Raw genomic sequence first — 55054 nt, 5'->3', positions numbered from 1 at the left:
CGGCTGCCTCCATCCGGTAGGCCCCCATCAGGCTGTAGACCCGCAGCGGCAGCGTGACCCGGTCGGGATCGGCAAACAGCGCGATCACCCCGAGATCGCCGATCGACAAGGCCGCGGTCAGCCCCGCCGCAAAGCCGAGCGGACGCCGCAGCCGGGGCAGCAGCACCAGCCGCAGCCAGGCCCCCGGCGTCAGCGCCAGCGCCCGCGCCAGCCGGCCGTAGTCGGTCCGGATCGTTTCGGCCTGCGGCGCGAGGATGCGCAGCGCAAAGGGCAGCGACACCAACGCATTGACCACCGCCGTGACGGGCAGCGCCACCGAGAAGGGGTTGATGTAGGGGCGCAGGATCAGGAACAGCCCGGTTCCCAGCACCAGCGGCGACACCGCGATCCCGGCCAGACCCACCAGCTCGCCCCTCCGGCTGGACAGTGCCAGGGCCCAGACGATGCAGAGCGCGGTCGATGCCAGCGCCACGCTGACCGAATGCCAGGCCGCGATCCAGGTGCCGGAGTCGAGCTGCGCCAGCCCCGGCAGCCCGCGCCAGACCACGCAGGCGAGCGGGGTCAGCAGGAACACCGCGACCACCGCGATCCACAGCGCATCCGCGGCCCGCGCCGCGCCGCCGCGCCCGTCCCAGCGCTGCGGCACCCGGTCCAGTCCGGCGCCGAAGCCCGCCCCCGTCCCCAGCCACAGCGCGAACAGGCCCGCGATCACCGCGAGGCCGAGCTGGATGACCGACAGCAGCGCCGCCCGCCCGAGGTCGAAATCGAAGCGCACCGCCTGGTAGATCGCCAGTTCCACCGTCGTCGCCCGCGGCCCCCCGCCGAGAGTCAGGGCGACGGCAAAACTCGACAGGCAGATGACGAAGATCACCGCGAAGGCGCCCGGCGCGATGCGCAGGATCAGCGGCGCCTCGATGGCGCGGAACATCGCGAGCGGGCCGAGCCCGAGCGATGCCGCCAGCCGGAACCGCTCGGCCGGGACGGCAAGCCAGCCCTGCAACAGCAAGCGCACCGCGAGCGGCAGGTTGAAGAACACATGCGCCAGCACCACCCCGTGCAGCCCGTAGATGCTGAACTGCGGCCCGCCCAGTGCCGCGAGTGCCCGGTTGACCAGCCCGCTTTGCCCGAAGACCGCCACCAGCCCGAGGATCGCGACGATCACCGGCAGGATGAACGGCGCTCCGAGCAACGCCACCAGCACCCCCCGCCCCGGAAAGCGCCGCCGCGCCAGGGCACGCGCGGCGGGAATGGCCAGAGCTACGCTGGCCCCCGCCGACAGCACGGCCTGCAACAGCGTGAAGCGCAGCGCCTGGAAATCGCCCGGCCCCAGCGCGCCCCAACCGCCAGACCGCGCCAGGACGGCCGCGACCGGGCCGAGCGTCAGGACCGCCACGGCCAGCGCCGCGAGGCCCCCGGGGGCGATCCCGCGCCTTATTGCGACAGGGCGCGACGCCAGGCCTCGACGGCCCCGTCCCGCAGCTCGGCGGCTTCGTCCTCCGTGTAGAACAGCACCTTTTCCGGCAATTGCAGTTCCTTGAACCCCTCGGGCCACTTTTCCGGAGACAGGGCGGCGGGGAAGGACCAGTTGCCGGTCGCGATCATCTCCTGGAACGGTTCGCTCAGGATGAAGGCCATGAACTGATCGGCAAGCTCCGGCTGATCGGTGCCTGCGACCTTGGCCGCGAGTTCGACCATGAAGTAATGCCCCTCCGGAAAGATCGCCGCCTTCTTGGTGCGATCGTCCTCGGCGATGATGTGGTAGGCGGGCGAGGTGGTGTAGCTCATCACCATGTCCGCCTCGCCGTCGGTGAACAGGCCGTAGCTTTCGGACCAACCCTTGGTCACGGTCAGGATCTTGGGAGCGAGCTTTGTCCAGGCCTCCTCGGCGCGGTCACCGAACACAGCCTCGACCCAGAGCACCGTCGCCAGCCCGGAGATCGAGCTGCGCGGATCCTGGATGACGATCTTGAGATCGTCCGGCGCGTCGAGCAGCGCCTCGAAGCTGGCGGGGGGCTCGGGCAGACGCTCCTCGTTGTAGATGAAGGCGGTATGACCGTAGTTGTAGGGCAGGAAGATCGGGTCGTCCCAGGCGATCGGCAGCGTCAGCGGCGACAGATCGAGGTTGTGCGGGGCGAACAGCCCGCTTTCGCGCGCCTTCTTCGTGACATCGGTGTTGAGACCGAAGACGATGTCGGCATCGGTCCGGTCGCCCTCGAGCAGCAGGCGCGGCAGCAGGTCGCCGGGCTTGAACTGCAGGTCGCAATCGCACTGCGCCTCGAACATCTCTTCGATTTTCGGGCCGGGGCCCCACTCCGAGACGATGTAATCGCCCGCGTAGACGGTCAGAACGTTCTCCTGCGCCAGGGCTGAGCTGGCGACGAGACATCCCGCTGCAAAGGTGATGGCCTTCATGGCATCCTCCATCATTGCGGCGAGAGGGCAAGATGGGCCTGTGGGGGCCGAAACCTTCCCTCCGCCGGTGTTAACCGGGTCAGGTTCAACGGGTTCGCATCGCTGCATCTCAGCCGGTCGCACATGGCGGGACGGCACCCCGAGGTAGCGCCAGAGCTAGCCCGCGCCGGGCGGGGTTTCAAGCGAAATCCCTTGAGGCAGGCTGTCCCCTGCCCTAGGAACGGGCGCAAAAGGAGCCCGCGCATGAGCCTCAACACCTTCGGTCATCTGTTCCGCGTCACCACCTGGGGCGAAAGCCACGGGCCCGCGCTCGGCGCGACGGTCGACGGCTGCCCGCCGGGCGTGGCCGTGGACGAGGCGATGCTCCAGGTCTGGATGGACAAGCGCAAGCCGGGGCAGAACAAGTTCACCACCCAGCGCCGCGAGGCCGACGCGGTGCGCATCCTCTCCGGCGTCTTCGAGGGCCGCACGACGGGCACGCCGGTGCAGTTGATGATCGAGAACACCGACCAGCGGTCGAAGGATTACGGCGACATTGCCGAGAAGTTCCGTCCCGGCCATGCGGACATCACCTACTGGCAGAAATACGGCATCCGCGACTACCGGGGCGGAGGACGCAGTTCGGCACGCGAAACCGCGGCGCGGGTCGCGGCCGGCGGCCTTGCCCGCGCCGCGCTGCAGGAGCTCGCGCCGGGACTGAGCATCCGCGGCTACATGACCCGCATGGGTCGCCACGCGGTCGATCCCGCGCGCTTCGAGGCGGGGGAGATCGACAACAACCCGTTCTGGTGCCCCGACCCCGTTGCGGCCGGGACCTGGGCCGACTACCTGGGCGAGTTGCGCAAGTCCGGCGACAGCGTGGGGGCCGTCGTCGAGGTCGTTGCGAACGGCGTGCCTGCCGGTCTGGGAGCGCCGGTCTACGGCAAGCTCGACACCGACCTTGCCGCCGCGATGATGTCGATCAATGCCGTCAAGGGCGTGGAAATCGGCGAGGGCATGCAGGCCGCCGAATTGCGCGGGTCGCAGAATGCCGACGAAATCACCATGGGCAATGACGGTCCGCTCTACAGTTCCAACCATGCTGGCGGCATCCTCGGCGGGATCTCGACCGGGCAGGAGGTCGTGGTACGCTTTGCGGTGAAGCCGACCTCGTCGATCCTGACGCCGCGCCGGACGATCACCAAGTCGGGCGAAGAGACCGAGATCGTCACCAAGGGTCGCCACGATCCCTGCGTCGGCATCCGCGCCGTCCCGGTGGGCGAGGCGATGATGGCCTGCGTTCTGCTGGATCACCTGCTGCTGCATCGCGGACAGATCGGCGCCAACCGGGGCAGGATCGGCCAGGGCTGATCCGGCCTCGGGGCTGATCCGACTTCGGGGCGGGTCAGAAATCCTCCCAGGCGACATCCGAATTGGCGACGGCGCGGGCCGGTGCGGGCTGCACGCTTTCGGGCGGAGCGGAGGGCGCGGGCGGGTCGAAATCCTCGATCGGGATCGAGACGGGGGTGACCTCGTCCTCGCCCTCCTCCACCGCGTCGCCGAGGAACCGTTCAAGCTGGGCGGTCAGGCGCTGCGCCTCGCTGTTGAGCTGCTGGCTGGCCGAGCTGGTTTCGCCCACCATGGCGGCATTCTGCTGGGTGACCTTGTCCAGTTCGGCCACGCCGACGTTGATCTCCTGCAATCCCGCCGATTGTTCCCGCGCGGCTGACGCGATTTCGGCCACGAGGCCGGAAACCTCAGTCACGTTGCGCACGATGTCGGACAGCGCGACGCCCGTCTGCTCGACAAGCTGACCGCCATCCTTGACCTGCTGCGAACTGTTGGAGACCAGCGCCTTTATCTCCCGCGCGGATTCCGAGGCGCGCTGTGCGAGCGAGCGGACCTCGGACGCGACGACCGAGAAACCCTTGCCGCTTTCCCCGGCGCGGGCCGCCTCGACCCCGGCGTTGAGGGCGAGCAGATTGGTCTGGAAGGCGATGTCGTCGATCACCCCGATGATCTGGGTGATCTGGTCCGAGGAGGCGGCGATGGAGCTCATCGCGGCAAGGGCCCGTTCCATCACCGCGCCGCCTTCCTCGGCGCGGATGCGCCCCTCGCCGACCCGCTGATCGGCCTCTTCGGCGCGCGCCGCGGCGGCTTTCACGCTGGAGGACAGCTCTTCCAGCGCGGCGGCGGATTCCTCGAGCGTCGCGGCCTGCACCTCGGATCGGCGCGACATTTCCGTCGACATGGAGGAAAGTTCGCGGGAATTGCGCTGCACCATGTCGGCGGAGTCGCGCAGGGAGCCGATCATGTCGCCGATCTTGGCCGAGAGGTCGTTGAAATTGGTGCATAGGGCGACATAATTCGCCCCAAGGTCCGACCATTTGTCCGCATCCAGCCGCTCGTTCACCTCGCCCTGCGCCAGCCCGCTCATCGCGTTGCCCAGCACATCGAACATCTCCAGACGCTTGGCGTGGGACTGCCGTTCGAGCTTGGCGGCGCCGTCCGCCTGCAGCAGCTTGTCCCGCAGTTCTTCCAGGTTGCGGGCAATCTGGCCGGCCTCGTCCCCACGGTCGGTGCCGGAAATCGCGGTCTCGTAATCGCCGCCCGCGATGCCGCGCACCGCCGCTGCCGCGCCCTGGAACGGTTTGGACAACACGCGGCCGAAGATCAGGACGCAGATCAAGCCGAGGCTGACCGCCGCCGCGTTGACCATGAGGAGCCAGGTGAAACTCTGCTCCATGATGCGGTCCGCCTCTGCCTCCGCCGCGGCGAAGATGCTCGAGTTCTCGCGCCGGACGGTCTGCACGATGTTCCGCATTTCCGACAACGCCGGCAGGACCTGATCGGAGAGAACCGCGTCGGTTTCGAAGATCGTGACCCCCGGCGCGACGAGGAATTCGAGCTGCGGGCCGAGCGCGGTCGAATAGGTCAGCACGCCTTTGAGCGTTTCGGGCACGTCGGGACGGCGGGCCGCGGCCGTCTCCGTCTCGACGAAGGCGACCTCGCTCCTCGCGACGATGTCGGGCAGCAGGGCAAGCTCCTCGAAGACGGGATCGATCTTGCCCGACAGCGAATGTTCGAATTCCAGCAGCCCCGACCCGATGCGGTTGATCGCCGAGGACATTTCCACCAGCACCTCGTTCTGGAACGCGATGTCATGGCCGAAATGGGTGTTTACCGTCAGTCGCTTCTGCATCCAGCCCGAGAAGACCGCCACCGCGACGGTCTGCAGCACGAAGACGGACCCGAGGATGAGAAGCTGATACTTGATGGAAAACCGGCCCATGTGCTGATCCTTGTTCCTGCGTCTCCGGGCGCAGATCGCCCGATGCGTGGAACCGCTATCAGCCAGCCGTAAACAAACCCTTGGCCTTTGCCGGTATTTTAGACACTCCGCCCGCGCGGGGCACGCGCGAGCTGCACGGCAAGGATGCCGAGCGTGATGATCGCCACCCCGACGATGTCGAGCGGCCCCAGGGCCTCCCCGAGGAACAGCGCGGCGATGGCAACCCCGAGGAAGGGGTTCAGGAAGTGGAAGGTCGAGGCCTTGACCGCGCCGATCCGGTTCACCAGCGTCACCCAGACCAGGGTCGCCGCGAGGCCGGGCACCAGCGTGGTGTAGACGAAGGCCGCGACGAGCTGCCAGGACCAGGTGACCTCGTAGGTTTCGAGGCCCAGCGACAGCGGCCAGAGCAGCGCGCTGCCCACCAGCATCTGCAGCCCGACCACCATCAGGAAATTCCCGCCGGAGGTCGCGCCGCGCACCGCCATCGTGGCGACGCTGAGCGACAGCATCCCGAGCAGGCAGAGCATGACCCCGAACGGATCCAGCCCGCCCTGAAGCCGCGCGCCCATGATCAGCACCACGCCGAGGATCCCCGCCAGAAGCCCGGCGATGCCGAGGGGGCGCAGCTTTTCGCCCTGCCAGAGCCAGCTTGCCAGCGCCACCATCAGCGGCATGGAAGAGGCGATGATCGCCGCGACCGACGCCTGCACCGTCTGCATGGCGACGAAATTCAGCCCGAGATACAGGGTGTTCTGGCAGATTCCGAAGATGATCGTCGCCCGCCACTGGGTCCGGGACAGTTTCCAGGACTGCCCCATGATCCGCGCCACGACCACGGCCAGAAGGCCCGACAGCAGGAACCTCAGCGCCAGCGCGCCGAGCGGCGGGGCGACCGCGACGATCATCCGCGCCGAGGTGAAGGCCGACGACCACATGACCGCGAAGGCCAGTCCGAGAAGAATTGCTTTTACGTCCATGTCGCGCCTCCGTCCGCGCCTAACTGTCGACATGTGGCGGCAGGTGCAAGGGGGAACGGAAAAATGCCCCGCCTGTCACGCAGGCGGGGCCAGTTAGTGCCCGTGAAGTCGGGCACTGGCGGTGTTCGGATTGGGTTGTCTGAAAGGCGCGCCCTAGTGCGGCCGCGACGCCATTTCGGCGCGGATCTGCTGGCGCAGCACGTCGATCGGCACGGTCTGGCCGTCCTTGCGGAAATGCCAGTAGGTCCAGCCGTTGCAGGAGGGGGCGCCTTCGAGATGCGCGCCGACCTGATGGATCGAGCCCTTCACGTCATCGCCCACGAGCGTTCCGTCAGCCCGCACCTTGGCGGATTTTCCGGAGGGCGAGACCAGCATTTCGCCCGGGCGCAGCATCCCGCGCTCGACCAGTTGGCCGAAGGGCACGCGCGGTTCGGCGCGCTTGGACGTGCTGACCTCTAGCGCGGAGCGGTCGAAGGCCCGGACATCGGCGATGCGCTTCGTCGCGGCCTCGATATAGGCCGGTTCGCGCTCGATCCCGATCCAGTCGCGACCCAGCATCTTGGCCACGGCGCCGGTGGTGCCGGTGCCGAAGAACGGGTCGAGCACCACGTCGCCGGGGTTGGTCGAGCCGACCAGAACACGGTGCAGCAGCGAGGTCGGCTTCTGCGTCGGATGGGCTTTGTCGCCGTTTTCGTCCTTGAGCCGCTCGCCGCCGTTGCAGATCGGCAGAACCCAGTCCGAGCGCATCTGGATGCCCTCGTTCAGCGATTTCAGCGCCTCGTAATTGAAGGTGTATTTCGCCCCTTCGGACTTCGACGCCCAGATCATCGTCTCGTGCGCATTGGTGAAGCGCTTGCCGCGGAAGTTCGGCATCGGGTTGGACTTGCGCCAGACCACGTCGTTGAGGATCCAGTACCCGGCATCCTGAAGCGCGGCCCCGACCCGGAAGATGTTGTGATAGGACCCGATGACCCAGATCGCGCCGTTCGGCTTCAGCAGCCGCTTGGCGGCGGCGAGCCATTCACGGGTGAACTTGTCGTAGACGGCAAAGGACGAGAACTGGTCCCAGTGATCGTCGACCGCATCCACCCGGCTGTTGTCCGGCCTGTGCAGGTCGCCCCGCAGCTGGAGATTGTAGGGCGGATCGGCGAAGATCAGATCGACGGACGCTTCCGGGAGCGAGCGCATCAATTCGATGCAATCGCCCTTCAGAATCGTGTTGAGAGGGAGCGCGGAGGCGCTCTTTGCTTTGGTCATCGTGTTCATTCTCTGCCTCTGTCCCCGGAGCATTTGCGCTCTCTGTGGTTGAGGACAAAGATGATTCAAAGCCGAATCGCGGTCAATTTCTTTTTTGAATCAGTCACTTGTGGAATTGCCTTGCCACAAGATATTGTGCACCGGCTTGAACGAACGCCTATGGTGTGGGGTTGCACCGAGATTTCGGAGCGCCGAAATGTGGCTTTTCGATCCATAACCCATGTTCGTCTCCCAGCCGTATCCGGGATGGTGTTGCGCCAAGTCCCGCATGAGGGCGTCGCGCCATGTTTTTGCCACAATCGAGGCCGCCGCGATGCTCACGGAGCGCCCGTCGCCCTTGATGAGCGGGGTTGCGGGGCAAGCCAGTTGCGGGGGAACGAAGCGGCCGTCGACCAGGGCGTGATGCGGCGCGCGGGGTAAGGCGGAGAGCGCCCGGTGCATGGCAAGGAGGCTGGCCTGCAGGATGTTGATCTCGTCGATCTCGGCGACCTCGGCGACGCCGATGGCGACCTCGGCGCAGTCCCGTATCGCGGCACTGAGCCGGTCGCGGGCCTTTTCGGACAGTTTCTTTGAATCGTTGAGCCCCGCCGGGATGCGGGCGGGATCGAGGATCACCGCGGCGGCCACGACCGGCCCGGCCAGCGGGCCGCGCCCGACCTCGTCAAGGCCGGCGACGAGGCGCCCCGCGCCCCAGTGCTCTGTCTCGAAGGAATCATCCGGTCCGCTCATGGGGTCAAGAACCCCGCCAGCGCCCGTGACGCAAGGGGGTAGACCGCCCTGCCCCGGCGGCGCGCAGGGGTCGGCAGAATGACGAAGGGGCCCCGGAGGGCCCCTTTGCCTTGACGTTGCGCAGCTGCGCTTCCTGTCGGAAGCGTCTTACATCATGCCGCCCATGCCGCCCATGTCGGGCATGCCGCCGCCGGCGCCAGCGCCTTCTTTCTGCGGCTTGTCGGCGACCATCGCTTCGGTGGTGATCAGCAGGCCTGCGATCGAGGCTGCGTCTTCCAGCGCGGTGCGGACGACCTTTGCGGGGTCGATGACGCCGAACTTGAACATGTCGCCATATTCGTCGGTCTGGGCGTTGTAACCGAACTTCATGTCGGTCGATTCACGCACCTTGCCCGCGACCACGGAACCGTCGACACCGGCGTTTTCGGCGATCTGACGCAGCGGAGCTTCCAGCGCCTTGCGGACGATGGTGATGCCGGCGTTCTGGTCGGAGTTCGCACCCTGCAGACCGTCGAGCGCCTTTGCACCCTGAACGAGGGCAACGCCGCCGCCGACCACGATACCTTCCTGAACGGCAGCGCGGGTCGCGTTGAGCGCGTCATCGACGCGGTCCTTGCGCTCTTTCACTTCGACTTCGGTCATGCCGCCGACGCGGATGACGGCAACGCCGCCGGCCAGCTTGGCAACACGTTCCTGCAGCTTCTCGCGGTCGTAGTCCGAGGTGGTCTCTTCGATCTGGGTACGGATCTGGGAAACGCGTGCCTCGATCTCGGCCTTCTCGCCAGCACCGTCGACGATGGTGGTTTCGTCCTTGGTGATCGAGACCTTCTTGGCGTTGCCGAGCATGTCCATGCCGACGTTCTCGAGCTTCATGCCGAGATCTTCGGAGATCACCTGGCCGCCGGTCAGGATCGCGATGTCCTGCAGCATGGCCTTGCGACGGTCACCGAAGCCCGGTGCCTTGACGGCCGCGATCTTCAGACCGCCACGCAGCTTGTTGACCACGAGGGTCGCCAGCGCTTCGCCTTCGACGTCTTCGGCGATGATCAGCAGCGGCTTCTGCGACTGGATCACCTGCTCGAGCAGCGGAACCATCGGCTGGAGCGAGGAGAGCTTCTTCTCGTGCAGCAGGATCATGCAGTCTTCGAGGTCTGCAATCATCTTGTCGGCGTTGGTCACGAAGTAGGGCGACAGGTAGCCGCGGTCGAACTGCATGCCTTCGACGACATCGGTCTCGGTCTCGAGGCCCTTGTTCTCTTCGACGGTGATGACACCCTCGTTGCCGACCTTCTGCATCGCGTCAGCGATCTGACGACCGATTTCGGCTTCGCCGTTGGCGGAGATGGTGCCGACCTGGGCGACTTCGGCCGAGTCGTTCACCGGGCGCGAGGCTGCCTTGATGGCTTCGACGACCTTGGAGGTGGCGAGGTCGATGCCGCGCTTGAGGTCCATCGGGTTCATGCCAGCCGCGACCGACTTCATGCCTTCCTTGACGATGGCCTGGGCCAGAACCGTCGCGGTGGTGGTGCCGTCACCGGCTTCGTCGTTGGTGCGGGAAGCGACTTCCTTCACCATCTGGGCGCCCATGTTCTCGAACTTGTCTTCCAGTTCGATTTCCTTGGCGACCGAAACACCGTCCTTGGTGATGCGCGGTGCGCCGAAGGACTTGTCGAGGACGACGTTGCGGCCTTTCGGGCCGAGCGTCACCTTCACGGCGTCTGCGAGGATGTTCACGCCCTTGAGCATGCGCGAACGGGCGTCGGTGTTGAACTTCACGTCTTTTGCGGACATATGCGAGTTCTCCTGATTACATTGGATTGTTGAGACGTCGGGCGCATGGGATCACGCGCTCCGGGCGCTCTCGGGAAGGAACCGCGACCCCGGGGGCCGCGACCGGATCAGGCGGCCTTGGCCGCCGCGTCGTCCTCGATGATGCCGAGGATGTCCGATTCCTTCATGATCAGCAGCTCTTCACCATCGACGGTGACTTCGGTGCCGGACCACTTGCCGAACAGGACGCGGTCGCCGGCCGCAACGGCCATCGCGATCAGCTCGCCGCTGTCCTTGCGGGCGCCTTCGCCGCAGGCCACGATCAGGCCCTCGGCGGGCTTTTCCTTGGCGCTGTCGGGGATGATCAGACCGCCCTTGGTCTTTTCGTCGCTTTCGATGCGGCGAACCAGCACGCGGTCATGAAGCGGTTTGAATGCCATCTTCGAGTCTCCTAGCTCAAAGGTTATCCTTGCGGCCCTCGGGGCCGGTTATCACTCACCCTTGTCGAGTGCTAACGGCGCATAGCTAGGCAGATGATCGAGTCGTGTCAACAATACTTCGGGGAATTTTTTCGGGCCCGGCGACGGGGGCCGTTGCGGCACGCCGCCTGCCGTCCAGATGGGAAGCGCGCGACGGTATTCAACCCCCGCATCCCCCCGGCGCGGGCATTGCGCGGTTTCCCTCCGCCCCGCAAACACCCCCGACGCCCGGGCGGGCGGGGCAACTGTCGGCACTATCGACGTGCATTAGGTCAACAAGTCTGATCTTGTAGGGTCGTAAGCTACCATCCCGAGATTCGGACGACTGATTTCATGGCCCTGCGTTCCGCCGCACCGATCCATTCCGCCCCGCCGCTGCAACGACCTCCCGACAACATGCGCGGGATCATCCTGATGGCCGCGGGCTTCTTTGCCTTCGGCGTCACCGACATGCTGGCCAAGCTGCTGACCTCGGAGCTGCATCCGTTCCAGATCGTCTGGTTCCGCCAGCTCGGCCTGCTTGCCGGAGTGCTGGTGCTGTTGTCGGTCAAGGGCTTTCACGTCCTGCGCACGCCGCATCCGGTGCTGCAGATCACCCGAGGCGCGGCGGCCGTGACCTCGGCCTGCCTGTTCATCTTCGCGCTGCGCTACGTCCCGCTGGCGGATGCCACGGCGGTGACCTTCATCGCGCCGTTCATCGTGACCATCCTCGGCGCCGTGCTGCTGCGCGAGCCGGTCGGCATCCGGCGCTGGCTTGCGGTCGGCGCGGGGTTCATCGGAATGCTCATCGTCATCCGGCCCGGCGCGGGCGTGTTCCATCCGGCGATCTTCTTCGTTGTCCTCGCGGCCTTCGTCTTTTCCGCCCGGCAGTTGCTGTCGCGCATGGTCAGCGGCGACGATTCCATCGCGACCACGGTCAGCTATACCTCGATCACCGCGGCCCTGCTGATCTCGATCCCCCTGCCCTTCGTCTGGGTGACGCCCGACCACGCCTCGACCTACCTGCTGGCATTCGGGATGACCGTCGGCGCGGCCCTGGGCGAATCCCTCATCATCCGGGCGCTCGACGTGGCGCAGGCGGTGGTGGTGACCCCGGTGCACTATTCGCTGATCATCTGGGGCACGCTCTACGGCTACATCGTCTTTGCCGACCTGCCCGACGCCTGGACCTTTCTCGGCTGCGCGATCATCGTGGCCTCCGGTCTCTACACCCTGAACCGCGAACGCATCGCCGCCCGCCGCAAGAAGGCCGACGCGGCCTGAGGCTCAGCCCGCGTCCCCCTCGGCCCAGTCCCAGGGACGGGTGAACCCGCCCAGCGTCCGGCCCACCGCCCCGGCATCGGCGTCGTGGCGCGCGACCTGCGCCACCAGCCCGCGCTTGCGGTCGTCGACGACCGAGACGACCCGCGCCGGAAGGCCCGCCGCCTCGAGCGCGCCGTTATAGACCCGGGTGATCGCCTGCTTGCGCAGATCCGGCTTGAACACCTTGCCCACGGCGGTCTTGGGAAGCTCGTCGAGGATGGTCAGGTGCTTGGGAATCGCAGCGCGTTCGTGGATGTGCACCCGCGCGTGCTGCAACAGCTCCTCCTCGGTCGCGCTCGCGCCGGAGACAAGTTCGACGAAGGCGCAGGGCAATTCCCCGGAGTGGGCGTCCGGCTGGCCGATCGCCCCGGCAAAGGCGACGGCGGGATGCGAGAGCAGCGCCTCCTCGATCTCGGCAGGGTCGATGTTGTGGCCGCCCCGGATGATGAGATCCTTCGCCCGCCCGGTGATCCAGAGATAGCCGTCCGCGTCCATCCGCCCGAGATCCCCTGTGCGCAGGTAGATCCCCTCGTGGAACAGTTCGCGGTTCTTGTCCTCTTCGGTGTAGGTCGAGCCCGCGTAGACACCGGGGCTGGCGACGCAGATCTCGCCCACCTCGTCGACCTCGCAGGCACGCGGGCCGTCGGGAGTGCCCTGCACGATCTTCACGTGGGTGTAGGGAAAGGGAATGCCGATGGAGCCGACGCGCTTTTCCCCGTCCGGCGGGTTGACCGACACGAGGCAGGTCGCCTCGGTCAGGCCGTAGCCTTCGCAGATCGACACGCCGCAGGCCGCCTCGAACCGCTTGAACAGCTCCAGCGGCATCGGCGCGGACCCGGAAAAGGCGTTCTTGATGCTGGAGATGTCCGCATCCACCTTGCGCTGCATCAGCGCCGAAACGGCGGTCGGCACGGTGATGACGAAGGTGATCTTCCAGCGCTCGCAGAGCTTCCAGAAGTTGTCGAACACCCCCTCCCCGCGATAGCCCGCCGGGGTCGGAAAGACCACGTGCGCGCCCGAACACAGCGCCGCCATAAGGATGACGTGGCTTGCGAAGACGTGGAACAGCGGAAGCGGGCACATCACGTTGTCTTCGGGACGGAACAGCAGCGTCGCGCCGAGCCAGCCGTTGTAGAGCATCCCGGAGTAGAGATGCTGCGCCACCTTGGGCATCCCGGTGGTGCCGCCGGTGTGGAAATAGGCGGCGACCCGATCCTCCGTCGCATCCTCGAAGGTCAGCGTGGTCGGTTGCCGGCGCATCTCGCGGTTGAAGCACTTCACGTCCGCATGCGGCACCCCGGAGGTCTTGGGACGCAAAAAGGGCACCAGCCAGGATTTCGGCGGACTCAGGTAGCGGTTGAGGTCGACCTCGAGCACCGTGTCGACATTCGGCGCGTGGCGGCAGGCCTCGGACACCTTCTGCGACACGTCGGTCTTGGGAAAGGACTTGAGCGTCACCACCACCTTGGCGTTGGTTTCGCGCAGGATGGCGGCGATCTGTTCGGGCTCCAGCAAGGGGTTGATCGGGTTGACGATCCCGGCCACGGCCCCGCCGAGCAGCGCAAGCACGGTCTCGGTGCAGTTCGGCAGCACGTAGGCGATGGTGTCCTTCGGACCGATACCGAGGCTCCGGAACAGGTTCGCCGCCTGGCTCACCTTGTCCTTGAGCTGGCGCCAGCTCAGCGTCTCGGCACTGGCCCCGGGGTCCGAGAACAGCTGGTAGCTGACCGCCGGACGATCCGGAAAATCAAGCGCCGTGCGGGACAGTTGCCCGTAGAGCGATACCGGAACATCCCGGTCCGCCCACGGCATTTCCGCTTCCATGGCATCCCTGTCGGCGACGCTTGCAAAGCTCATCGGCCAATCTCCTCCCATCCCGTGTTCCCCACCCTCGGCGGGGCCTCTCCTCGGGGCAGTCTGTTCAGCTTCGCCGGACCGCGCAAGCCATGTGGACGTGACGGCAGAGGTCCGGTGACGCCACGTTCCGGAACGCGCGGCTCAGGCCGCGGCCTCGGTCGGGATGCGCAGCACCTGACCGGGATAGATCTTGTCCGGGTCGCTCAGCATCGGCTTGTTGGCCTCGAAGATCTCCTGGTAGCGCGCGCCGTTGCCCAGCGTCTTCTCCGCGATCTTCCAGAGCGAATCGCCCTTTTCGACCGTGTGGAACACCGCGTCCGACGCTTCCTCGGCCTCGACCTCGGCCACGCCCTCGACATTGCCGACCGCAAGGATGACCTTCTCGCGTTCGGCCGGGGTCAGCGATCCGCCCGACACCGTCACCTTGTCGCCCTCGACGGTGATGTCCACGCCATCCGCCTTGAGACCGAGGTCGGCGACCTCCTTCTTCAGCACTTCGGCCGTGGGCGCCGCATCGCCGCCGCCCACCAGGGATTTTCCGGATTTCTTCCAGAAGTTGAAAAGGCCCATGACATCCATCCTCCGTTCAATGCCCTGCCAGTGTCACGGCAGCCGCCCGGCGGGGCAAGGGGAAAGACCCGGCCCGCGCCGCGCGACCGCGCTATTCCGCCGCCATGCCGTCGGTGAACTGAAGCCGGGCCAGCCGCGCGTAGAGGCCGCCCTCGGCCACCAGCGCGTCATGACCGCCCTGCGCCACGATGCGCCCGTTTTCCATCACCACGATGCGGTCGGCCTTCTTTACCGTCGCCAGCCGGTGCGCGACGATGATCGTGGTGCGCCCTTCGGCCAGCCGGTCCACCGCCTGCTGCACCGCCCGTTCGCTTTCCGCGTCCAGCGCCGAGGTCGCCTCGTCCAGCAGCAGCACGGGCGCATCGCGCAGGATCGCGCGGGCGATGGCGATGCGCTGTTTCTGCCCGCCCGACAGCATCACCCCGCGCTCGCCCAGCCCGGTGCCGTAGCCGTCCGGCAGCGCCGCGATGAAATCGTGGGCCGCGGCCGCGCGCGCCGCCGCCTCGATCTCGGCATCGGTGGCATCGGGGCGGCCGAAACGGATGTTGTCGCGGGCGGTTGCGGCAAAGATCACCGGGTCCTGCGGCACCAGCGCCATGTGCTTGCGGAAGGCATCGCGGCTCAGCCCGGTCAGGGCCAGCCCGTCAAGGCGCACGGTGCCGCCGTCGGGATCGTAGAACCGCTGGATCATCTGCACGATGGTGGTCTTGCCCGCGCCCGACGGGCCGACCAGCGCCACGGTCTCGCCCGGCCGGATCACCAGGTCGATGGCATCCAGCGCCCGGACGCCGGGGCGCGACGGGTAGGAGAAGGTGACGCCGTCGAAGACGATCTCGCCGCGCACCGGCTCGGGCAGGGCCCGAGGCTCTGCCGGGTCCTGCACGGCATCCTCGACCTGAAGCAGTTCCACCAGCCGTTCGGTCGCCCCCGCCGCGCGCTGAAGCTCGCCGAAGATTTCGGACAGCGAGGCGACGGCCCCCGCCACCATCACCGAATAGATCACGAACTGCACCAGCGCCCCGGCGCTCATCTCTCCGGCCCGCACGTCCCAGGCTCCGATCCAGAGCACGCAGACCACCCCGGTAAAGACCAGAAAGATCACGATTGCGGTCATCAGCGCGCGGGTCCAGAGCCTGCGCCGCGCGGCGTCGAAGGCCTTTTCGGTGACCTCTCCGAAGGCCGCGCGCGAGATCGTCTCGTGCGTGTAGGCCTGCACGGTCTGCACCGCCGAAAGCGCCTCGGCCGCATTGCCCGAGGAGGCGGCGATCCAGTCCTGGTTCTCGCGCGAGAGCTTGCGCAGCTTCCGCCCCAGCGTGAGGATCGGCACGATCACCACCGGCACCAGCAACAGCACCATGCCCGTCAGCTTGGCCGAGGTGAACAGCATCAGCACCAGCCCGCCGAGGAACATGAGCGCGTTGCGCAGCGCGATCGACACCGAGGAACCGATGACCGACTGGATCAGCGTGGTGTCGGTGGTGATGCGGCTCAGCACCTCGCCGGTCATGACGTTCTCGTAAAAGACCGGAGACAGGCCGATCACCCGGTCGAACACCGCCTTGCGGATGTCGGCCACCACCCGTTCGCCCAGCCGCGTGACCAGCGCGTAGCGCAGCGCCGTGCCGACGGCCAGCAGCGCCGCGATGGCCAGCGCCGCGCCGAAGTAGAGGTCGAGCAGACCGTCCTCGGCGTTGAAATTGTCGACCACGCGGCGCACCGCCAGCGGCAGGGTCAGGGAGACCGCCGCCGTGAGCATCAGCGCCAGCGTGGCCAGGACGATCATGCCGCGATAGGGCGCCATGAACGGCCAGAGGTCCGCCAGCGAGCCCAGTCGGCGCGACTTGCCGCGCTCCTCCGCGACGGCGGTTGCCGGGTTTCCGTGGGCCATGCTCTCTCCTGTTCATGTGCCGCGCGTTTGTGCCATGCCGGGCGCAGGGGTCAAGTCACGCGTTGCCGCACGGGCCGGAACGCCGCGCTCTGCGGCGCCTCAGTACCCCGCGCGCCCCGTCTCTCCCAGCAGCGCCGCCGTCACCATGTCGGCCGAGGACGGCCCGAGCGCCAGCGGCGTGTCGTGCAGGATCGCCAGCCGGGTCAGCGCCTGCAGGTCGGAATCCCCGCCATGCGGCAGGGTCGGGTCGGCAAAGAAGATCACCGCGTCGAGTTCCCCGGTCGCGATCAGCGCGCCGAGCTGCTGGTCGCCGCCCCGGCTGCCCCGCTGCAACCGCTTGATGGTCAGCGCCGGATTCGCCCCGGCGATCATCCGACCGGTGCCGCCGGTGCAGATCAGCTGGTGCCCCTCCAGCGCGCGGGCATGGCGGCTGACCCAGGCCCGCAGATGCGCCTTGCGGGTGTCATGCGCCGCGAGCGCGATCCGCCGCGGGCTGGTGGAGACCGCCCGCCCCCGCGTCGTCATGGCAAGAATGGCGCGCACCTGCGCGGCGAATCCCGGCTGATCGGCCGGAAAGGCACCGGCCAGCGCCGCGGTGCCGACGGTGAACCCCGCAGCCCCGGCGCCGGCCACCTCGCGCACGCGGGCTTCGCTGTCGATGCTCCCGGCCATGATGACGGGTTTTTCCACCGCCGCGCAGACCTGCGTCATCAGCCCCGGCACATCGCCCGCGAAGCGGTAGGCCAGCAGGTCCAGCCCGTGCACGTGCTCCAGCTCCGCAAGGTGCCGGGCCGAGGCGACGATCGCCTCCGCCGGACCTTCGAGCACGGAGGGGTGGCCGGTGATCCGCCCCGGAAACGGGTAGTAGCGCAGCGGATGGTTGCGGGTGAGCCGCGTCACCTCCTCGGCGCGGGTGCCGCCCAACAGGCAATCCACGTCGAGGTCGATGGCCGCCCGCGCCGAGGCCATTTCGCTTTCTGCATCGAGGCTCACCACTTCGAGATAGGACCGCCCCCCGGCGTTGCGGATCGCGTCGGCCAGGCCCTTCAGCTCGGCAAGCGGCAGGCCCACGTCCTTGAAGCCGATGTGGCGCGCCCCGCCCTCCAGCGCCTCCTCCAGCCGGGCGCGCGCGTCCGGGATGGTGCGGTCGTCCGCCGTCAGCATCAGGATGAAGTCAAAAGCCATGGATCAGATCTCCGGAAGGGATTGCGGGTGCAGCGGCGCGGCGCGGGTCCAGTCGGATGCGCTCTCGACGATGCGCAGGTGCGGCGCGCCGAGGCTGGCTTCGATCAGCGTCGACAGGTGGCCCAGCGCGGCCCCGGCGGGAAGCCCGGCGGCGATCAGCCCCGAGAGCACGTCTCCGACCCCGTTTGGCACGCCGTCGCGGCGCGGCGTCGCCCAGGACAGCGCCGCGTGACGCGAGACTGACAGCGTGCCGATCCAGCCCTCCGGCGCCGGGGCGGAGGTGACGAGCACGGTCTGGGCGGGCGCCGAGGGGAACAGCCCCGCCGCCGCCACCTGCACCGCCTCGAGCGTGCCGACCGCCTCGCCGGTCAGCCAGCCGAGTTCGAAGGCGTTCGGCGTCAGGGTGTCTGCCAGCGGCACCAACCGGTCGCGCACCGCTTCGGCCACCGCGACGGGGACGTAGAGCCCCTTCGGGAGGTCCCCCAGAACCGGGTCCACGATCACCCGGGGCACCGGCCGGCTGCGGCAGAGGCGTCGGATCAGCGCGGCGGCAAGGTCGACGTGATCCGGGGTCGGCATGTAGCCGGTCAGCACCGCCTCGACGCCCGCAAGCCAGCCGTTGCGGTCCAGCGCCTCGATCATCGCGCCGAGCTGGTCGCAGGGCAGCGGCGCGCCCGCCACATGCGGCCAGCCCGGATGGTTGGACAGGATGGTCATGGGCAACGGTGTGACCTCGTGGCCCAGCGCCTGCAGCGCGGGAACCGCCGCCGACAGCCCGACGTGGCCATGTGCCACCCAGCTCGACAGGGCCAGGATGCGCGCCATGCTCAGCCTCCCCGCCGCGCGGGCGCATCACCGGCGGCGAACCATTGCGGACCGGGGCACGGGCGCCCCGACGGCATGTCCAACATCCGACTTGACCCCGGTTTTCCCATGAACTACCCATCTCCCTGCCCTGCGGGCGTTGTGTAATGGTAAGACCTCAGCCTTCCAAGCTGATGATACGGGTTCGATTCCCGTCGCCCGCTCCAATCCCTCCGATCGATCCTATACCGCCCCCGCCCGGAAGGGCAGGGTCCTATGTGCCGACCGCTTGCCGCGCGGCGCCGAGCGCTAGTCGATGCGGACACCCTGTGCCCGGATCCCGGCCTGCAATTCGCCGATGTCGACCTCCCGCAGGTCGCAGCCACGCTGCACAGACAGCGCCGCCGCGACGCCCGCCCCCTGCCCGGTGACGGCACAGCAGGCCATGTTGCGCGTCGCGGCATGGGAGATGCGGTCGCCCCCGGTCGCGCGCCCGGCGACGATCAGATTGCGCACGCCGCCCGGCAGCAGCGAGCGGTAGGGGATCTGCATGTACCGCCCGGTGGTCGGCAGGATCAGGATGCCGTAGCCGTCGATGAACTCCGGGTAGATGCCGATGCTGTCCCCGAAGCGCCCCTGCCCGCGCACGTCCGCTTCGGTCATGTTGTAGAGCGCGTCGATCTTGCGGGTGTCCCGGATGCCGATCGACATGCCGAAATTGCGCAGCCGCGCCCCTTCGCAGCCCGGCGTGTAGCGGTTCAGTGCCGCGATCGCATGCATCGCCTGCCGCCTGCCTTCGATCTCGAACCGGGTCAGGCTGTCCGGGTCCGTGCCGTCGCAGCCGGCAAGATGCACGAGGTTCATGTAGGTCATCTCGCCGCTGTCATGCACCGCGCCCCATGTACCGCCGATGGTATCGAGATGCGCCGGAATCACCCCGTCGCGCGCCGCCTGCTCGAAGGGCTTGCGCAGGAAGGGCGAGAACATCGCGTCTTCCTTGCCGTCGGTCTCGACCTGCCATTCGCCGGACGACCAGTCGCGGTAGGTCTGCGGATCGGCCCGCACCCCGGCCATGAACGCCGCCTTGTCGATCCCGGCCAGGTGGAACATGACGCTGGCGGCCTGCATCCGTTCGACCGGCGTCGTGCGGGTCGGTGCCCCCGCCCGGTGCGCGACATCGGCATCGCCCGTGGCGTCCACCACCCGCCGCGCAAGGATCGCCTCGCGCCCGGCCTTGGATTCCACGATCACGCCGGTGATGGCGTCGCCGTCCATGATCGGCGCGACGAACTGGCGGTGCAGCATGGGGTGTATCCCCGCCTCTTCGACGAGACGGTCGGCGACCAGCTTGAATCCCTCGCTGTCCAGTTCGTAGCTGAGCGACTGGCTCTCCGGCACCGCGGCGCCCATGGCCTTGGCGCGTTCCTCGAATTCGAGTCCGATGCCACCGGCCTCCACCGTCGCCTCGTGGCGATACCAGGCAAAGCCTTCGACGCCGACCACCGTGATGTTGCCGCCGAAACAGCCGAACCGCTCCAGCAGGGTCACCGAGACGCCGCAACGCGCCGCCGCCAGCGCCGCGGCAAGCCCGCCGGGCCCCGAACCGACCACCAGCACGTCGGTTTCGTGGATCACGGGCGTCTGCCGCGCGGGTTCGGAAATGAAGGCGGTCATGCGGGCTCCTCCGGCACGGGCTGGACCCTGTCTGACTGCCACGAACCACCGGTGCTTTGCCAGCACCGGCATCGCGGGGGCCGGCGACGACCGGAGCGCGCCTCAGTGCGACTGCACGTCGATGGGCAGGGCGGTCGCGGATTTGAGCCGCTTCAGCGCGAATTGCGCGGTCAGGCTGCGCACCGGGATCGCCTCGGTCAGGCCTTGGCGGACACGCTCGAAATCGGCCATGTCCCTGACCACGATGCGCAGCACGTAGTCATAGCTTCCGGCAAGCTGGTAGGCGTCCATGATCTCGGGAATCGCGGCCGTCACCTCGGCAAAGCGGCTGTGCCAGTCGGCGCTCTGATCCGGGGCCGAGACACCGGCAAAGACCGTCAGCCCCAGGCCCAGATGCTCCGGATCGACCAGCGCGACGCGGGCGCGGATCACCCCGGCCTCCTGCAATTTGCGCACGCGCTTCCAGCAGGGCGTCTGCGACAGCCCCACGCGATCGGCAAGCCGCGCCAGGGGCACCGTGGCATCCGCCATGAGGGCCGCGATGATCCTGCGGTCGATGCGGTCGAGTTCCAATCCATCCTCCGGAAGCTGAAACGGGGTCGCGGCGAGAATGCCTTAAAAACACAAAATGTCTACTGTCTTTATCGTGATAAGCCTAAACACGACCTTGTCAGGAGATATTCGGAAGATTACTGCTGGGGAATGATCACTCAGAAGACGAAATACGCCCTCAAGGCGTTGATGGCTCTGGGCGCCGCCGACAAGGGCGCGGCGCTGACGATCGAAGACGTGGCGAACCGTTCCGGCGCCCCGAAGCGATTCCTCGAACATATCCTGCTGGACATGCGCCGCGCCGGATATGTCGGCGCCAAGCGCGGGCGCGCGGGCGGCTATTTCCTGATCCGCGATCCCGACAAGATCTCGCTGGGGGAAATGCTGCGGCAGATCGACGGACCCATCGCCCCCCTGCCCTGCCTGTCGCGCCGCGCCTACCGCAAATGCGACGACTGCGAAGACGAGGCAAGCTGCCAACTGCGCCGGGTCTTTGCCGATGTCTTCTACAGCTACCTGCTGCTGATCGAATCCCTCACCCTCGCGGATCTTCTCAAAACGCCCGGTATTGCAGAGGGTTGACGAATTCGCGTCCGCGCGGCGCCGGGATCGGGGCCGTCGCCGCATGGAGGCGGAGAAAATTCTTCTCCGGCCGGGGGCGACAAGATGAAAAGCATTCTCTTTAAATAACGACTAACTCGGTAGACATTATGGACATGGGCGATCTTTCCGACCGCCCGCCCGAAAGGAGGTCCGCAATGTCCCGCTTCCCGTCCATGGCCGCGCAGGCCGGTATCAACCAGCTTCGCGTCGTCTGCCGCACCAGCGGCAAGCCGCTGCGGCTCGGCGACTCGGTGCTCACCGTGTTCTCCCGCAACGCGACCGAGACCGCCCGCGACCTGATGCGCAACCGCGACCCGTCCCGCTGGCGGGTCCAGATCGTCCCCGTCGACCCGGCACGCCACTCTCCCATCGAGGATTACCTGTCATGACACATGCCCGTTTTCTGCGCGCGACGACCCTCGCCGCCGCTCTCGCGGTCGGCGGAGCGCTGGCCGGTCCGCTTCATGCCGACACCCGCCTGCTCAACGTCTCCTATGACCCGACCCGGGAATTCTACCGCGATTACAATGCGATGTTCACGGCCTGGTGGCAGGAACAGGGGCACCCGCCGGTCACCATCGAACAAAGCCACGGCGGCTCCGGGGCGCAGGCGCGCGCGGTGATCGACGGGCTCGACGCGCAGGTGGTCACGCTGGCGCTGGCCTCGGACATCGACGCCATCGCCGCCAACAGCAAGGCGGTCCCCGCGGATTGGGAGGGCAAGCTCGCCCACAATTCCGCGCCCTATACCTCGACCATCGTGTTCCTGGTGCGCGAGGGGAACCCGAAGGGCATCTCCGACTGGGGCGACCTGATCGCCGGAGACGTGCAGGTCGTCACCCCCAACCCCAAGACCTCGGGCGGGGCGCGGTGGAATTTCCTCGCGGCCTGGGGCTGGGCGCTCAAGCAACCCGGCGGGACCGAGGACAGCGCCCGCGCCTTCGTCACCGATCTCTACAAGCACGTTCCGGTGCTCGACACCGGGGCGCGGGGGGCCACCACGACCTTCACCCAGCGCGGTGTCGGCGACGTCCTCCTCGCCTGGGAAAACGAGGCCTTCCTCGCCCTCGACGAACTGGGTGACGACAAGTTCGACATCGTGGTGCCGTCGATCTCGATCCTGGCGGAACCGCCGGTCGCCCTGGTCGAGGGCAACATCCGCGATGAGGAACAGCGCGCCGCGGCGCAGGGCTATCTGGAGCATCTCTACAGCCCCGAGGCGCAGGCGCTGGCGCTCCGGCACCATTATCGCGCCCGCGACACTTCTGCGGCGACGGACGAGGACATCAACCGCTTCCCCGCGCTCGACCTGGTCACGATCGCCGATTTCGGCGGCTGGACCAAGGCGCAGCCCGCCTTCTTCGGCGAAGGCGGCGTCTTCGACCAGATCTACTCGGAGTGAGCGGGATGCGGCCGTCGTCCTCTCCGCTGCCGGGCTTCGGCCTTGGCATGGGCGTGCTGCTCGCCGCGCTCGGGATCGTGGTGCTGCTGCCGCTCGGGGCGCTGATCGGGCGCGGCGTGGCGATGGGGCCGGCAGAGCTTGCCGGTCACCTCGCCTCGTCGCGGGTGGGGGCGGCGCTGGCGCTGTCGTTCCGCGCGGCGCTGGTTGCCTCGGCCTTCAATCTGGTGTTCGGGCTGGCGCTGGCCTGGGTGCTGACCCGCTACCGGTTCCCGGGACGGCGCCTGATCGACGCCGCCGTCGACCTGCCCTTCGCCCTGCCGACCGCCGTGGCGGGCATCGCGCTCACCACGCTCTACGCCCCGAGCGGCGTGTTCGGCGGGCTGCTGGAACCGCTCGGCATCCGCATCGCCTATACCGAGGCGGGCATCTGGCTGGCGCTGGTCTTTGTCGGCCTGCCCTTCGTGGTGCGCACCGTCCAGCCGGTGATCGACGAGATCGACCCGGAGTGGGAAGAAGCCTCGGCCACGCTCGGCGCCTCCCGGCTGCGCACCCTGCGCCGGGTGGTGCTGCCCACCCTCGCCCCGGCGCTGACGACGGGCTTCGCCCTCGCGCTCGCGCGGTCGGTCGGGGAATACGGCTCGGTCATCTTCATCGCGGGCAATCTGCCCAACCGGACCGAGATCGCACCCCTGCTGATCGTCATCCGGCTGGAGGAATACCACTACGACGCCGCCGCCGCCATCGGCCTTGCCATGCTGGGCATCTCGTTCTCGATGCTGCTCGTCATCAACGCCACCCAGGTCTGGAACCGCAGAAGGATCGGACATGTCTGACAAGGCCCCCCTCCATCGCCGCGAAGGCCGTCTGCCGCCGGGCTCCGGCCTTGCCGTCACGGCGCTGTTCGGCGCCATCGCCCTGGCCGCGATGCTGATCCTGCACGCCTCCGGCGCCGGCGCCTGGCTGCTGGCGGCGGTCTGGCTCGGGATGCCGGCGGCGGTTCTGCTGGCGCTCTTTTCGGAAACCGGGACCCCGAGGCAGGCGCCCCGGTTTCGCGAGGGCCGCAGCCATGGCTGACCATGCCTTCGCCCCGCCCCGCGTCATCACCGAACCCCGCGCCGCGCGGCTGGCGCTGACCACCGTCGTGATCGCGCTGACCGCCGTCCTTCTGCTGGCGCCGCTCGCCGTGGTCTTTGCCGAGGCCCTGCGCGATGGCGCGGGCGCCGCGCTGACGGCGCTGGTGCAGCCCGAGGCCCGTTCGGCGATCACGCTCACCGTGACGGTCGCCGCCATCGCCATCCCGCTGAACGCGGTCGTCGGCTTTGCCGCGGCCTGGGCCATCGCCAAGTTCGACTTTCGCGGCAAGGCGCTGCTGATCTCGCTGATCGACCTGCCGTTCTCGGTCTCGCCGGTGGTGGCTGGCCTGGCGCTGGTGCTGCTCTACGGCTCGCACGGCCTGTTCGGCGCCTGGCTTCAGGCGCACGAGATCCGTATCGTCTTTGCCGTGCCCGGCATCCTGCTTGCCACGCTGTTCATCACCTTTCCGTTCATCGCCCGCGAACTGATCCCGGTGATGAGCGAACAGGGCCGCGCCGAGGAAGAGGCCGCGCTGACCCTCGGCGCCTCGGGCTGGCACATGGTGCGGACCGTCACCCTGCCGAACGTCCGCTGGGCGTTGCTTTACGGCGTGCTGCTGTGCAACGCCCGCGCCATGGGCGAATTCGGTGCGGTGGCCGTGGTCTCCGGCAAGATCCGGGGCCAGACCACGACCATGCCGATCATGATCGAGATGCTCTACAACGAATATCTCTCGACCGCCGCCTTTTCCATGGCGGCCCTGCTGGCGGCGCTGGCGCTGCTCACCCTTGCCCTGAAATCCCTGCTCGAATGGCGCCACGCGGACCTGCTCGCCGCCACCCGCCGCCATTGACCCATAGGAGGCCCCCATGCATATCGAGATCGAAGACATCGCCAAGAGCTTTGCCGGCACGACCGCGCTGCACCCGGTATCCCTCGCCATCCCGTCGGGCGCGATGGTCTCGCTGCTCGGCCCCTCGGGGTCGGGAAAGACCACCCTGCTGCGCATCGTCGCGGGGCTCGAGGCACCGACCTCCGGGCGCATTCTGTTCGACGGGACGGACGCCACCGGCATGACCGTGCAGGCCCGCCGCACCGGCTTCGTGTTCCAGAGCTATGCCCTGTTCCGCCACATGACGGTGTTCGAGAACATCGCCTACGGCCTGCGCGCCCGTCCCCGCGCCGCGCGCCCGACCGAGGCCGAGATCGGCCGCCGGGTCTCGCGGCTTCTGGACCTGATCCAGTTGCCGCAGATCGCCAAGCGCTACCCGACGCAGCTGTCCGGCGGCCAGCGTCAGCGCGTTGCCCTGGCCCGTGCGCTGGCGACGGAACCGCGGATGCTGCTGCTCGACGAACCCTTCGGCGCGCTCGATGCCAGCGTGCGGCGCGAGTTGCGCGCAGGCCTGCGCGAGATCCACGATGCCACCGGCCTCACCACCATCTTCGTGACCCACGACCAGGACGAGGCGCTGAGCCTCGCCGACCTGGTCGCGGTGATGTCCATGGGCCGGATCGAACAGGTCGGCTCTCCCGCCGAGATCACCCGCAACCCCGCCACCGAATTCGTGCGCGGATTCGTCGGGCGGCGCGACCCGGCCCCGGTGCCGCAGGCGCCCGCGCAGGGCTACCTGCACGTCGCCTCCTGATCCCGCCCGCGCGGCGCGGCCCCGCCCGGCCGCGCGGCAACGCTTGACTGTCCTCACCGCAGCAGAAACAAACGGCCCGAGGTCCGGGCCGCTTCGGTCCCGGTGTTCGTTCGGGTGCCATCCGGGCCCGTTCCCGCTCCCACTGCGTCTCCCCCGTGAGGAGGGTTACATGAAGTTCCGCTTTCCCATCGTCATCATCGACGAAGATTTCCGCTCAGAGAACTCGTCCGGCCTCGGCATCCGCGCCATGGCCGAAGCCATCGAGAAAGAAGGCTTCGAAGTGCTGGGGGCCACCAGTTACGGCGACCTGTCGCAGTTCGCCCAGCAGCAGAGCCGCGCCAGCGCCTTCGTCCTGTCCATCGACGACGAGGAATTCAGCCCCGGCCCGGAACTCGACCCGGCGGTCCTGAACCTGCGCAACTTCATCGAGGAAGTGCGCTGGAAGAACGCCGATGTGCCGATCTACATCTACGGCGAGACCAAGACCTCGCGGCACCTGCCCAACGACATCCTGCGCGAGCTGCACGGCTTCATCCACATGTTCGAGGATACGCCGGAATTCGTCGCCCGCCACATCATCCGCGAAGCCAAGACCTATCTCGAAGGCATCCAGCCGCCGTTCTTCAAGGAGCTTCTGGATTACGCCGAGGACGGTTCCTATTCCTGGCACTGTCCGGGCCATTCGGGCGGCGTCGCCTTCCTGAAATCGCCCATCGGACAGATGTACCACCAGTTCTACGGCGAGAACATGCTGCGCGCCGACGTCTGCAACGCGGTCGAGGAACTGGGCCAGCTTCTGGACCACAACGGTGCCATCGGCGCGTCCGAGCGCAACGCGGCGCGGATCTTCAACGCCGATCACTGTTTCTTCGTGACCAACGGCACCAGCACCAGCAACAAGATGGTCTGGCATCACACCGTCGCGCCCGGCGACGTGGTCGTCGTCGACCGCAACTGCCACAAGTCGATCCTGCATTCGATCATCATGACGGGCGCGGTTCCGGTCTTTCTCAAGCCGACGCGCAACCATTTCGGCATCATCGGCCCGATCCCGCATTCCGAATTCGAACCCGAGGCGATCAAGGCCAAGATCCGCGCCAATCCGCTGCTCGAAGGCGTCGATCCGGAAAGCGTCAAGCCGCGCATCATGACCCTCACGCAGTCGACCTATGACGGCGTGCTCTACAACACCGAGACCATCAAGGGGCTGCTCGACGGCTATGTCGAGAACCTGCATTTCGACGAGGCCTGGCTGCCCCACGCCGCCTTCCACCCGTTCTACGGCCATTTCCACTCGATGGGGCGCAAGCGCGAACGGACCCGCCAGTCGGTCACCTATGCCACGCAGTCGGTGCACAAGCTGCTTGCCGGGATCTCGCAGGCCAGCCACGTTCTGGTGCAGGACGCGCAGGAGACCAAGCTCGACCGGCACCTGTTCAACGAAGCCTACCTCATGCACACCTCGACCTCGCCGCAGTACAGCATCATCGCGTCCTGCGACGTCGCGGCGGCGATGATGGAGCCTCCGGGCGGCACCGCCCTGGTCGAGGAAAGCATCAACGAGGCGCTCGATTTCCGCCGCGCCATGCGCAAGGTCGACGAGGAATTCGGCAACGACTGGTGGTTCCAGGTCTGGGGGCCGGAGAACCTTGCCGAGGAAGGCATCGGGCGCACCAAGGACTGGGTGCTGAAGCGCACGGATGCGGACGGCGTGCAGACCACCGGCGAAGACAGCTGGCACGGTTTCGGCGACATGGCGCCCGGCTTCAACATGCTGGACCCGATCAAGGCCACGATCATCACGCCGGGCCTGAACCTCAACGGACGGTTCGAGGAAAGCGGCATCCCCGCCTCCATCGTGACCAAGTACCTGGCCGAGCATGGCGTGGTGGTGGAAAAGACCGGGCTCTATTCGTTCTTCATCATGTTCACCATCGGCATCACCAAGGGTCGCTGGAACACGCTGCTGACCGCGCTTCAGCAGTTCAAGGACGACTACGCGAAGAACCAGCCGATCTGGCGCGCCATGCCCGAGTTCTGCGCCAAGCAGCCGCGCTACGAACGCATGGGTCTGGCCGACCTCTGCCAGCACGTGCATTCGCTCTACGCGAAATACGACGTGGCGATCCTGTCGACGGAAATGTACCTCAGCGACCTCACCCCGGCGATGAACCCCAGCGACGCGTTTTCCCACATCGCGCGGCGGACCACGCAGCGGGTGCCGATCGACGATCTCGAAGGGCGCATCACCACCAGCCTCGTCACTCCCTACCCGCCCGGAATCCCGCTGCTGATCCCCGGCGAGGTGTTCAACCGCAAGATCGTGGAATACCTCAAGTTCAACCGCGAATTCGCCCGCGAATGCCCGGGGTTCGAAACCGATATCCACGGGCTCGTCCAGGATGTCGCGCCGGACGGCACGGTCAGCTATTTCGCGGATTGCGTTGCCGAGTGATCCCGGTCCGGGGCCGGAACCGATCCGGCCTCGGCTCGTCCCGCCGGGCGGGGTTCCGGCCACCGTCCCGCGCAGGATGTCCCACAGCCCCCTCCCCCGCCGCCGGACCAGCCCGCAGGGTTGCAGGTCGCGGGAAAAGGGCATCGACCTACACGTGACCGAGGCCGAATTGCGCGTCCCCGTCGGCCCGTCGGGCTGCGGCAGGTCCACCCCTCGGCGCTCGGCGCCGCGCTCGAGAAGGTGCGCGACGGCAGGCGGGAAGTGCTGAAAACCCTGCACCGCCAGATCGGCAAGACCGTCATCTACGTGACCCGCGATCAGATCGAGGCGATGACCCTCGCCGACCGGAACGTATCGCTGAACGGCGGAGAGTTCGCCCGGCTCGCCTCCCCCGGCCGGAGTTGTTCGAGCGGCCGCGCAACCGCTTCGTGGCGGAATTTCCCGGTTCGCCCGGTATGAACATGATCCCCGCCACGGCCGAGGCCGAAGGGCGGCGGCGCGACGACGGGCGGCCGATCGGCTTCGCCGGCGCGCATGTGATGGCAGATCTTGACGCCCAAGCGGGCGTTCGGCCCGGCGACAGACTGCCGCTGGACATCACCATGGACCTCACCGCGCGGTTCGCCGCACAAGGCGGCGAGGCCCTGTCCCGGGGAAATGCGCATGAGCATCGACGACTTCTTCTTCACCGGCTCCGAGGATAGCCCGCCCCGCGGAGCGCGTGCGGCATGGCCAAGCTCGAAACCAGCCTTTCGGAGGCGGCGTGCAACCCCGCTCGGGGCGACGACGCATCGGCGAAAACCGACGGGGGCGAGCAGATGCTCGCCCCCCAACGCGGTTCTGTTCCTCCGCGACGGATCGCGCCGCCCGGTCAGGCCAGATCGAAACGGTCGGCGTTCATCACCTTGACCCAGGCCTTGACGAAATCCTGCACGAAGACCTCGCCCGCATCATCGCAGGCATAGGCTTCGGACAGGGCGCGAAGCTGCGAATTCGACCCGAAGACCAGGTCGACCCGCGTCGCGGTCCATTTCTGCGCGCCGGTCGTGGCGTCGCGTCCGACATAGAGCCCCTCTTCGCCCGCCTTCTCCCAGCCGGTGCCCATGTCCACCAGGTTGACGAAGAAATCATTCCCGAGAACGCCGGGACGGTCGGTGAGAACGCCGTGCGCCGCGCCGCCATGGGTCGCGCCCAGCGCCCGCATCCCGCCGACCAGAACCGTCATCTCGGGCGCGGTCAGCGTCAGCAGTTGCGCCCGGTCGATGAGCATCTGTTCGGCCGGGACGTTGTAGGCGCCGCGCAGGTAGTTGCGGAAGCCGTCGGCCTCCGGCTCCAGCGGATCGAAGCTTTCTGCATCGGTCTGCGCCTCGGTCGCGTCGGTCCGGCCGGGGGTGAAGGGCACCTCGACCGCGTGCCCGCCTTCCGCCGCCGCCTTCTCGACCGCGGCACAGCCGCCGAGCACGATCAGGTCGGCCAAGGAAATCTGCGACTCGGACGCGGCGTTGAAGGCGGTCCGGATGCCGTCGAGCACGTCGAGCACCGTGGCAAGCTGGCCGGGCTGGTTGACCTCCCAGTCCTTCTGCGGGGCCAGCCGGATGCGGGCGCCGTTCGCCCCGCCGCGCTTGTCCGAACCGCGGAAGGTCGCGGCAGAGGACCATGCGGTATACACGAGCTGCTGCACGGAGAGGCCCGAGGCATGGATCTTGGCCTTGAGCTCGGCGATCTCGGCGGAGCCGACCAGCGGATGATCGACCGCCGGCACCGGGTCCTGCCAGATCAGGTCCTCCGCCGGAACCTCGGCGCCTAGATAGCGCACCTTCGGCCCCATGTCGCGGTGGGTCAGCTTGAACCAGGCCCGGGCAAAGGCCTCGGCCAGGGCCTCGGGGTCCTTGTGGAAGCGCCGCGAGATCGGCTCGTAGATCGGATCCATCCGCATCGCCATGTCGGCGGTGGTCATGATGGTCGTGACCTTCTTCGAGGCATCATGCGCAGCGGGGGCCTTGTGGGCGTCATCCGCCCCCACGGGAACCCATTGATGCGCCCCGGCGGGAGATTTCGTCAGCTCCCATTCGTAGCCGAAGAGCATGTCGAAATAACCCGTGTCCCACTTGGTCGGGTTCGGGGTCCAGGCGCCTTCGATGCCGCTGGTGATCGCGTCGCCGCCCTTGCCCGTGGCATGGGAGCTGAGCCAGCCGAAACCCATGGCTTCGAGCTCGCCCGCCTCGGGCTCCGCCCCGACCAGCGCGGCATCGCCCGCGCCGTGGCACTTGCCGAAGGTGTGGCCGCCGGCCGTCAGCGCGACGGTTTCCTCGTCGTTCATCGCCATGCGGGCAAAGGTCTCGCGGATGTCGCGGCCCGAGGCGACGGGATCGGGCACGCCGTCCGGTCCTTCGGGATTCACGTAGATCAGGCCCATCTGCACGGCGGCCAGCGGGTTCTCAAGCACACGGTCGCCGGAATAGCGGCTGCCGGGCTTGTCCGAGGTCGCCAGCCACTCGGCCTCGGTCCCCCAGTAGATGTCCTGCTCGGGTTCCCAGATGTCCACGCGCCCGCCGCCGAAGCCGAAGGTGCGCCCGCCCATGGATTCGATGGCGCAATTCCCGGCCAGGATCATCAGGTCGGCCCAGGACAGCGCCCGGCCGTATTTCTTCTTCACCGGCCAGAGGAGGCGCCGCGCCTTGTCGAGATTGCCGTTGTCGGGCCAGGAATTGAGCGGCGCAAAGCGTTGCGAGCCCGAGGAGGACCCGCCCCGCCCGTCCGCCGTGCGATAGGTCCCGGCGGAATGCCAGGCCATGCGGATGAACAACGGCCCGTAATGGCCGTAATCCGCCGGCCACCACGGCTGGCTGTCGGTCATCAGCGCGTAGAGATCGGCCTTGACCGCCGCGAGGTCGAGCGCCCTGAACGCCTCGGCGTAATCGAACCCGTCCCCCATGGGATCGCCCGTGGCGGGGTTCTGGTGCAGAATCCCGAGGTTCAGCTGATCTGGCCACCAGTCGCGGTTCGACCGCGCCGAGAAGGTGGTGTGCGCGATCGGGCAGCCGCCCATCGAACCGCCATCGTTTCCGTCCATGTCTTCTCTCCCTTTTCGAAATCGTGCCGGGCGCCGTCGGGACCTGCGATCCGCGCGCGCCTCCTCCTGACTCGGGGATACTACGCGAACGCGGGCCGGGGCAAAGACCGCTCCCCGTTTTTTTTGCCTGTCACTTCTGCCATGCTACCATCACGAAATCACGATGCAGCGGCAGGAAGGCCCGGACATGACCCCTCGAACGTCCAGCGGTCGCGCACCGCGATGCGCGCCACGGTTGGTTGCGGCGCTTGCCGCCGTGCTGGTGCTTTTGCTCGCCTCCGCTCTGCCCGGGCGTGCCCCGGCACAGGACGGCGCACCGCAGGCCCCGGCCGTCACGGTCGCCACCGTGACACCCGCCGAGTTCCACCAGCGGGTGGCGATCTCCGGTTCCGTGGTCGCGCGAGAAGAGGTGCTGGTCTATTCCGAGGTCGCCGGCTACGCGGTCATCAAGATCGCCGCCGAAGTGAACGACCACATCTCGAAGGGCGACGTTCTGGCCCGCCTCAACGGCACCGTCCTGAGCCAGAAGCTGGCGCAGGCGGAATCCGCGCTCGCCCGCGCGCGCACCCAGGTCCAGAGCGCCACGACCCAGATCGCCGCCAACGAGGCGCGGCTCGACCAGGCGGATGCGACGCTCGAACGGCAGCAATCCCTGCGCGAAAGCGGCACCGTCACCCAGTCCTCCCTGGACGAGGCCGTCGCCTCCCAGGCCTCGGCACGGGCGACGCTGGATGCCTCGCGGGATGCGGTGAACACCGCCAAGGCGCAGCTGCGCGAGGCACAGGTGACGCGCGACCTTGCCGCGCTCGATCTCGAACGTGCGGTCATCAAGGCCCCGGTGAGCGGCATCGTGACCGAGCGGAACGTGAAGATCGGCGCCATCGTGTCCTCGGCGGGGGATCCGTTGTTCCGCATCCTGCGCGACGGCGAGGTCGACATAGAGGCCGACGTGATCGAAACCGACCTGCCCGGGGTCAAGCCGGGCGATCCCGCGCAGCTCGACATCGCGGGGCTGCCGGGGCTTGCCGGCACGGTGCGCCGGATCGACCCGACCATCGACCCCGCCACCCGGCTCGGCACCGTCGTGATCGAACCGGACGCCGCCGACAGCCTGCGTCCGGGCCTCTATGCCGGGGGCTGGATCACCACGGCAACGCGCACCGGCCTCGCCGTTCCCGCCTCGGCGGTGCTGAACGACGATGCGGGCGACTACGTCTTTACCGTTCAGGACGATGTCATCGCGCGCCGCGACGTGACGGTCGGACTGCTCTGGCAGGGTCAGCGCGAGGTTCTGGACGGTCTCACCGAGGGCGACGTGGTGGTCGCCCGGGCCGGGGCGTTCTTTTCCCCCGGCGACGCGATCCGCCCCATCCTCCCCGAAACCGCCCCTGCGGCGACGGAGTAGGCGCATGAACATCTCGACCTGGGCGATCCGCAACCCCGTCCCGCCCATCGCGATCTTTCTCGTGCTGCTGGTCGCGGGGCTGATCTCGTTCCAGCGGCTGCCGATCACCCAGATGCCGAATGTCGACCTGCCGATCATCCAGGTCTCGACCGCCTATGCCGGCAGCGGCCCGTCCGAGATCGTCTCCCAGATCGTCAAACCCATCGAGGACGAGCTGGTCGACGTGCAGGGCATCCGGCATGTCACCTCGGTCGCCGGGGACGGCACCGCCTCGATCACCGCGGAGTTCGAGATCGGGATCGACACCGACCGGGCGCTCAATGACGTGAAGGATGCGGTGACGCGGGCCCGGAGCGACCTGCCGGATGCGGCGACCGAACCCGTCGTGCAGCGCATCGACATCACCGGCGGCGCGATCCTGACCTATGCGGTGTCGGATATCCGCCGCTCGGTCGAGGATCTTTCCGGCTTCGTCGACGACATCGTCGCCCCCGCCCTGCAGGGGGCCGAGGGCGTCGGCTCCGTCGATCGCATCGGCGGCGCGGCGCGCGAGGTGCAGGTGGGGCTGCACCCGGACCAGCTGACCGCGCTCGGCCTCACCGCGTCCGAGGTCAACGCCCAGCTCAAGAAGGCCAATTACGATGCGGGCGGCGGTCAGGGCACGCTCGGGGGGCAGGAATTCGCGCTGCGCGCCCTCGGCTCCGCCGGCTCCATCGACGCGCTGGCCGCCACCCGCATCCGCCTTCCGGCGGGGGGGACCGTGCGGCTCGACCAGATCGCCAGCGTCCAGGACGGGGCGGCGGACCGTGAAAGCTTTGCGCTGCTCGACGGGCACCCGGTCGTGGCCTTCGGCGTGTTCCGCGCCACCGGCGGCAGCGACCTCACCGCCGCGACCAGCGCCCGCGCGGCACTGGCGACGCTGGCCGAACAGCATCCCGGCGTCCGCTTTACCGAGATCGACGACGCGACGACCTACACGCAGGGCAATTACGACACCGCGATGGACACGCTCTACGAGGGCGCGGCGCTGGCGATCATCGTGGTGCTGCTGTTCCTGCGCGACTGGCGCGCGACCGTCGTCACCTTCGTCGCCCTGCCGCTGTCGATCATCCCGACCTTCTTCGTGATGGAAATGCTGGGCTTTACCCTCAACACCATCTCGCTGCTCGCGGTCACGCTGGTGACGGGGATCCTGGTCGACGACGCAATCGTCGAGATCGAGAACATCGTCCGGCACATCCACATGGGGCGCAAACCCTACAAGGCGGCGATGGAGGCCGCGACCGAGATCGGCATGACCGTGATCGCCATCTCGCTGACCATCGTCGCGGTCTTCGCCCCGGTCGGGTTCATGGCCGGGATCGCCGGGCAGTTCTTCAAGCAGTTCGGGCTGACCGTTGCGGTCGCGGTGCTGTTTTCCCTGCTCGTCGCGCGGCTCATCACGCCGCTGTTCGCGGCGCATTTCCTCAAGAGCAAGCCCGACCACACAGAGCAACCCGACGGCTGGCTCATGCGGCACTACCTGTCCGTGCTGCGCTGGACGCTGGCGCACCGCGCCGTGACCCTTCTCATCGGGCTCGCGATCTTTGCCGCCTCGATCTTTTCCGCGACGCTTCTGCCGACGGAGTTCATCCCGCCCTCGGACAGCGGCCGCGCGACGGTGACGGTCGAACTGCCCCCCGGCGCGAGCATGGACGAAACCGAGGCCGCGAGCCGCAGGCTGACCGGCCTCCTCACCGAGGTTTCCGAGATGGAGACCGTCTTTGTCGAGGGCACCGCCGACAACACCGCGACGATCCGTGTCAATTTCGGCAAGCGCGAGGATCGCGACCGCGACGGGCCCGAAGTGATGGAGGAGATCCGTCGCCGGCTGGCCGACGTGCCCGACATCCGAATCCATGTCCTGGGCGAGGAAGGCCAGCGCGACGTCTCGATAAACCTGCTCGCCGATGACGAGGCGACCGCCCGCGAGGCGGCGCGGGCCCTCGCCTCCGGCATGGCGACGCTGCCGGAGCTGCGCGATGTTTCGGTCGATTCCTCGCTGGCCCGCCCCGAGATCCAGATCACCCCGCGCCCCGGGCTGGCGGCCGAACTCGGCGTCGATGCCACGATCATCGCGGCGACCGCGCGCATCGCCACCATCGGCGAGAGCGATGCCAACCTAGCCCGGTTCGACGCGGGGACCGAGCAGATCCCGGTCCGCGTGCGGGTCGACAAGGCTTCGCGCGACGACCTCGTGCGGCTTGCGGGCATGCGCCTGCCCGCCTCGACCGGGGCGCTGGTGCCGCTGGGGGCCGTGGCCGACGTCGCCTTCGCCTCGGGCCCGGCCTCCATCGAGCGCTACGACCGCCGCTTCCGCGTCACGGTCGGGGCGACGCTGCCGCCGGGCACCTTCCTCGGCGAGGCAACCGCCGCCATCGACGCCCTTCCGGCCGCGCAGGATCTGCCCGACGGCGCCGCGATCCAGCCCGCCGGGGATGTGGAGACGATGAACGAGATCTTCGAAAGCTTCGGCCTCGCGATGATCGCGGGGGTGATGCTGGTCTACGTGGTGCTGGTGCTGCTGTTCGGCAGCTTCGTCACGCCCATCACCATCCTGTTGTCCCTGCCCTTGGCGGTGGGGGGCGCGATATTTGCGCTTTACCTCGTGGGTGCGGGGATCGGCCTCGCCGTGGTGATCGGCTTCCTGATGCTGATGGGGATCGTCACGAAGAATGCCATCATGCTGGTGGAGTTCGCCATGCAGGCGACGACGGGCGGCATGACCCGCGCCGAGGCGATGATCGACGCCGGACACAAGCGGGCCCGCCCGATCATCATGACCACCATCGCCATGACCGCGGGCATGGTGCCCTCGGCCCTCGCGCATGGCGAGGGCGGCGAATTCCGCTCGCCCATGGCGATCGCGGTGATCGGCGGGCTGCTGCTGTCGACGCTGCTGTCGCTGCTCTTCGTGCCCTCGCTCTACAGCGTGATCGAGGCGCTGAAGGACCGACTGCGCGCCTTGCTCTCGCACGTGCTGGGGGTCGAGCGGAGCGGCCGCCCGGCAGGCAACGGGACGGCGGACTGACCGGCGCGGCGGGCGGTTTCGCCGCGCCCCGTCCCCGGCATGGTTACTTTCGCGCGGCGATGTTTCGTAGAAATGCGCCCAATTTTTGCCTCAGTTTTCTCTTAAACGCTTCATTAGTCATGAGGTGGGGGCCGAATGAGCATGCCAAGGAGCGTCCCATGCTGCGCAAGTCCGGTCTTTTCGCCATCGCCCTCGGGTGCCTCGCGGCCCCCGTGCAGGCCGAGGAACACTATGTTCTCATGGTCGGCATCGGATATTTCCCCGACTATGTCTATCCCGCCGTCGGCGACACCGTCCGCTTCGTGAACACCTCGGACGTGATCATGACGGCCACCGCCGACGATGCCAGCTGGACCACCGGCCCGGTCAATCCCGGCGAGGCCTTCCTGGTCACCGTGACCGACGGCATGAACCAGACCTTTACCAACGGCGATACGGCGATCGGCGTGATCGACTACACCAACCCGCCGCCGCTGGACCTGGAAAACAACGCCGAAACCAACCACTGACCTGTCGCCGCCGCACGGCGGCGGTGGCCCCGTCCGGGGCAAGGGCGGTCAGGAGGCGGGCGACCGGCGCAGCAGCCCGGAAAACAGCAGCAGCCCCCAGGGGGCCAGCGCCGTTTCCACCTGCGCCCAGAGCGTCCCGAAGGCCAGCGGGTCAAGCCCGGTCCCGCGCGCGAGGTCCGTCAGGCTCCGCCGCCCGTCGATCGCCGCGATGAGCGGCGCCGCGGCGCGGGGCAGGCGGATGGTCGTCGACACGGTGCCGAGCGTGACCGGCAGCGGCTTTTCCTGCGAGACCGCCCGCGCGAGCGCCGGCGCCCCCACCCCGCGCAGATGCGGCACCGCGCTGCGGTTGCGCCCCGAGGCGGGGGCGACCGGCGCCTCCTGCGCCACGGCGTAGCCGGTATGCATCCGGATCGTGCCGCGCAGCTTTTCCGCCAGACCCATCGCCTCCCGCGGCGCCATCCCCGCCGGCACCTCGGCCAGCAGCGACAGGTCGTAGAGCGCCGGGGTGGCAAAGCCGGTCAGCGCCCAGCCGGTGCGGTCCATGACCTCGCCGAGCTCGCCCACCGTGTAGGGCCGGTCCTGGCCGTGAAGCAGCAGATCGTAGAAGCCCGCATCGCTCTGGCGGTGATCGCCGAGGTTGAGATTGGCGCGGAACGGGTGCCCCTCGGGCAGTGCCGAGACGATGTCGCGGGCGCGCGCCAGTCGCTCCGTCGCCGGGAGACCCTCGAACAGCGCGGCAAAGGCCTCCTGAAGCGGATAGACGCCGGACCTGCCGTAGGGCGCATAGACCATGAAGCCCATCCCGCCCCCGGGGGCGAGCGCCGCGCGCAGGGCGGCAAAGCCGGCCTCGGGCTCCGGCAGGTGGTGCAGCACACCGCAGCAGTCGATGTAGTCGAACGGACCGTGCTCGGGCGCGTCGAGCAGGCTGGCGGTGTGAAAGCGGATGGTGTCGAGCCCGCGCACCTTTGCCCGCGCCTCGGCGATGCGGCGCGAGGCGGTGGAAAGGTCGAGATAGGTGATCTCGCAGGGGCGTTTCGCCTGCGCCATCAGCGTGGCAAGCTGGATCAGCCCATCGCCGGTGCCGCCGCCGGCGACCAGAACCCGCAGCGTCCGCGACCAGTCGCGCTGTCCCTGCCAGAGGAAATGGTCCATCTCGACCGGGTGCGACGGAGAGCCGGTGATGAGCCGCCGGCGTTCGTCTTCGGGGTCACGTTCGGGATAGGGATAGGTTTCGTACTGTTCCTTGACCGTGACCATGCGCCTGCCCCCGTTGCGACCGGGCCGGACCCTCGCACGGGCGGGCGCGGAGGGAAAGCCTCAGCGGCGTTTTCGGGCCAGTTCGAGCCGCGCCTCGGCGAGGGACATGTCCCTGATGATGCGGCTGCGCTCGGCGCGGTCCGCGGTGTCGCGCAGCTCGTCGCGCAGGCGCGCCAGTTCCCGGCTGAGCGAGACGGCCTCGGGCACCGCGCCGTTGTCCTTCAGGATGCGGTTGAGCACCGCGTTCTGCGGATCGTCGCAGTCCGGAAGCGGCTTGCCCGCGCCGGGCAGATTGTCGAAGGCGCCGTCGCGTTCGGCGGCGGCGATCCGGGCGTTGATGAGGTCGATCAGGGGATGATCCAAGCCGGTCAGCCCTCCAGCGCCAGTTCGACGTCGCGGCGGTGCAGCGCCTCGGGCGACCAGGTGTCGCTGCGCCGGTAGAATTCCGGGAAGACCTTGGCCCCCGGCGGGAAGGCGACCCAGGGCAGCGCGGACCCGGTGAAGATATGCACATCCGGCACGATGTTCCGGGCACCGTCGAGCGTCCCCGCCCGCACGAAGGCGAAGCGCCGTCCGGCGCCGGAATAATGCGACCAGAGCGCGACGTGACAGTCGGGACAGCGCAGCACGACCTGCCCCTTGCCGGACGCGGAGGGCAGCAGCGTTTCCGCGGGACTGGCGCCGGTCGTCACGATGCGGCGGGTTTCGATCATCGCGTTCAGCACGAAGGCGGAGCCGGTTTCGCGCTGGCACCATGTGCAATGGCAGCAATGCACGACAAGGGGGGTGTCGGTCAGCCGGAACGAGATCAGGCCGCAGCTGCATCGGCCGGAAAGGGGGGAGTCATCGCGCATTGTGGCACCCTGTTGCAATGGGCCGGGCCCTGCACGGGCCGCGGTGGCCGGCCGTAGCGGGGGCTCTGCCCCCGTCCCTTGCGGGACTCCCCCGGGATATTTCCGGCCAGAAGATGCCGGGGGTCGATGGCGGGCGCACCGGGTTGGGCGCGCCCGCCGGAAGTCGGTTACTTCACCGTGATGCGGCCGTCGGTATAGGGCGTGTAGGGCGCATTGGCGGCGATGAACTCGGCGGTCACGTCGGCGAGATCGGGGCCGAAGTCATAGGCGTTTTCCGCCGTGATGAACATCTTGTAGCCGTCGCCGCCGTTGCGGACGTAGTTGTTGGAGACCACGCCGTAGGTCTTTTCGGGATCGACCGGCGCGCCCGCGATCATCACGTCGGAAATGCGGCTGCCGGCCTCGGCCGAGGGATCGACGGTGAAGGACATGCCCGAGACCTGCGGGAAGCGGCCGCCGCCCTCCTCGATCTGGCTGACGCCGTTTTCCAGCGCCTCGACCAGGGTGGCACCCTTGACCTGGAAGGTGGAGAGCGTGTTCTGGAACGGCAGGACCGTCAGCACCTCGCCCATGGTCACGGGGCCTGCGTCGATCGAGGCGCGCAGCCCGCCGCCGTTGGCGATGGCCACGTCGATGCCCTGATCCTTGACCCGGTCGAGCATGGCATCGGCCACGAGGTTGCCCATCGGGCATTCCGTCGCGCGGCAGACGTCGCGCGAGCCTTCGATCATCCCGGCGGCCTCGGCGACGACCTTGTTGCGGATCTCGTCCAGCGGTGCGGCGGCTTCGGCGATGCGGGCCTTGGTGGCCTCGTCCTCGGTCACGGCGGCATCCATCACGAGCGGCGCGCCCTTGGCTTCGGTGACCTTGCCGTCGTCGTCGAAGGTCACGTTCAGCTCGCCCAGGAACTTGCCGTAGGCATAGGCCGAGACGATCGCGGTGTCGCCCACCATGGTCGGATAGGGGCCCTCGGCGCCGTCCATCTCGCCCAGCAGGGTGTTGGAGTGGCCGCCCACGATCACGTCGACGCCGGTGGTGTTCTCGGCCACGCGGATGTCGGTCTTGTAGCCGGAATGGGACAGGACGATGATCTTGTTCACGCCCTCTTCGGTCAGCTTGTCGACCTCGCCCTGCACGGCATCGACCGGATCGGTGAAGATCACGTTGGGCCCCGGCGAGGCAAGTTCGTCCGTATCCTGCGGGGTGAGGCCGATCAGGCCGATCTTTTCGCCGTTCTTCTCGATGATGGTCGATTTCATGATCGCGCCGGAGAGCAGCTTTTCGCCCGAGAGGTCGGCGTTCGACATCAGCACCGGGAAATCCACCGAATCGACGAACCCGCGCAGAACTTCGGGGCCGTCGTCGAATTCGTGGTTGCCCACGGTCATCGCGTCGTAGCCCATCTTGTTCATCATCTCTGCGGCGAGCTTGCCCTTGTAGTAGGTGTAGAACAGCGTGCCCTGGAACTGGTCGCCGCCGTCGACGAGCAGGTAGTTGTCGCTGCGCGCCTTGGCATCGGTCAGTGCCGTCACCAGGCGGGCGGAGCCGCCGAAGCAGTCGCCCGCATCGTTGTCTTCGGCCGAGCAGGTCGAATCGTACTTGCTGATCGGCTCGAAGCGGGAATGGAAATCGTTGGTGTGCAGCACGGTCAGCGCATAATCCGCGCTTGCCGCACCGGCCGAGAGCGCCAGCACGGCGGCACTCGTCATCAGGCGAAGGGTCATGGGAATCCTCTCCGTTGGAGTTGTTATGGAGGGATGTTGCAACGCAGCAGGGGCGCTGTCAAAGCCGCACCGCCCCCTTCCGCCGCGTCATCCGGTGCCGGGCGCCGTCCAGCCCCCCACGAGCACCCGCGCAAGACGCCCCGGGTCGGTGTCGAGGTCGTCCGTCAGCAGGCAGTACCATGCCAGCGCGATGAGGGCGGAGGTCATCTCGGCCAGCGGCGCGCCGGGGGCCAGTTCGCCGCGCGCCGCCGCCCGCTCGAACATCGGGCGCAGCGCCCCGGCGCGGGCCGCGCGATAGGTGGCCAACGCCTCGGCCACGTCGGCATCGCCCTGCGCCGCCGCAAGGATGTGACGGAAGACCTGCCCCTCCGGGCGGGACCAATGAGCAAGGAGCGTCCGCAGGAAGGCCGTCACGTCGCCTTCGAGCGTGCCGGTATCCGCATGCGGATCGGCGCGCTTCTGCCGTTGGTAGACCGCCAGCAGCAGCGCCCCGCGCGACGGCCACCAGCGGTAGAGCGTCGCCTTGCCGGCACGGGCCTTGCGGGCCACGGCCTCCATCGACAACCCGGCGATGCCCGCCTCTGCCAGAAGCTCTGTCGCGGCGTCGAGGATCGCCGCCTCGGACTGCGGATTTCGTTTCGGGCCGATGGAGACTCTCTTGTCGCTCATGTTCGCCGCCCCTTTCGCGTTTTCTCCGCAATAGCCCTTTACATCGGGGATTGCCATAAAATATATACGGAACGTATCGTTTCGTTAAGGACATCAGCATGTCGACCCCTCCCCGTCCGCCCCGGCGCCATCACCTCGCCTTCTTCGTCTTCCTCTGCGTCTATCCGCTTGTCACGGCGCTGATCTATGCCCTCGGGCCGCTCACGACCGGGTGGCAGGTCTGGCAGCGCAACCTCGTGATGGTGCCGATCATCGTCGTTGCGATGATCTGGATCATAATCCCGCGCATCCACCGCCACTGTCATCGGTGGCTCTGACAACGCGCCGGGGATTGACCGAAGGGGAAATCCCCGGCAATTGAAACCCATGTTGATTTACAAGATCCTCCGCGCCGACGAATGGGCGGCGCTACAGTCCGAGGGGGAAACCCCCGGCGCGCCGGTGGACGTGGCCGACGGCTACGTGCATTTCTCCACCGCCGAGCAGGTGCGCGAGACGGCGGCCAAGCATTTCGCGACCGAGCGCGACCTCTTCGTGCTCGCGCTCGACCCGGATGCCCTGGGCGAGACGCTGAAGTGGGAGCCGTCGCGCGGCGGGGCGCTGTTCCCGCATCTCTACGGACCTCTGAAGCTGGCGGACGTACGCTGGTCGCGCCCGCTGCCGGTGGGCATGGGCGGGCACGTGTTCCCGGACGACATGGCATGACCACCCTGATCGAACGCGCGGGGCTCGGCCTTCTGCACCGGATGGACCCGGAGGCGGCGCACGGCCTCGCGCTGCGCGCGCTGGCCCTCGGGTTCGCGGCGGCGCCGGGCAGGATCACCTCCGACCGGCTGGCCTGCACGCTCGCCGGGATGGAGCTTTCCAATCCGCTGGGGCTCGCGGCCGGGTTCGACAAGAACGCCGAGGCCCTGGGCGGGCTGTCCCGCGCCGGCTTCGGCTTTGTCGAGGTCGGGGCCGCCACGCCGCGCCCGCAGCCGGGCAACCCCCGTCCCAGGCTGTTCCGCCTGTCCGAGGATCACGCGGTCATCAACCGCTTCGGCTTCAACAACGACGGCATGGAGGCCGTCGCCGGCCGCCTCGCCCGCCGTCCGAAGGACATGATCCTCGGGCTGAACCTCGGGGCGAACAAGGACAGCGAGGATCGCGCGCAGGATTTCGCCACGGTTCTGGCGCGCTGCGGCGACCGCCTCGATTTCGCGACGGTCAACGTGAGTTCGCCCAACACGGAACGTCTGCGCGACCTGCAGGGCAAGGACGCGCTGGCGGCGCTGCTCGACGGGGTGATGGCCGCCCGCGATGCCCTGCCCCGGCCCATCCCCGTGTTCCTCAAGATCGCCCCGGACCTCGATGCCGAGGGGTTGAAGGATGTGGCCGAGGTCGCCCGGACCTCCGGGATTTCGGGGATCATCGCGACCAACACGACGCTGTCGCGCGACGGATTGCGCTCGGCCCATGCCTCGGAAACCGGCGGGCTGTCCGGGGCGCCGCTGTTCGACCGTTCCACCCGGGTGCTGGCGCGCCTCTCGATCCTGACCGGCGGCACGCTGCCGCTGATCGGCGTGGGCGGGGTCGGCACCGCCGAACAGGCCTACCACAAGATCCGCGCCGGGGCCTCGGCCGTCCAGCTCTATTCGGCGCTGGTCTACGGCGGCCTGTCCCTGGTTCAGGACATCCTCGAAGGGCTGGACCTGCTGCTGGCCCGCGACGGGTTCTCCAACGTCGCAGAGGCGGTCGGCACCGGGCGCGAGGACTGGACATGATCCTCTGGCACAATCCCCGCTGCTCCAAGTCGCGCGAGGCGCTTGCCCTGCTCGAGGCGCGGGGGGTGTCGCCGCAGATCCGCCGCTATCTCGACGATGCCCCGAGCCTCGATGAACTGAAGGCCGCGCAGGCCGCGCTCGGGCTGCCCGCCATCGCGATGATGCGGACGACCGAGGCGGCCTTTCGCGACCGCGGCCTGACCCGCGACACCGCCGAGGAGGCGCTGCTGCGCGCCATGGCGGAAGAGCCGAAACTCATCGAGCGTCCGGTGGCCCTTTCCGGGACGCGCGCGGTGATCGGCCGCCCTCCCGAGCGGGTGCTCGACCTGCTGTCCGGCACCGGGGATGACTGACGCCCCCGGCCCGCGCCTGCGCCGCACCGTCTGAGCCGGATGGCAGCGCGCAACGCCAATATCGACGCCATGCGCCTTGTCGCGGCGCTCGGGGTGATCGCCCTGCACAGCGGCACCTATCCGGAACTGCCCGGCGATCTGGGCGGCATCCTGACCGGCCTGTTCCGCTGGTGCGTGCCGTTCTTCTACGTGGTGACGGGGTATTACCTTACGCCGGAGGGCGCGCGCTTCCCCACCGTGACGCTGACGCGCCTGCTGCGCCCGGCCAGCGTCTTCGCTGTCGCATGGCTGCTCTACCTGCCGCTGCTGATCGCCCGCTCCGGGGTTGCGGCGCTCGGCCCGCGCACGCTGATCGAGGGCACGCATTTCCACCTGTGGTATCTGTCCGGGCTGGTGGTGTCGCTGCTGGTGCTGGAAGGGCTGCGCGGCCTCGGCTCCCGGCGGCTGGCGATCGGCGTGGCGGCTCTGATCGTCGTCGCCTGTTTCGCCGCCAGCCTGAACTATACCCTGACCGCGACCGGCTACGATCTCATCGTGCTGACGCGGGAATTCATCGGCGTGCCCTGCATCCTCGCCGGAGCGGCCTACCGCCGGTTCGCCGCCCGTCCCGCCGCGCGTCACCGCGCGATCCTTCGGGCGGGGCTGCTGCTGCTGGTGGTCGAGATCGTCGCGCTGAACCTCTTCGGCAAGAGCTACCGCGACATGCAATGGGGGCTGAGCACGCCGGTCATCGCGCTCGGCCTGTTCGGCACCGCCCTGACCGCAAAACGCACTGCGCCGGAATGGATGGCCCGCCTCGGGCGCGAGGAATCGCTCGGCATCTACGTCTGGCACCCCGCCTTCATGATCCCGGCCGCCGCCCTGCTGGGCGGTGCCTGGATCCATCCGCCGGGCACGCTGGAGAGCCTGCCGCTCTGGGCGCTGACCGCGGTGCTGACGCTGCTGGGACTGCGCCTGCTCGGCCGCGCGCCGCGGCTGAGGGCGCTGGCCGATGGCGACCTGCGCGCCCTGTCCCGCGAGAGCGAGCCAGACGGCGACGGGACCGGCTCGTCCGGTCAGTCGTAGGTCCGGGTGTCCTCGATCACCAGCCCGTCGCGCGGCAACCCGCCCGGCGCGACCAGTTCCACGATGCCCTTGAGCTTCAGCACCTCCGCCACGCTCTTTTCATAAGCCGAAGCATCCCCGCCCGCGGTTTCGATGCGCACGGTCATCACGTCCATCTCGCCGTCACGGCTGGCCACGACCCGGGCGCGGCCGATCTCGGAATGACGGGCGACGAGGGCGGCCACCTGCTCGGGGCGCACGAACATGCCCTTGATCTTGGTGGTCTGATCGGCGCGGCCCATCCACCCCTTGATGCGCAGGTTCGTCCGCCCGCAGGGGCTTTCGCCCGGCAGCACCGCCGAAAGGTCGCCGGTCGCGAAGCGGATCAGCGGGTAATCGGGGTTGAAGGTGGTGACGACCACTTCGCCGACCTCGCCCTCGGGCACCGGATCGCCGGTGCCGGGGGTCACGATCTCGACGATGATCTGCTCGTCGACGATCATCCCCTCCATCGCCGCGCTTTCATAGGCGATCAGGCCCAGGTCCGCCGTCGCATAACACTGGCGGCAGGTGATGCCGCGATCCGCGTATCCCTGCCGAAGGCTGGGGAACAGCGCACCGCCCGAGACCGCGGCCCGGGTGATGGCCAGTTCCAGCCCCATCTCGTCGGCCTTCTCGAGGATCAGCCGCAGGTAGTCCGGCGTCCCCGCGTAGGCGGTGACACCGACGTCATGAGCAGCGCGGGCCTGAAGCTCTGTCTGACCGGTTCCGGCGGGCAGGACCGCCGCCCCGACCGCCCGCGCGCCGTTCTCGAAGATCATCCCGGCGGGGGTGAGGTGGTAGCCGAAGCAGTTCTGCACGATATCGCCCTGCCCGATGTCGCAGGCATGCAGGAAGCGCCCCAGCCGCCACCAGTCCTCGGCCCCGCCGCCCGGCTCGTAGATCGGGCCCGGCGACTGGAACACATGGGCAAAGCCGCTGGCCGGCCGCACCGTGTAGCCGCCGAAAGGCGGATGCGCGGCCTGCCCCTTGCCGAGGTCGCTCTTGCGCAGGACCGGCAGGCGCGCCAGCACCGACGGGTCGATGACCGCCGCCGCCTCGACCCCGTTCAGCGTTTCGGCATAGCCGGGCAGCGCCTGCGCCCGGGCGATCTGCCGGGGCAGCGCCTCGGCCAGCGCGGCGGCGCGCGCCTCGGCGCTGCGGGTTTCGAGATCGTCGAAATAGGTGCTCATCCCAACCTCCTCAGGAATGCCCTGCCGTCGCTCTCTGTCCGGGCGGCGGGGCCAGCGGATATTCCGCCAGTGTCTCGTAGATCGCGCCGTCCGGCGTCAGGTGCGACGCGACGAGGCGCAGCGCCGTGGCCTCTGCCGGCGACGTGACGAAGCCTGCGAGCCCGCGCAGCGCCCGATCGAGCCGCATCGCGTCGTCCGTCTTCAAGCCGCCCCCGAAGCGCACCAGCGTCACATGCGGACGGAACCGCTCGCGCGGAAGGGTGACCCCCGCCGCCCGCACCGCGCCGGCGACCGCATCGCGCAGCGCCCGGAGCGCAGCGGTCCGCGCGAGGTCCGCAGCCAGCAGCTTCGGCACCCGCCCGCCGATCACGCTCAGCCCCCGCACCGCGAGCGCGGCGGCGGCAAAGCGGCGCATCTCCAGCGCCATGTGCAGCTCTTCCAGCGTCGCGCGGTCCTGATTGCCGAGAAAGGCCATCGTCACGTGCAGGTTCTCCTCCGGCACCTCGCGCCCGACCGGAATCGCCTCCTGAAGGTGAAGCAGCGGCCCGATCATCTCCTCCGGCAGAGGCAGGGCGAGAAAGCAGCGCATGGCGCCATTCCCGGCGGATCACGCCAGCCACCGCTTGCGGCGGCGGTAGCTGCGCACGTCGCGAAAGCTCTTGCGGCCGTCGTCCGAGACGCCGAGGTAGAATTCCTTGACGTCCGGGTTCTCGCGCAGGTCGGCGGCGGGACCGTCCATCACCACGCGGCCGTTCTCGAGGATGTAGCCGTAATGCGCATAGCGCAGCGCCACGTTGGTGTTCTGTTCCGCCAGCAGGAAGGACACGCCCTCGCCCTCGTTGACGGCTTTCACGATCTCGAAGATCTGCTCCACCAGCTGCGGCGCGAGACCCATCGACGGCTCGTCCAGCAGCACCGTCTCGGGCCGCGACATCAGCGCCCGGCCGATGGCGCACATCTGCTGTTCCCCGCCCGAGGTATAGCCCGCCTGGGATTTCCGCCGCTCCCTCAGCCGGGGAAAATAGTCGTAGACCATTTCGAGGTCCCGCGCCACCGCGGCCTTGCCGTCCCGACGGGTGAAGGCACCGGTCAGCAGGTTTTCCTCGATGGTGAGATGGGCGAAGCAGTGGCGCCCCTCCATCACCTGGATCACGCCGCGCTTCACCAGCGCCGCCGGGTCCAGATCCTGCACCCGCTCGCCCTTGTAGAGGATCGAGCCCTTGGTGACCTCGCCCCGTTCCGAATGCAGCAGGTTCGAGATCGCCTTGAGCGTCGTGGTCTTGCCGGCGCCGTTCCCCCCGAGCAGGGCGGTGATGCCGCCCTTCGGCACCGAAAGGGACACCCCCTTCAGCACGAGGATCACGTGGTTGTAGATCACCTCGATGTTGTTGACCTCGAGAAGCGTCGTGTCGGTGGGGGCCGCGTCCAGCATCGCATCGTCTTCCTGTTCGAAATAGGCAGGTTCCGGCGGCGGCGACATGCGCGCCGCCGCCGGAAGGTGTCAGATCACATCTGGCACTCGTCGTTTTCCGGCCAGGGCGCGTTCGCCGTGGCGTATTCCTTCGCGCTCGCCTCTTCGAGCGGCGAGATGGCGGCGGTCTCGGGCATGATGAGGTCCGACGCCTTCACGAACTTCTCGCCGTCCCATTCGAGGATCCAGCCGCCGGAATGCCCGGTGTGGTTGGCGCAGGTGGTCTTGAACGGCGGCACCATGCCGGTCATTCCCAGCTCTTCCAGCCGCGCCTCGCTGATGTCGAGGTTCTCGAGCCCCCAGCGCAGATCCTCCGGCCCGATCTCGGCCTTGCCGGTGTGCTCCTGCGCGGCACGGATGCCTTCGCCCAGAATCATCGAGATCACCAGCCCGCGCTGGTAGAAGACGCCCTCCATTTCCTCCGGGTTGGACTGGGTCAGCCCCTCGTCGACGACGTATTTCTTCACGTCCGCCATGATCGGCGCATCGGGGTTGGGGAAGGACCAGCTGACGGACTTGTAGCCCTTGCCGCCCTCGCCCACGATCTTGAGATCGGCATCATGTCCGGACCACCAGACGCCCAGCATGTTCTCCATCGGGAACTTGGTCTTGACCGCCTCGGTGATCGCCCCGGCGTTCATCGCGCCCCAGCCCCACATGATGACGTAATCCGGGCGCTCGCGGCGGATCTGCAGCCATTGCGCCGACTGGTTCTGCATCTCCTTGAGACCGACCGGAATCGGCACCAGATCGAACCCCTGCTCTTTCGCCTTGGCTTCGAGGAAGGGCAGCGGCTCCTTGCCGAAGGGGTGGTCGAGGTGCAGGAAGGCGATCTTCTTGCCGTTCAGATCTCCCATGCCCTGCAGGTATTGCAGGATGATCGACGCCCCGTCCCAGTAGCTGAGCGGCGTGTTGAAGGCCCATTTGAACACCTTGCCGTCGGCCATCGGCGAAAAGCCGTAGCCCGGCGCCAGGATCGGGATCGCATCGACGTTGGTCTTCGGCAGGACCTGAAGCGTGATGCCGGTGGACCAGGGCTGCGTCACGATGGCCTGCGCCTTGGTCTTCTCGTAGCACTCCACGCCCTTCTCGGTGGAATAGCCGGTCTCGCATTCGGCAAAGTCGATCTTGACCCCGCCGATGCCGCCGTCGCGGGCGTTGAGCATCGTCATGTAATCCGCCTGCCCGTTCATCAGCGGAATCCCGGTCGCCGCGAAGGGTCCGGTGCGATAGGCGAGGTTCGGGGCATAAAGCCCCTCGGCCAGCGCGGTGGACCCCATGAGCGCCCCCAGCGCCGCCGCCGCGGCCAGTGTCTTGAAGCCTTTCATCGTTGGTTCTCCTCCCTTTGATGGTTTTTTGCTTCGCTGCGTCTCCGGCCGCCCGTCAGTGCGGGAAGGGCCAGATGATGAGTTTCTCCCGGATCAGCGCCCAGAGACGGGCAAGGCCGTGCGGCTCGATGATCAGGAAGAAGATGATGAGACTGCCGACGATCATGATGTTGAGATGCTCGACCAGGGCCGAGCTGACCGGGATGCCCAGGGCCTCGGGCACGGTGCCCAGCACCACCGGCAGTCCGACGATCAGGATCGCACCCAGATAATTGCCGAGGATCGACCCCAGCCCGCCGATGATCGCGATGAACAGGATGCGGAACGACAGCGGAATGTCGAAGAGGTTCGGCTCCGCCGCTCCGCGCCACATGAAGACGAACAGCGCCCCCGCCACCCCCACCACGTAGGAGGACACGGCAAAGGCGGTGAGCTTGGAACGCATCAGGTTGATGCCGATCAGCTCGGCGGCGATGTCCATGTCCCGCGTCGCCTTCCAGGTCCGCCCCAGATTGCCGCGCGTGAGGTTGATGCAAAGAACGGTCATCAGCGTCACCACCACCAGCACGACGTAGTACTGCGTGATCGACGAGGCCTGCGGCCCGGCGATGTAGACCCCGAACATCTCGAGGTTGGGCACCTGGATCGCGCCGGAGCTGTTGTAGTTGTAGAGCCAGCCCCATTTCTCGAAGAGCCAGACCAGGAAGAACTGCGCGGCCAGCGTGGCGATGGCAAGGTAGAAGCCCTTGATCCGCAGGGACGGAATGCCGAACAACACCCCGACCCCGGCGCTGAACACCCCCGACAGCAGGATCGCCACGATCGGGTTCATCCAAGGGAATAGCGTCACCAGCTTGTAGCAGGCATAGGCCCCGACCCCCATGAAGGCGGCGGTGCCCAGCGAAAGCTGCCCAGCGAATCCGGTGAGGATGTTGAGCCCGAGCGCCGCCAGCGCATAGATCAGCACCGGGATCAGCAGGGTCTGAAAGGCGAACTCGCTCGCCAGAAGCGGCAGCACCAGCCAGGCGAACACCAGGATGAGCCCCAGCAGCACCGCGTCCTGGCGCACGGGAAACAGCGCCTGATCGGCCTGGTAGGTGGTCTTGAACTGTCCTGCGGTGCGGTAGAGCATGCTGTCTCGTCCTTTATCCCTTGTCCGCGCCGGTCAGGCGGGGTGACCCGTCCCGCGGACGGGCAATTCGATGGGCCGTCCCCGAAAGGACAGCCGGTACATGGCGACAAGCGCCGGAAGCGGCACCGGCGTCACGAACAACCGGATCCCGATGCCCGAGGGCTGGTGCCCGTGGCCGCAGGGACCGAACCCGGCAGGCACACGGGGCCCGAAGAGCGACCCCGACGCGGCCGGCCACACCCTTGCACCGATCACGAACGGCACCGCGGCCGCCGCCATGACGAGGCTGGCAACCGCGCCCGCAAGCAACCATCCGTCTCCTCCGGGGCCCTTGCCCACCTCGTCCCGGCGCACTGTCAACTCCCTCTCCCGCACGGTTCAGATCGCGCCTTCGTTCCGGCGCAGGTCCTCGTCCGGACAGACCCGCGTCGGCGCGGGGGCATGGCCCGTCGCCCGGGACTGCCCCACCAGCCAGACCCACGTCCGAAGGCCAAGCCCCGCCCCCACCGCGGCCAGCAGCGCCGCAACGTCCATGCTGCCGCCGTCCCCGCCGCTCAGCACCAGGTAACCGAAGGCCCAGAACCCGGACCAGGCCACGACGTTCAGCACCACCACCAGTTTCGCCATCTCGTCCTCCCCGACCGCCCGGAGGCGGCATCCGCCGCGCGCACCCGTGTTTCTTCTGGCCCGAAATATCCCCGCCGGAGGCTCCGGCGCGTCCGACGGCACCCCCGCCGGGCCGGGGGTGCCGCGGCGTCACACTCTCTCGATGATGCGCTCTCCGAACAGCCCCTGCGGCCGGAACAGCAGCACGATCAGCGCCAGCACGAAGGCGAACCAGGTCTCGGTGTTGCCGCCCAGCAGCGGCTGGCCCCAGTAGATCTCGAACAGCTTCTCCAGCATGCCGATCATCAGTCCGCCGATGATCGCCCCGGTGATGCTCTCGAGCCCGCCCAGCATCAGCACCGGCAGCGCCTTGTAGGCAATGACCTCCAGCGCAAAGCTCACCCCGGCCCGCGCCCCCCAGGCGATGCCGGTGACCAGCGCGATGATGCCGGCGATGAACCAGACCAGCACCCAGATCGTCTGAAGCGAGATGCCCACCGACAGCGCCGCCTGATGGTCGTCGCCCAGGGCCCGGATCGCCCGGCCCATCTGCGTGTAGTTGAGAAACGCCAGCAGCCCGATCACCAGGACCGTCGCCACGATCACCACCGTGATGTCGAGATGCTGAAGGATCAACAGCCCGCCCCAGGGCTCCAGCACCGTGTCCCCGGTGGGAATGCCGAGCTCTTCCGAGATCATCACCTTGTTCTCGCCGCCGAAGATGATCTCGCCCAGCCCGATCAGGAACAGCGTGATGCCGATGGTCGCCATGAACAGGATGATGTCGGGCTGCCCGACCAGCGGGCGCAGCACGACCCGCTCGATCGCCAGCGCCAGGACGAACATGACGACCAGCGTCAGCCCGACGCTGATCCAGGCCGGCACCCCCATCGCATGCAGCCCCACCAGCGTCAGCGCGGCAAAGACCACCATGATGCCCTGCGCGAAGTTGAAGATCCGGCTGGAGCGGAAGATCAGCACGAACCCCAGCGCGATCAGCGCGTAGAGGATGCCCGAAACCAGCCCCTCCCAAAGCACCTGGAGCAGGAAGTCCGGCGCCCCGATCATGTCGGCAAAGGGCTTCACGAAGATGTCGTTCAGCACGACGCGACTCCTTTCATATATCCGCCCCGGACGTGGTCCGGGGTCCGGCGTTGCGGCCGGCCAGGCTCCGGCATTTGCGCCGCCCCGGCCGGCGCGGCACGGCGCGACACGCCCCCGTCAGGCCCGGAAGGGACAGGCCGTCTCAATGCGCCACCCCCAGATAAGCGTCGATCACGTCCTGGTTGCTGCGCACCTCGTCGGGCGCGCCGTCGCCGATCTTCTTGCCGTAATCCATCACCACCACCCGGTCGGAAAGGTCCATGACCACCCCCATGTCGTGCTCGATCAGGCAGATCGTGGTGCCGAACTCGTCGTTCACATCGAGGATGAAGCGGCTCATGTCTTCCTTCTCCTCCACGTTCATCCCCGCCATCGGCTCGTCGAGAAGCAGCACGGACGGCTCCGCCGCCAGCGCCCGCGCCAGCTCCACCCGCTTCTTCAGCCCGTAGGGCAGCCGCCCCACCGGCGTCTTGCGGATCGCCTGGATCTCGAGAAAGTCGATGACCCGCTCCACCTTCTCGCGGTTGGCGATCTCCTCGTCCCGCGCCCGGCCCCACCAGAGCGCCTGCGCCCCGATCCCGGCCGACATATGCGTCAGCCGCCCGGTCATGACGTTGTCGAGCACCGTCATCCCCTCGAACAGCGCGATGTTCTGGAAGGTCCGCGCCACGCCCATCCGGGCCACTTCCCAGGGCTTCATGGCGGGGCGCTTGCTGCCCTTGTACCAGAGCTCCCCCTCGGAGGGTGTGTAGAAGCCCGAAATGATGTTCAGCATCGAGGATTTCCCCGCGCCGTTCGGCCCGATGATCGCGCGGATCTCGCCCTCGCGGATGTCGAAGGAGATGTCCTTGATCGCCACCACCCCGCCGAACCTCAGCGTGATGTTGCGCAGCTCCATCAGCACTCCGCCGATCTGCCGCCCGTCCGCGGTGACGTAACCTTCGCTGTCTTTCATCGGATCTTCTTCTTGTTCCAAATACGCATCTCCGCCCCCTCCGTGCGACCGGCGCATATCCGGGGGCGCCCTGCGGGACGGCGGGCGGGGCGATGGCGAAGCCGAGCGCCGGACACCGGCCCGCTCATTCCGCCGCCATCGCGCGCGGCGCCTGCGGCACCACCGCGGCATCCATCAGCGTCAGCGTCGCCTTGATCCTGCCCTTGCGGCCGTCCTCGTAGGTCACTTCGGTTTCGGTGTAGACGCTCTCCGACCCGTCGTACAAAGCCGTCACCAGGTCCCCGAATTTCTCCGCGATGATCTTGCGCCGCACCTTCCGAGTCCGCGTCAGCTCGCCGTCATCCGCATCCAGCTCCTTGTGCAGCACGAGGAAGCGGTGGATCTGGCAGCCCGACAGCATCGGGTCCTGCGCGACCGAGGCATTCACCTCCTCCACATGGTTCCGGATCGTCTCCAGCACCTGCGGATGCCCCGCCAGTTCCTGGTAGGAGGCATAGGCGATGTTGTTGCGCTCCGCCCAGTTGCCCACGGCGGTGAGGTCGATGTTGATGAAGGCGGTGCACCGGTCCCTGCCCGCGCCGAAGACCACGGCTTCGAGGATGTTGGGATAGAACTTCAGCTTGTTCTCGACGTATTTCGGCGCGAACAGCGCCCCGTCCGACATCTTCCCCACGTCCTTCGCCCGGTCGATGATCCGCAGGTGGCCGGTGTCCTCCTCGATGAAGCCGGCGTCGCCCGTGGCAACCCAGCCCTCCGCATCCTTGGTATCGGCCGTGCTCTCGTCGTTCTTGTAGTAGCGCACGAAGACGCCGGGCGAGCGGTAGAACACCTCGCCGCTTTCGGCGATGCGGATCTCCACCCCCGGCGACGGCACCCCCACCGTGTCCGGCCGCACCTCGTTGTCCGGCTGCTGCGTGATGAAGACCGACGCCTCGGTCTGCCCGTAGAGCTGCTTCAGATTGATCCCCAGCGCCCGGTAGAAATCGAAGATCTCGGGCCCGATCGCCTCGCCCGCGGTATATCCGACGCGGACCCGCGAAAATCCCAGCGTGTTCTTCAACGGTCCGTAGACCAGCATCTCCCCCGCCGCGTAGCGCAGCCGGTCCACCAGCCCCACGGGCTTTCCGTCGAGGATCTTCGGACCGACGCGCCGGGCGACCTCCATGAAATGCCGGAACATCCGGCGCTTCGGCGCGCTCGCGTCCTCCATTCGGATCATGATCTGGGTCAGCTGCGTCTCGAACACCCGGGGCGGTGCAAAATAGTAGGACGGCGCGATCTCGCGCAGGTCCGTCATCATGGTCTCGGCGCTCTCGGGGCAGTTCACGCAGAAGCCGGTCCAGTAGGCCTGCCCGATGGAAAAGATGAAATCCCCGACCCAGGCCATCGGCAGGTAGGCCAGAACCTCCTCGCCGGGTCCGAGCTTGTCGAACCCGGAGGAATTCCTTGCCGTCTCGATGATGTTGCGGTTGGACAGCACCACGCCCTTGGGTTTGCCCGTCGTGCCCGAGGTATAGAGCATGACGCAGGTATCGTCATATCCCAGCGCCCCGCTCCGCGCGGTCAGTTCTCCGAGGAGCGTGTCGCGGGCGGCGCGGCCCTTCTCCTGGACGGCGGCAAAATCGTGCAGGCGGCGGTGATCGTATTTCCGCATGCCGCGCGGATCGACATAGATCATGTGTTCGAACTGCTGCAGGCCGGCCTGCACCTCGATCACCTTGTCGACCTGCTCCTGATCCGCCGCGATGACGAAACGCGCGCCGCAATGCTGCAGGACGTATTCCATCTCCTCCGCGACCGCATCCTGGTAGAGCGGCACCGGCACCGCCCCGACCATCTGCGCCGCGACCATGGACCAGTAGAGCGTCGGCCGGTTGCGCCCGATCACCGCCACGTGATCCCCCGGCGCCACGCCGAGGTCCAGCAACCCCAGCGCAAAGGCCTCGATCTCCCGTTCGGCCTCGGCCCAGGTCCAGCTCTGCCAGATCCCGTATTCCTTCTCGCGGTAGGCCATCCGCGCCCCGTAACGGGTCGCGTTGCGTCGCAACAGAGCCGGAATCGAGCGCAGACCTTCCGCGCCCTCGGACATGTAAGCCAATGCTGTTCCTCCCTTCGCGCCCGTCTCCCGCGGACGCCTGCCCCCGTCCGAGGGCCGGTCGCTTGGCTGCGACTCCTGCCCCATTAAGGGTCAGTGGCAGGCTGGCGGTCAATCGTTTCGTGAAGTTTTCCCAATTCCTACGAATTGTAACAGCCCGCTCCCCGGCCCTGGTGACGGCAGGCTCGGCCCTCGGCCGCTCAGCCGCTCAGCCGAGATGAACCCCGCGTTGATCCCAAGCTTCCAGGCCTTCGTCCGTCATGACGATGACCTGTGGATTCCGGGGGACTTCGCGTTCGGACGCGCCGAGGATATGGCCCAGTTCGAAAGCTGGTTTCACAGCCCCCTTGGGCGCAAGCACCTGATCATCGGCAACCACGATGATGAAGCGGCAATTGCGCTACCCTGGGTGTGGCCTCGTTGACCCGCTCGATCCGGATGCTGTGGTCCCAGTCATCGCCGAAGTCGTAGACATACTGGATCGTCCTGGTGCCGGTCTGGTTGAGCACCTTCTCCAAGGTCATTTTCTTTGCATCCATCGGGCCGTCGCAGAACCGTTCCGGGTCGGGCAGGCCCCAACCGGCATCACCAACGCGGAACTCGTAGAGATGGGTGTCCGTCCAGCCCATGGCCGCCTGGATCACGTCATGCAGCCGGTCGAGCCTGATCTTCAGCGGCACCTCGATATGGCGCATCGGCATTGGGTCGACGTCGTTCTGAATGATCCGAAGGCGGGCGATCAGGGTCATGCGGCCATCCTTTGTGGTGTCGGGGACCAATTCCAAGGCATTAGATCCGGCACGCGGGAGAACTTGACACACCATGCCGCCGAGCCGTGGCCGTAACTTGGCGGAGCTCCAAGAAGCTCTCTTCCACGATCCGGATCTTCTCCGCATCACTCCAGGGCCGCCTGCGCGGCACAGCCGCGGCAGAAAGAACTTCGATCTCGGGTCCGACCTTATGGTCGGCCATAAGGTCGGACCTAACACCGACACCGAAACCCCGTCAGACGGCCCCCGCCGGAGGGATACGCTTGTTGAACCAATCGACCATTCAAGGGTGGCATTTTCAACGGCGTCGAGGCTGCGCCACGGGCCACGCCGGTGAATGACTTCCGCTTTGAACAAGCCGTTGATCGTTTCCGCCAGAGGGTTGTCATGGGAGTCCCCAACGCTGCCGACAGACGGGGCAATCTTCGCCTCGGCCAGTCGTTCGGTGTATTTGATCGACAGATACTGGGCGGATTCAACCGGTCGTCGCAACACCTTGGAACATATCCTGTTTGAGCAGCCGGTCGAGAGCCTCTGCCGGTGTTTGCCAGTTCAGCGTTTTCCGGGGGCGCGTGTTCAGGGCATGGGATACGGCGCTCGGCTCTTCAGCGCCGTGTTGGCTTAGGTCCGTACCCTTTGGGAAGTATTGGCGGAGCAGACCATTGGTGTTTTCATTGCTGCCGCGTTGCCAGGGGCTCTGAGGGTCGCAGAAGTAGATCTCGAGACCGGTATC

Annotated in this window: 54 protein-coding genes, 1 tRNA gene, 1 pseudogene and 1 riboswitch (1 of these 57 cut by a window edge); of the genes and pseudogenes, 21 read left to right on the top strand and 35 right to left on the bottom strand. The window is 67.7% G+C overall.

Annotation, left to right across the window (positions count from 1 at the left end; genetic code table 11):
* On the bottom strand, window positions 1-1456 hold the 5' portion of the coding sequence (locus ACN0RJ_RS18805) for a thiamine/thiamine pyrophosphate ABC transporter permease ThiP (RefSeq protein WP_417725300.1). It extends 86 nt beyond the left edge of the window; only the first 1456 of its 1542 coding nucleotides appear in the window; it begins with the start codon at window positions 1454-1456; its stop codon lies beyond the left edge, outside the window.
* Entirely contained in the window at window positions 1432-2412 is a 981-nt protein-coding gene (locus ACN0RJ_RS18800) for a thiamine ABC transporter substrate-binding protein (RefSeq protein WP_417721635.1), read from the bottom strand. The genes ACN0RJ_RS18805 and ACN0RJ_RS18800 overlap by 25 nt, the downstream gene beginning before the upstream one ends.
* 39 nt (window positions 2413-2451) lie before the next feature.
* A riboswitch (TPP riboswitch) is annotated at window positions 2452-2564 on the bottom strand.
* Between the two features lie 91 nt (window positions 2565-2655).
* Here ACN0RJ_RS18800 and aroC point away from each other — a divergent pair.
* Window positions 2656-3762: a chorismate synthase gene (gene aroC / locus ACN0RJ_RS18795; protein ID WP_417725253.1), complete on the top strand. Its 1107-nt coding sequence runs from the start codon at window positions 2656-2658 to the stop codon at window positions 3760-3762.
* A 34-nt stretch (window positions 3763-3796) separates the two neighbouring features.
* Here the strand turns inward: aroC and ACN0RJ_RS18790 are convergent, their stop codons facing one another.
* From ACN0RJ_RS18790 to ACN0RJ_RS18765, 6 genes are all read right to left on the bottom strand, one after another.
* Complete coding sequence (locus ACN0RJ_RS18790; protein WP_417725252.1) at window positions 3797-5683, bottom strand: methyl-accepting chemotaxis protein; 1887 nt, start codon at window positions 5681-5683, stop codon at window positions 3797-3799.
* 98 nt (window positions 5684-5781) lie between these two features.
* Complete coding sequence (locus tag ACN0RJ_RS18785) at window positions 5782-6660, bottom strand: DMT family transporter (protein ID WP_417725251.1); 879 nt, start codon at window positions 6658-6660, stop codon at window positions 5782-5784.
* 153 nt (window positions 6661-6813) lie between these two features.
* The gene (locus ACN0RJ_RS18780; protein WP_417721591.1) at window positions 6814-7926 is read right to left on the bottom strand and encodes a site-specific DNA-methyltransferase; all 1113 of its coding nucleotides are present in this window, start codon (window positions 7924-7926) and stop codon (window positions 6814-6816) included.
* Window positions 7927-8016: 90 nt separating this feature from the next.
* A complete protein-coding gene (locus tag ACN0RJ_RS18775; RefSeq protein ID WP_417721592.1) occupies window positions 8017-8646 on the bottom strand; it encodes a ribonuclease HII in 630 nt (209 codons plus the stop codon).
* A 147-nt stretch (window positions 8647-8793) separates the two neighbouring features.
* Window positions 8794-10437 carry a chaperonin GroEL gene (groL, locus tag ACN0RJ_RS18770; RefSeq protein WP_417721593.1) on the bottom strand — a complete coding sequence of 548 codons (1644 nt, stop codon included), beginning with the start codon at window positions 10435-10437 and terminating at the stop codon, window positions 8794-8796.
* Between the two features lie 107 nt (window positions 10438-10544).
* Window positions 10545-10856: a co-chaperone GroES gene (locus ACN0RJ_RS18765; RefSeq protein ID WP_417725250.1), complete on the bottom strand. Its 312-nt coding sequence runs from the start codon at window positions 10854-10856 to the stop codon at window positions 10545-10547.
* 372 nt (window positions 10857-11228) lie between these two features.
* Here ACN0RJ_RS18765 and ACN0RJ_RS18760 point away from each other — a divergent pair, with 372 nt between their 5' ends.
* Window positions 11229-12158 (top strand): DMT family transporter, encoded by a 930-nt coding sequence (locus tag ACN0RJ_RS18760; protein WP_417725249.1) that lies wholly within the window; start codon window positions 11229-11231, stop codon window positions 12156-12158.
* A 3-nt stretch (window positions 12159-12161) separates the two neighbouring features.
* Here ACN0RJ_RS18760 and ACN0RJ_RS18755 read toward each other — a convergent pair whose 3' ends face one another.
* The 5 genes from ACN0RJ_RS18755 to ACN0RJ_RS18735 form a co-directional block, all read right to left on the bottom strand.
* Window positions 12162-14054, bottom strand: coding sequence for an acyl-CoA synthetase (locus tag ACN0RJ_RS18755; protein WP_417725248.1), 1893 nt, complete (start codon window positions 14052-14054; stop codon window positions 12162-12164).
* A 141-nt stretch (window positions 14055-14195) separates the two neighbouring features.
* Window positions 14196-14624: a peptidoglycan-binding protein LysM gene (lysM, locus tag ACN0RJ_RS18750; RefSeq protein ID WP_417721597.1), complete on the bottom strand. Its 429-nt coding sequence runs from the start codon at window positions 14622-14624 to the stop codon at window positions 14196-14198.
* 91 nt (window positions 14625-14715) lie between these two features.
* A complete protein-coding gene (locus ACN0RJ_RS18745; RefSeq protein WP_417725247.1) occupies window positions 14716-16512 on the bottom strand; it encodes an ABC transporter transmembrane domain-containing protein in 1797 nt (598 codons plus the stop codon).
* A 99-nt stretch (window positions 16513-16611) separates the two neighbouring features.
* Window positions 16612-17697, bottom strand: a complete 1086-nt coding sequence (locus ACN0RJ_RS18740; protein ID WP_417721599.1) for a methylglyoxal synthase — start codon at window positions 17695-17697, stop codon at window positions 16612-16614.
* 3 nt (window positions 17698-17700) lie between these two features.
* Window positions 17701-18522, bottom strand: coding sequence for a PfkB family carbohydrate kinase (locus tag ACN0RJ_RS18735; protein ID WP_417725246.1), 822 nt, complete (start codon window positions 18520-18522; stop codon window positions 17701-17703).
* A gap of 132 nt (window positions 18523-18654) precedes the next feature.
* Here ACN0RJ_RS18735 and ACN0RJ_RS18730 point away from each other — a divergent pair.
* Window positions 18655-18728 (top strand) — tRNA-Gly (locus ACN0RJ_RS18730).
* Window positions 18729-18810: 82 nt separating this feature from the next.
* Here ACN0RJ_RS18730 and ACN0RJ_RS18725 read toward each other — a convergent pair.
* Together ACN0RJ_RS18725 and ACN0RJ_RS18720 are read right to left on the bottom strand one after the other, a co-directional pair.
* Window positions 18811-20175, bottom strand: a complete 1365-nt coding sequence (locus ACN0RJ_RS18725) for an FAD-dependent oxidoreductase (protein WP_417725245.1) — start codon at window positions 20173-20175, stop codon at window positions 18811-18813.
* Between the two features lie 102 nt (window positions 20176-20277).
* Complete coding sequence (locus ACN0RJ_RS18720; RefSeq protein ID WP_417721602.1) at window positions 20278-20748, bottom strand: Lrp/AsnC family transcriptional regulator; 471 nt, start codon at window positions 20746-20748, stop codon at window positions 20278-20280.
* 129 nt (window positions 20749-20877) lie between these two features.
* Here ACN0RJ_RS18720 and ACN0RJ_RS18715 point away from each other — a divergent pair, with 129 nt between their 5' ends.
* The 10 genes from ACN0RJ_RS18715 (at window position 20878) to ACN0RJ_RS18670 (ending at window position 28611) form a co-directional block, all read left to right on the top strand.
* The gene (locus tag ACN0RJ_RS18715) at window positions 20878-21309 is read left to right on the top strand and encodes an RrF2 family transcriptional regulator (protein ID WP_417725244.1); all 432 of its coding nucleotides are present in this window, start codon (window positions 20878-20880) and stop codon (window positions 21307-21309) included.
* A gap of 176 nt (window positions 21310-21485) precedes the next feature.
* Window positions 21486-21719 (top strand): hypothetical protein, encoded by a 234-nt coding sequence (locus ACN0RJ_RS18710; protein ID WP_417721604.1) that lies wholly within the window; start codon window positions 21486-21488, stop codon window positions 21717-21719.
* Complete coding sequence (locus tag ACN0RJ_RS18705) at window positions 21716-22732, top strand: sulfate ABC transporter substrate-binding protein (protein WP_417725243.1); 1017 nt, start codon at window positions 21716-21718, stop codon at window positions 22730-22732. Before ACN0RJ_RS18710 ends, ACN0RJ_RS18705 begins: the two co-directional genes overlap by 4 nt.
* Window positions 22733-22737: 5 nt before the next feature.
* The gene (gene cysT / locus ACN0RJ_RS18700; RefSeq protein WP_417725242.1) at window positions 22738-23565 is read left to right on the top strand and encodes a sulfate ABC transporter permease subunit CysT; all 828 of its coding nucleotides are present in this window, start codon (window positions 22738-22740) and stop codon (window positions 23563-23565) included.
* A complete protein-coding gene (locus tag ACN0RJ_RS18695; RefSeq protein ID WP_417725241.1) occupies window positions 23558-23806 on the top strand; it encodes a hypothetical protein in 249 nt (82 codons plus the stop codon). The genes cysT and ACN0RJ_RS18695 overlap by 8 nt, the downstream gene beginning before the upstream one ends.
* Window positions 23799-24659, top strand: a complete 861-nt coding sequence (gene cysW, locus ACN0RJ_RS18690; protein ID WP_417725240.1) for a sulfate ABC transporter permease subunit CysW — start codon at window positions 23799-23801, stop codon at window positions 24657-24659. Before ACN0RJ_RS18695 ends, cysW begins: the two co-directional genes overlap by 8 nt.
* A gap of 16 nt (window positions 24660-24675) precedes the next feature.
* Window positions 24676-25452, top strand: coding sequence for a sulfate/molybdate ABC transporter ATP-binding protein (locus ACN0RJ_RS18685; RefSeq protein ID WP_417725239.1), 777 nt, complete (start codon window positions 24676-24678; stop codon window positions 25450-25452).
* 169 nt (window positions 25453-25621) lie between these two features.
* The gene (locus ACN0RJ_RS18680) at window positions 25622-27907 is read left to right on the top strand and encodes an Orn/Lys/Arg decarboxylase N-terminal domain-containing protein (RefSeq protein ID WP_417721609.1); all 2286 of its coding nucleotides are present in this window, start codon (window positions 25622-25624) and stop codon (window positions 27905-27907) included.
* A 261-nt stretch (window positions 27908-28168) separates the two neighbouring features.
* Window positions 28169-28366: a hypothetical protein gene (locus tag ACN0RJ_RS18675; RefSeq protein WP_417725238.1), complete on the top strand. Its 198-nt coding sequence runs from the start codon at window positions 28169-28171 to the stop codon at window positions 28364-28366.
* The gene (locus ACN0RJ_RS18670; protein WP_417725237.1) at window positions 28363-28611 is read left to right on the top strand and encodes a hypothetical protein; all 249 of its coding nucleotides are present in this window, start codon (window positions 28363-28365) and stop codon (window positions 28609-28611) included. Before ACN0RJ_RS18675 ends, ACN0RJ_RS18670 begins: the two co-directional genes overlap by 4 nt.
* Before the next feature lie 167 nt (window positions 28612-28778).
* Here ACN0RJ_RS18670 and katG read toward each other — a convergent pair whose 3' ends face one another.
* Window positions 28779-30980 (bottom strand): catalase/peroxidase HPI, encoded by a 2202-nt coding sequence (katG, locus tag ACN0RJ_RS18665; RefSeq protein ID WP_417725236.1) that lies wholly within the window; start codon window positions 30978-30980, stop codon window positions 28779-28781.
* 256 nt (window positions 30981-31236) lie between these two features.
* On the opposite strand from katG, the gene ACN0RJ_RS18660 reads away from it, so the two are divergent.
* From ACN0RJ_RS18660 to ACN0RJ_RS18650, 3 genes are all read left to right on the top strand, one after another.
* Window positions 31237-32385, top strand: coding sequence for an efflux RND transporter periplasmic adaptor subunit (locus ACN0RJ_RS18660; RefSeq protein ID WP_417725235.1), 1149 nt, complete (start codon window positions 31237-31239; stop codon window positions 32383-32385).
* A 4-nt stretch (window positions 32386-32389) separates the two neighbouring features.
* Window positions 32390-35455, top strand: coding sequence for an efflux RND transporter permease subunit (locus tag ACN0RJ_RS18655; RefSeq protein ID WP_417725234.1), 3066 nt, complete (start codon window positions 32390-32392; stop codon window positions 35453-35455).
* A 158-nt stretch (window positions 35456-35613) separates the two neighbouring features.
* Window positions 35614-35964 (top strand): cupredoxin domain-containing protein, encoded by a 351-nt coding sequence (locus ACN0RJ_RS18650; RefSeq protein ID WP_417721614.1) that lies wholly within the window; start codon window positions 35614-35616, stop codon window positions 35962-35964.
* Between the two features lie 48 nt (window positions 35965-36012).
* Here ACN0RJ_RS18650 and ACN0RJ_RS18645 read toward each other — a convergent pair whose 3' ends face one another.
* The 5 genes from ACN0RJ_RS18645 to ACN0RJ_RS18625 form a co-directional block, all read right to left on the bottom strand.
* Entirely contained in the window at window positions 36013-37221 is a 1209-nt protein-coding gene (locus ACN0RJ_RS18645) for a class I SAM-dependent methyltransferase (RefSeq protein WP_417721615.1), read from the bottom strand.
* A gap of 60 nt (window positions 37222-37281) precedes the next feature.
* Complete coding sequence (locus ACN0RJ_RS18640) at window positions 37282-37584, bottom strand: DUF1992 domain-containing protein (protein WP_417721616.1); 303 nt, start codon at window positions 37582-37584, stop codon at window positions 37282-37284.
* Between the two features lie 5 nt (window positions 37585-37589).
* Window positions 37590-38075, bottom strand: coding sequence for a GFA family protein (locus ACN0RJ_RS18635; RefSeq protein ID WP_417725233.1), 486 nt, complete (start codon window positions 38073-38075; stop codon window positions 37590-37592).
* A 167-nt stretch (window positions 38076-38242) separates the two neighbouring features.
* Window positions 38243-39799, bottom strand: a complete 1557-nt coding sequence (locus ACN0RJ_RS18630) for a bifunctional metallophosphatase/5'-nucleotidase (protein WP_417725232.1) — start codon at window positions 39797-39799, stop codon at window positions 38243-38245.
* An 87-nt stretch (window positions 39800-39886) separates the two neighbouring features.
* Window positions 39887-40468, bottom strand: a complete 582-nt coding sequence (locus ACN0RJ_RS18625) for a TetR/AcrR family transcriptional regulator (RefSeq protein WP_417725231.1) — start codon at window positions 40466-40468, stop codon at window positions 39887-39889.
* A 98-nt stretch (window positions 40469-40566) separates the two neighbouring features.
* Between ACN0RJ_RS18625 and ACN0RJ_RS18620 the strand changes: the two genes are divergently transcribed.
* Genes ACN0RJ_RS18620 through ACN0RJ_RS18600 form a run of 5 tightly spaced genes read left to right on the top strand, consistent with a single transcriptional unit; the run spans window position 40567 to window position 43649 of the window.
* The gene (locus ACN0RJ_RS18620) at window positions 40567-40785 is read left to right on the top strand and encodes a hypothetical protein (protein WP_417721620.1); all 219 of its coding nucleotides are present in this window, start codon (window positions 40567-40569) and stop codon (window positions 40783-40785) included.
* A 49-nt stretch (window positions 40786-40834) separates the two neighbouring features.
* The gene (locus tag ACN0RJ_RS18615; RefSeq protein WP_417721621.1) at window positions 40835-41173 is read left to right on the top strand and encodes a DUF952 domain-containing protein; all 339 of its coding nucleotides are present in this window, start codon (window positions 40835-40837) and stop codon (window positions 41171-41173) included.
* Window positions 41170-42231, top strand: a complete 1062-nt coding sequence (locus ACN0RJ_RS18610; protein ID WP_417725230.1) for a quinone-dependent dihydroorotate dehydrogenase — start codon at window positions 41170-41172, stop codon at window positions 42229-42231. The genes ACN0RJ_RS18615 and ACN0RJ_RS18610 overlap by 4 nt, the downstream gene beginning before the upstream one ends.
* Window positions 42228-42584, top strand: a complete 357-nt coding sequence (gene arsC / locus ACN0RJ_RS18605) for an arsenate reductase (glutaredoxin) (RefSeq protein WP_417725229.1) — start codon at window positions 42228-42230, stop codon at window positions 42582-42584. Before ACN0RJ_RS18610 ends, arsC begins: the two co-directional genes overlap by 4 nt.
* Before the next feature lie 39 nt (window positions 42585-42623).
* The gene (locus ACN0RJ_RS18600; protein ID WP_417725228.1) at window positions 42624-43649 is read left to right on the top strand and encodes an acyltransferase family protein; all 1026 of its coding nucleotides are present in this window, start codon (window positions 42624-42626) and stop codon (window positions 43647-43649) included.
* On the opposite strand, the gene ACN0RJ_RS18595 is transcribed toward ACN0RJ_RS18600, so the two are convergent.
* From ACN0RJ_RS18595 to ACN0RJ_RS18530, 14 genes and pseudogenes are all read right to left on the bottom strand, one after another.
* Window positions 43640-44860, bottom strand: a complete 1221-nt coding sequence (locus tag ACN0RJ_RS18595; protein ID WP_417725227.1) for a phenylacetate--CoA ligase family protein — start codon at window positions 44858-44860, stop codon at window positions 43640-43642. The genes ACN0RJ_RS18600 and ACN0RJ_RS18595 overlap by 10 nt on opposite strands.
* A gap of 10 nt (window positions 44861-44870) precedes the next feature.
* Window positions 44871-45449, bottom strand: a complete 579-nt coding sequence (gene thpR, locus ACN0RJ_RS18590; RefSeq protein ID WP_417725226.1) for an RNA 2',3'-cyclic phosphodiesterase — start codon at window positions 45447-45449, stop codon at window positions 44871-44873.
* Between the two features lie 18 nt (window positions 45450-45467).
* Window positions 45468-46292 (bottom strand): ABC transporter ATP-binding protein, encoded by an 825-nt coding sequence (locus ACN0RJ_RS18585; RefSeq protein ID WP_417721637.1) that lies wholly within the window; start codon window positions 46290-46292, stop codon window positions 45468-45470.
* Between the two features lie 74 nt (window positions 46293-46366).
* A complete protein-coding gene (locus tag ACN0RJ_RS18580; RefSeq protein WP_417721627.1) occupies window positions 46367-47659 on the bottom strand; it encodes an ABC transporter substrate-binding protein in 1293 nt (430 codons plus the stop codon).
* Window positions 47660-47714: 55 nt separating this feature from the next.
* Window positions 47715-48791 (bottom strand): branched-chain amino acid ABC transporter permease, encoded by a 1077-nt coding sequence (locus tag ACN0RJ_RS18575; RefSeq protein WP_417721628.1) that lies wholly within the window; start codon window positions 48789-48791, stop codon window positions 47715-47717.
* 33 nt (window positions 48792-48824) lie between these two features.
* Window positions 48825-49151 carry a hypothetical protein gene (locus ACN0RJ_RS18570; RefSeq protein ID WP_417725225.1) on the bottom strand — a complete coding sequence of 109 codons (327 nt, stop codon included), beginning with the start codon at window positions 49149-49151 and terminating at the stop codon, window positions 48825-48827.
* Between the two features lie 18 nt (window positions 49152-49169).
* On the bottom strand, window positions 49170-49418 hold the full coding sequence (locus ACN0RJ_RS18565; protein WP_417725224.1) for a hypothetical protein: 249 nt from the start codon (window positions 49416-49418) through the stop codon (window positions 49170-49172).
* Between the two features lie 129 nt (window positions 49419-49547).
* Complete coding sequence (locus ACN0RJ_RS18560) at window positions 49548-50501, bottom strand: branched-chain amino acid ABC transporter permease (protein ID WP_417721631.1); 954 nt, start codon at window positions 50499-50501, stop codon at window positions 49548-49550.
* A gap of 142 nt (window positions 50502-50643) precedes the next feature.
* The gene (locus tag ACN0RJ_RS18555) at window positions 50644-51456 is read right to left on the bottom strand and encodes an ABC transporter ATP-binding protein (RefSeq protein WP_417725223.1); all 813 of its coding nucleotides are present in this window, start codon (window positions 51454-51456) and stop codon (window positions 50644-50646) included.
* A 124-nt stretch (window positions 51457-51580) separates the two neighbouring features.
* On the bottom strand, window positions 51581-53545 hold the full coding sequence (locus ACN0RJ_RS18550) for an AMP-binding protein (protein ID WP_417725299.1): 1965 nt from the start codon (window positions 53543-53545) through the stop codon (window positions 51581-51583).
* Between the two features lie 371 nt (window positions 53546-53916).
* The gene (locus ACN0RJ_RS18545; protein ID WP_417725222.1) at window positions 53917-54300 is read right to left on the bottom strand and encodes a plasmid pRiA4b ORF-3 family protein; all 384 of its coding nucleotides are present in this window, start codon (window positions 54298-54300) and stop codon (window positions 53917-53919) included.
* A gap of 40 nt (window positions 54301-54340) precedes the next feature.
* Window positions 54341-54523, bottom strand: coding sequence for a transposase (locus ACN0RJ_RS18540; protein WP_417725221.1), 183 nt, complete (start codon window positions 54521-54523; stop codon window positions 54341-54343).
* A gap of 33 nt (window positions 54524-54556) precedes the next feature.
* A pseudogene (locus tag ACN0RJ_RS18535) lies at window positions 54557-54792 on the bottom strand (integrase core domain-containing protein); the annotation flags it as partial.
* Between the two features lie 4 nt (window positions 54793-54796).
* A partial coding sequence (locus tag ACN0RJ_RS18530) for an IS30 family transposase (protein WP_417725220.1) occupies window positions 54797-55054 on the bottom strand: 258 nt, incomplete at its 5' end.

Source organism: Salipiger sp. (assembly GCF_048261495.1).
Taxonomy (GTDB): domain Bacteria; phylum Pseudomonadota; class Alphaproteobacteria; order Rhodobacterales; family Rhodobacteraceae; genus Salipiger.
Note: the sequence above shows the minus strand (reverse complement) of the source record. Positions and strands in the feature narration are given on the sequence as shown.

Excerpts from the sequence above, each read along its gene's own strand:
- ACN0RJ_RS18620 (WP_417721620.1), top strand. The coding sequence starts at position 40,567 with ATGTCGACCCCTCCCCGTCCGCCCCGGCGCCATCACCTCGCCTTCTTC.
- ACN0RJ_RS18765 (WP_417725250.1), bottom strand. The coding sequence starts at position 10,856 with ATGGCATTCAAACCGCTTCATGACCGCGTGCTGGTTCGCCGCATCGAA.
- aroC (WP_417725253.1), top strand. The coding sequence starts at position 2,656 with ATGAGCCTCAACACCTTCGGTCATCTGTTCCGCGTCACCACCTGGGGC.
- ACN0RJ_RS18540 (WP_417725221.1), bottom strand. The coding sequence starts at position 54,523 with ATGGCCGACCATAAGGTCGGACCCGAGATCGAAGTTCTTTCTGCCGCG.
- ACN0RJ_RS18790 (WP_417725252.1), bottom strand. The coding sequence starts at position 5,683 with ATGGGCCGGTTTTCCATCAAGTATCAGCTTCTCATCCTCGGGTCCGTC.
- ACN0RJ_RS18655 (WP_417725234.1), top strand. The coding sequence starts at position 32,390 with ATGAACATCTCGACCTGGGCGATCCGCAACCCCGTCCCGCCCATCGCG.
- ACN0RJ_RS18735 (WP_417725246.1), bottom strand. The coding sequence starts at position 18,522 with ATGGCGCGCATCCTGGCCCTGTCGAGCTGGGTGGCACATGGCCACGTC.
- ACN0RJ_RS18550 (WP_417725299.1), bottom strand. The coding sequence starts at position 53,545 with ATGTCCGAGGGCGCGGAAGGTCTGCGCTCGATTCCGGCTCTGTTGCGA.
- ACN0RJ_RS18800 (WP_417721635.1), bottom strand. The coding sequence starts at position 2,412 with ATGAAGGCCATCACCTTTGCAGCGGGATGTCTCGTCGCCAGCTCAGCC.
- thpR (WP_417725226.1), bottom strand. The coding sequence starts at position 45,449 with ATGCGCTGCTTTCTCGCCCTGCCTCTGCCGGAGGAGATGATCGGGCCG.
- ACN0RJ_RS18695 (WP_417725241.1), top strand. The coding sequence starts at position 23,558 with ATGTCTGACAAGGCCCCCCTCCATCGCCGCGAAGGCCGTCTGCCGCCG.
- ACN0RJ_RS18635 (WP_417725233.1), bottom strand. The coding sequence starts at position 38,075 with ATGCGCGATGACTCCCCCCTTTCCGGCCGATGCAGCTGCGGCCTGATC.
- ACN0RJ_RS18760 (WP_417725249.1), top strand. The coding sequence starts at position 11,229 with ATGGCCCTGCGTTCCGCCGCACCGATCCATTCCGCCCCGCCGCTGCAA.
- ACN0RJ_RS18625 (WP_417725231.1), bottom strand. The coding sequence starts at position 40,468 with ATGAGCGACAAGAGAGTCTCCATCGGCCCGAAACGAAATCCGCAGTCC.
- katG (WP_417725236.1), bottom strand. The coding sequence starts at position 30,980 with ATGGACGGAAACGATGGCGGTTCGATGGGCGGCTGCCCGATCGCGCAC.
- cysW (WP_417725240.1), top strand. The coding sequence starts at position 23,799 with ATGGCTGACCATGCCTTCGCCCCGCCCCGCGTCATCACCGAACCCCGC.
- ACN0RJ_RS18740 (WP_417721599.1), bottom strand. The coding sequence starts at position 17,697 with ATGGCTTTTGACTTCATCCTGATGCTGACGGCGGACGACCGCACCATC.
- ACN0RJ_RS18645 (WP_417721615.1), bottom strand. The coding sequence starts at position 37,221 with ATGGTCACGGTCAAGGAACAGTACGAAACCTATCCCTATCCCGAACGT.
- ACN0RJ_RS18585 (WP_417721637.1), bottom strand. The coding sequence starts at position 46,292 with ATGCTGGACGCGGCCCCCACCGACACGACGCTTCTCGAGGTCAACAAC.
- lysM (WP_417721597.1), bottom strand. The coding sequence starts at position 14,624 with ATGGGCCTTTTCAACTTCTGGAAGAAATCCGGAAAATCCCTGGTGGGC.
- ACN0RJ_RS18575 (WP_417721628.1), bottom strand. The coding sequence starts at position 48,791 with ATGCTCTACCGCACCGCAGGACAGTTCAAGACCACCTACCAGGCCGAT.
- ACN0RJ_RS18705 (WP_417725243.1), top strand. The coding sequence starts at position 21,716 with ATGACACATGCCCGTTTTCTGCGCGCGACGACCCTCGCCGCCGCTCTC.
- ACN0RJ_RS18725 (WP_417725245.1), bottom strand. The coding sequence starts at position 20,175 with ATGACCGCCTTCATTTCCGAACCCGCGCGGCAGACGCCCGTGATCCAC.
- ACN0RJ_RS18565 (WP_417725224.1), bottom strand. The coding sequence starts at position 49,418 with ATGGCGAAACTGGTGGTGGTGCTGAACGTCGTGGCCTGGTCCGGGTTC.
- ACN0RJ_RS18595 (WP_417725227.1), bottom strand. The coding sequence starts at position 44,860 with ATGAGCACCTATTTCGACGATCTCGAAACCCGCAGCGCCGAGGCGCGC.
- ACN0RJ_RS18670 (WP_417725237.1), top strand. The coding sequence starts at position 28,363 with ATGAACATGATCCCCGCCACGGCCGAGGCCGAAGGGCGGCGGCGCGAC.
- ACN0RJ_RS18600 (WP_417725228.1), top strand. The coding sequence starts at position 42,624 with ATGGCAGCGCGCAACGCCAATATCGACGCCATGCGCCTTGTCGCGGCG.
- groL (WP_417721593.1), bottom strand. The coding sequence starts at position 10,437 with ATGTCCGCAAAAGACGTGAAGTTCAACACCGACGCCCGTTCGCGCATG.
- ACN0RJ_RS18775 (WP_417721592.1), bottom strand. The coding sequence starts at position 8,646 with ATGAGCGGACCGGATGATTCCTTCGAGACAGAGCACTGGGGCGCGGGG.
- ACN0RJ_RS18555 (WP_417725223.1), bottom strand. The coding sequence starts at position 51,456 with ATGAAAGACAGCGAAGGTTACGTCACCGCGGACGGGCGGCAGATCGGC.
- ACN0RJ_RS18610 (WP_417725230.1), top strand. The coding sequence starts at position 41,170 with ATGACCACCCTGATCGAACGCGCGGGGCTCGGCCTTCTGCACCGGATG.
- ACN0RJ_RS18580 (WP_417721627.1), bottom strand. The coding sequence starts at position 47,659 with ATGAAAGGCTTCAAGACACTGGCCGCGGCGGCGGCGCTGGGGGCGCTC.
- ACN0RJ_RS18685 (WP_417725239.1), top strand. The coding sequence starts at position 24,676 with ATGCATATCGAGATCGAAGACATCGCCAAGAGCTTTGCCGGCACGACC.
- ACN0RJ_RS18630 (WP_417725232.1), bottom strand. The coding sequence starts at position 39,799 with ATGACCCTTCGCCTGATGACGAGTGCCGCCGTGCTGGCGCTCTCGGCC.
- ACN0RJ_RS18680 (WP_417721609.1), top strand. The coding sequence starts at position 25,622 with ATGAAGTTCCGCTTTCCCATCGTCATCATCGACGAAGATTTCCGCTCA.
- ACN0RJ_RS18745 (WP_417725247.1), bottom strand. The coding sequence starts at position 16,512 with ATGGCCCACGGAAACCCGGCAACCGCCGTCGCGGAGGAGCGCGGCAAG.
- cysT (WP_417725242.1), top strand. The coding sequence starts at position 22,738 with ATGCGGCCGTCGTCCTCTCCGCTGCCGGGCTTCGGCCTTGGCATGGGC.
- ACN0RJ_RS18785 (WP_417725251.1), bottom strand. The coding sequence starts at position 6,660 with ATGGACGTAAAAGCAATTCTTCTCGGACTGGCCTTCGCGGTCATGTGG.
- ACN0RJ_RS18615 (WP_417721621.1), top strand. The coding sequence starts at position 40,835 with ATGTTGATTTACAAGATCCTCCGCGCCGACGAATGGGCGGCGCTACAG.
- ACN0RJ_RS18715 (WP_417725244.1), top strand. The coding sequence starts at position 20,878 with ATGATCACTCAGAAGACGAAATACGCCCTCAAGGCGTTGATGGCTCTG.
- ACN0RJ_RS18780 (WP_417721591.1), bottom strand. The coding sequence starts at position 7,926 with ATGAACACGATGACCAAAGCAAAGAGCGCCTCCGCGCTCCCTCTCAAC.
- ACN0RJ_RS18710 (WP_417721604.1), top strand. The coding sequence starts at position 21,486 with ATGTCCCGCTTCCCGTCCATGGCCGCGCAGGCCGGTATCAACCAGCTT.
- ACN0RJ_RS18545 (WP_417725222.1), bottom strand. The coding sequence starts at position 54,300 with ATGACCCTGATCGCCCGCCTTCGGATCATTCAGAACGACGTCGACCCA.
- ACN0RJ_RS18755 (WP_417725248.1), bottom strand. The coding sequence starts at position 14,054 with ATGAGCTTTGCAAGCGTCGCCGACAGGGATGCCATGGAAGCGGAAATG.
- ACN0RJ_RS18650 (WP_417721614.1), top strand. The coding sequence starts at position 35,614 with ATGCTGCGCAAGTCCGGTCTTTTCGCCATCGCCCTCGGGTGCCTCGCG.
- arsC (WP_417725229.1), top strand. The coding sequence starts at position 42,228 with ATGATCCTCTGGCACAATCCCCGCTGCTCCAAGTCGCGCGAGGCGCTT.